We start from the raw sequence: 57,671 nt of genomic DNA, 5'->3' as shown, positions 1-57,671 counted from the left end.
AACCAGACAGCTCTTGATGAATTAAAAAATGCATTTAAATTTAATGATGCAATTTTAAGAAATTTAATCATCAATCAAAAAGCTGCGATTACTGGTCAATCTGCATTAATGAAAAAAGAAAAAGACGAGCGAGCAGCATAAGGGGAAGTAACCATGTCAGGATCATATTTTCGTCGTAAAAAAATGTGTCGTTTCAGCGCTGATGGCTCTAATGAAATCGACTACAAAGATATCAATCTATTAAAAAATTATATTACTGAAACTGGTAAAATAGTACCTAGTCGTATCACAGGCACCCAAACCCGCTTTCAACGCCAGCTGGCCAAGGCCATCAAGCAAGCGAGATTTCTTGGGCTGCTGCCTTATTGCGACAGTCATCGTTGAAAATGGCTCGTTTGGGCGATTTTTTAGGTAAGCAAGGTCATTTTTTAATAGAAAATGACCGTTATGCGCTTATAGGCATAGTGGTTTTAGCTATAATACCTTTTGCTGTTTGGTTATCTGTTGCAATTGTTGCTTTAATAACGTTACGCAAGGGTTGGTTTGATGGTTTTAAAGGATTTATAGCGGCTTTTGTGGCTATATTGACTTTATCGTCGCTGTCCATGCCATTTTATGCTGCTGCTGTTACTGCGTTGTTAGCAGTGTTACCCTGTTATCTAACTGCCGGGATTTTACACAGTACAACCAGTTGGCGTGTCACAGGAAGTTTTATTGTTTTGCAGGCATTACTGGCTATTCTTTTAATACATTGGCTAGCTCCTGAATTTATCGCGAACCAATACCATTATTTTCAAATGATGGTAAAGGAATTGGAATATAAAGGTTCTGATTCCGTTTCTGGTTTATTAAATGATAATGCTGTGTTCAATCAGACTGTTGCCAATACTTTGGTAGGGATTCAGGCTTTAAGTCTGATGTTATCAATGGCTATGTCGCTATTATTAGCGCGTTCTATACAAGCCAGGTTGTTTTATCCGGGCGGATTTAAAGAGGAAATGCTTGGGTTTCGTGCCAGTAACTTTGGCGTCCTGTTACTTGGCGCTGTTGTGATAGGTGCCTATCAGCATCATCCAGTAGCTTTAAGTTGTTTACCGGTACTTGTTACTTATTATGTGTGTGCAGGTTTAAGTTTATGCCTTGACATTTTGGCTAAAAAAGACAAAGGGGTAATTACGTTATTACTATTAATTATTCTTTTAGCTTTGCTGCCTTTTGTTATAGTTCCTGTTTACACTATTTTGGGTGCTTTAGATAGTTTGTTTAATTTTAGGTTACATCTGTTTTCCAGAGCAGATAAGAAAGAGACTAAGGGGTAATAAGATGGAAGTTATTTTATTAGAAAAAGTTAGAAATTTAGGAAACTTGGGTGATAAAGTCAATGTGAAAGCAGGCTATGGGCGCAATTTTCTTATTCCACAAAATAAAGCCGTGTTTGCCACAGAAAATAATATCAAACATTTTGAAGAGCGTCGTGCTGAACTTGAGAAAAAAGCGAAACAGGCACAAGCCACTGCTGAGCAACGGGCGGCCAAGCTAAATGATATTACTGTAGTTATTGCTGCAATGGCAAGTGATGAAGGTAAGCTTTATGGTTCGGTAGGACCTAATGAAGTTAAAGATGCTTTGGTTGCAAAATCAATTGAAGTAAGTAAACGTGAAATTGTTATGCCAGAAGGCCCCATTCATTCTGTTGGTGAGTATGTAATTGAAGTACATGTTCATAGTGATGTGATTGCTAATTTACAAGTACAAGTCGTGGCTGCAAAGTAATTTAATAAAAACCTGCAAATGCAGGTTTTTTTATGGATTATTTGGAAGGGATGTAATGGAAAAGGGCAGATCACCCCATAACCGTTAGTCTAAGAAAGGGCAATGGAAAATAAGCCTGATTGAGCAAAGTAATCCTCAGTGGCCTGATCCTGGCATCGGATTATATTGAGAGAGGATTGCCTGCCAGCTGAATAACCCGCTCTTTTTGTAGGATTGGTTAAACCTCCATTCTATATTATTTTGAATCATTCTCGTGAAGACGTTTTTTATATTTGTATATAAGTTAAAATTAATGTGTCTTATTGGCGATAAACGGTTGTAAAAGCCATTTGTCATCAGTTGTTAAATGGACTCTGAAAAATTTACTTGTGATGAGTTGTGAGTTGATTCTCTATTTGTCATGTATTTTCTAATGCTTCATCAGGCATGGTAACATTGAGTTCAAGCACAGCGTTATCTCCCATTCTTTCCAGATTGACACTCACTTGATCACGATTAATGCGGACGTATTTTGCAATAACAGCCAGGATTTCTTCCTGGAGTTTTGGTAAATAATCAGGGGTGTTACGCTGTGAACGTTCATGTGAAATAATAATTTGCAGCCGTTCCTTGGCAACAGAGGCAGTACTATTACGCTTTCTTAAATAGTTAAATAAGCTCATGCTGGCATATCCTCTTTGTTTTTGCTGAATAAGCGGCGTAAAATGCCTTTCCGCTCACAATGAACAAAACGCATGGGCCTGCTTTCTCCCAGAAAACGCGCTATAGCATCCTGATAAGCAAGGCCAGCATCACTGGTTTCATCTAAAATGACCGGCGTCCCTGTGTTGGATGCTTTTAGAACTGCTTTTGATTCCGGAATAACGCCCATGAGGGGAATAGCAAGAATTTCTTTAACATCTTCAACAGACAACATCTCACCTTTTTCTACCCGCTCAGGATCGTATCGGGTTAATAAAAGATGCTCTTGTACAGGACTTTTGTTTTCAACAGCCCGTTTGGTTTTACTGGCCAAAATACCTAAAATTCGATCGGAGTCTCTCACTGAAGACACTTCAGGATTGGTTACGATAATCGCATGATCGGCAAAATACATGGCCATGTGCGCTCCCGTTTCGATACCTGCAGGAGAATCACATACAATATAATCAAATTCATTAGCGAGATCGGTGAGGACTTTTTCAACGCCTGTTATAGTTAATGCATCTTTATCTCTCGTTTGTGAGGCTGGCAGGATAAAGAGGTGCGGAAGACGTTTATCTTTAATTAAGGCTTGATTCAAACTGGCTTCGCCATTAATAACATTAATAAAATCATAAACGACCCGGCGTTCACAACCCATAATAATGTCCAGATTTCTGAGTCCTATGTCAAAGTCAATCACCACGGTTTTATGACCCTGCATAGCAAGACCTGAAGAAATAGCTGCTGAAGTAGTTGTTTTGCCTACGCCGCCTTTGCCAGATGTCACCACAATAATTTTAGCCAACGCTGAACCCTTCCTGTTAGTCGACCGATTAAATATTACCTCAGTTTACACGTTATTGTTTGGTCATTTCAAGCTCAATTTCTATTGCTGGAAAATTAATTTTCATAAATTAATTAACGCGCGTTTTAACAAGCGTGATTCTTTAATTATCTTTCTCCATCCCGGATATAAAAATGATGTAACGGTCTTGTTACAATATTTTTTATTGTTGTCATAAGATTATTACAAAAATTAGTTATTCTTGGTTTGATAATTCAAGAGGAGCTGAGGATTCTTAACCAAAGAACAACGAAGTGAGTTAAGTGATATTAGGGAAAAATTTCACAACAAAATGAAAACCTTGATAAAAGGAAAAATAGCGCCAAGGATGCAATTACAAGGAAAAATGGCCACACCAAAAACACAGTGACTTGATAGGAGCAGTCTGATTAATAAAATAAATGAGAACAATGCAAAAATAACTATATTATTTGCCCCAACTCAATTTATTTCCTTTCAAAAATTTGGCGTACTTCTTCCTTTACCTCATCATCACGTTCATGGTTTTCATTAAAAATTAATTAAGCCATGGTTTGAAACCATGGCTTAACTGATATTAATACCATCCATTAGAACCACAACAATTCACCGTTTCATTGCAGCAGGATGTGCAGTAAGAATAACCACAGTTGGTAAAAGCACAGCCGGTAACGAAAGCAGATGAAGTAACAATTATTGCAAGCATGAGTATTTTTTTCATGATGGCGTCCTTGCTTGGTTAGTAATTTGTTATATATAGTATACATATAGTTTTAATAATAAACAAATTGATGTTTTTTATTGTATTGAATGCTAATTATGCAGAAGAAATCTAATTATTGATTGGTTAATTTGTAGTCAATTATTTATCATTTTTCATAATAGTTGTATAATGTTGGGTTAATTTAATTATCGGAGTGTGGTATGGCGCTTTCTATTGTACAACAGGCACTAACTTTTGATGATGTATTGTTAGTTCCTGCCCACTCAACTGTCTTGCCTAAAGAAGTTTCGTTAAAGACACGCCTGACTCGTGAAATTGAATTGAATATTCCTCTAATATCTGCTGCTATGGATACTGTTACTGAAGCTCGTTTGGCTATTGCCATGGCACAAGAAGGTGGCATTGGTATTATCCATAAAAATATGGGTATCGCTGCTCAGGCTGATGAAGTACGTAAAGTAAAGAAATTTGAAAGTGGCATGGTCAAAGATCCTGTTTCAGTCACTCCCAATGTTACCGTTAAAGAATTGTTAGCTGTAATGGCCAAACACCATTTTTCCGGTGTTCCTGTGGTTGATGGTGAGTTTTTAATCGGAATTGTTACCAGCCGGGATATCCGTTTTGAAACGAATCTTTCTTTACCTGTTGCCGCTGTGATGACACCTAAAGAGCGTTTGGTGACAGTTAAAGAAGGCGCAAGTCGTGAAGAAATTCGTAGTTTGTTACATAAGCATCGTCTGGAAAAATTATTGGTGGTTAATGATGCGTTTAACTTACGTGGCTTAATTACCGTGAAGGATATTCAGAAAGCAAAGGAAAATCCGTTTGCTTGTAAAGATAGTGCAGAGCAATTACGTGTTGGCGCGGCCGTTGGTGTTGGTGAGGGAACGGAGGAACGTGTTGCTGCGTTGGTTGAGGCAGGTGCTGATGTGTTAATTGTGGATACAGCGCACGGTCATTCTCAAGGGGTTTTAAATAGAGTGAAATGGATAAAAAAACAATATCCTGATATTCAGGTTATTGGCGGTAACATTGCCACAGCCACAGCCGCTTTAGATCTGGTTGAAGCAGGTGTTGACGCTGTAAAAGTAGGGATTGGTCCTGGTTCTATTTGTACTACAAGAATTGTTACAGGTGTTGGTGTACCTCAGATTTCTGCCATTGCCAATGTTGCAGAGGGTCTTAAAGGCAGGGTGCCGATTATTGCAGATGGTGGCATTCGTTTTTCAGGCGATGTATGTAAAGCGTTAGCTGCGGGCGCTTATACGGTTATGTTAGGAGGAATGTTTGCTGGTACGGAGGAGTCACCGGGCGAAATCGAACTTTATCAAGGACGTACTTATAAAAGCTATCGTGGTATGGGATCTATTGGTGCTATGGCACAAGCGCAAGGATCAAGTGATCGTTATTTTCAGGATGTAAGTCAGGGCGCTGAAAAATTGGTTCCTGAAGGAATTGAAGGACGTGTACCTTATAAAGGGGCTGCACAAACTATTATTCATCAGATGATGGGAGGATTACGTTCCTGCATGGGATATACTGGTTGCAGTACTATTACCGAGCTTCATAAAAAGGCGGCGTTTGTGCAAGTGACTCATGCAGGCATGCGAGAGTCTCACGTTCATGATGTCAGCATTACCAAACAGGCTCCTAATTATCAGGTTGACAATTGATTATGAAAGCGATTACAGAACAACCTGTTGTGATTCTTGATTTTGGATCACAGTATTCCCAGCTCATTGCAAGGCGTGTTCGCGAACTGGGCGTATATTGTGAAATTTATCCCCATGACATCGATATCACTTCCCTGCAAGCGTTATCTCCTTGTGGGATTATTTTGTCAGGAGGTCCTTCAACAGTCACCGAAAATAGTAATCCCCGTGCCCCCATGTGGGTGTTTGAATCAGGTTTACCTTTGCTGGGTATCTGTTACGGTATGCAGGCGATGGCAGTACAGCTTGGTGGAGAAGTGCAATCTTCCAGTATCCGCGAATTTGGGTATGCTGAATTGCGCTTGCATGGCCATAGTCAATTACTGGATAGTATCGAAGATCGAACAACAGCAGAAGGTGATGCTTTGTTGGATGTGTGGATGAGTCATGGGGACAAGGTAACTGTTCTCCCTCCTCATTTTGTTGTTATCTGTGAAACACGAAACGCACCCATAGCGGGCATGGCCAATGAAGCAAAACACTGGTATGGTCTCCAATTTCATCCCGAAGTGACTCATACGCGTCAGGGTTTACGTATTTTAGAGCGATTTGTAGTCGATATTTGTAAGGCGAAAACGACCTGGACTGCGGATAATATTATTGAACAGGCAATAATAAAAATTCGACAACAGGTAGGTAAAGAACATGTTCTGTTAGGGCTTTCGGGGGGAGTCGATTCTTCTGTGGTTGCTGCTTTATTACATCGTGCTATTGGTGATCAGCTTAGTTGTGTCTTTGTGGATACTGGACTACTTCGTTTGAACGAGGCTGAACAGGTTATGGCGACCTTTGTCCAGCATATGGGAATACGAGTTATTAGTGTTAATGCAGAAGAACAATTTTTACAGGCTTTGCAAGGAGTAGATTGTCCTGAGAGAAAGCGAAAAATTATCGGCCATACTTTTATTGAAGTGTTTGATGCGCAGGCTCAACATTTACCTCTGGTCAAATGGCTAGCTCAGGGTACTATATATCCTGATGTCATTGAATCAGCAGCCACGAAAACGAATACGTCTGCGGCGGTGATTAAATCACATCACAATGTGGGTGGTTTACCTGAGACAATGCATTTAAAATTATTAGAGCCAATTCGCGAATTATTTAAAGACGAAGTACGTAAAGTTGGTTTGGAACTGGGTTTGCCTTATGCCATGGTGTATCGTCATCCCTTTCCGGGGCCTGGTTTGGGTGTGCGTATTCTGGGCGAAGTTAAAAAAGAATATGCGGATATTCTACGCCGTGCTGACGCTATTTTTCTTGATGAATTGCAAAATGCAAACCTGTATCAGAAGGTTAGTCAGGCGTTTGCTGTATTTTTGCCCGTAAAAAGCGTGGGAGTCATGGGTGATGGAAGGCGTTATGATTATGTGATTTGTTTGCGTGCAGTTGAAACAGTGGATTTTATGACAGCGCACTGGGCTCATCTTCCCTGGGATTTTTTAGCCAAAGTATCCAATCGTATTATTAATGAAGTAGCTGGTGTTTCACGCGTGACTTATGATATCTCTGGCAAGCCACCCGCAACCATTGAATGGGAATGAGCGATTCTTTCTGGATGAGACAGGCTTACGAACTTGCTCTCAAAGCACAGGAACAAGGGGAAGTTCCTGTAGGGGCAGTTCTGGTTGCTGCTGATAACCAGTTATTAGGACGTGGCTGGAATCAGGTAATGCAAATTAAAGATCCCAGCGCTCATGCAGAACTTATTGCTATCCGTGAAGCCGCTTTGCGATTGCAAAATTATCGTCTCCCGGATACTACTTTGTATGTGACGCTGGAGCCTTGTGCCATGTGCGCCGGAACCTTGGTACATGCGCGTATCCAACGTCTGGTTTTTGCTACGAGAGATTTCAAGGCAGGCGCCGCTGGCTCCGTTTATAATCTATTACAGGGTTATCCTTTAAATCATCAAGTACAAATTGATGAGGGAATTATGCAAAAAGATTGCGCTGAGTTATTGGCTGATTTTTTTAAAAACCGTCGTTAATTGATTATATTTTTTTGGAGGAGAGTTTTTTTTATTCGCGATAAGAAAATATTGTTTATTAAAGTTTATGAGGGTAAATAAATTGTAATAGATCAGGTAATGTTAGCCAAAAAAGCAAATATTTTTTACTAAAAAAACGACGATCGGGTGTATTTGGAAATTCGTCATCACAAGTTAAAGCAAGTATGCAACCACAACCTGAGTCCCAATTTAATGCTCAGGTTTAAACGTTCTGATTTCATTGATTAGAGAGGGTTGAAAGAGCTTACACTGTTTTAAGAGGGTAGCGGGTATTTTTCTTCTTTTCTTAAGGTTAGTATTTCAACGCCATCTTTCGTGACCAACAGCGTATGTTCCCATTGGGCTGACAGGCTATGATCTTTAGTGACAACGGTCCAATGATCGGGAAGCAGACGAGTATGGTGTTTACCTGCATTAATCATTGGTTCAATGGTAAAGGTCATACCTTCCCGTAAAATTTCGCCTGTTCCCGGCGTGCCATAATGCAGTACCTGGGGATCTTCGTGGAAGATACGGCCAATGCCATGACCACAATATTCACGCACTACCGAACAGCGATTTTTTTCAGCATGATGTTGAATTGCATACCCTATGTCACCTAAGCGTACTCCAGGTTTTACCATGTCAATGCCGATAAACAGACATTCATGAGCAATATTGACAACATGTTTGGCCTTAATAGATGGCTCGCCAATAAAAAACATTTTGCTGGTATCGCCATGATAACCGTCCTTAATCACAGTCACATCAATGTTGATGATATCACCGCTTTTTAGCGTTTTTTTACTTGGGATTCCATGGCAAACAACATGATTAATAGATGTGCAAATAGATTTAGGAAAACCATTGTAATTTAATGGTGCCGGAATTGCCTGTTGTTCATTAACAATATAATCGTGACAGATTGAATTTAATTCGTCAGTGGTGACACCCTCTTTAACATAAGGGCCTATCATTTCCAATACCTCACCAGCTAATTTACCAGCTACTCGCATTTTCTCAATTTCTTGAGAGGTTTTAATTGTCACTGCCATATTTTAACCCGCAAAAAATTAAATAGTAGCACAAGATTACCAGTAATATCATCTCGTTCTTTTGCTGCATGCTGATTTAATGTTGATTCACTGAGCAATGCAAGGGTAGGGAAAGCCTATCCATCCTCTGAAAGATAGGCCGCAGATATTAATGACAACGATGATGCATTCCATTGTCTTCCCATTGGTTTATCATTTGTTGATATTGAGTTTTTTGTTGGGCATTTAATAAATTATAGATTTGATGTTTGGCCATGATTTTTACTTTTATCATATTGCCTACCAGTTCTTTTTTCTGATTAATCAGACTGTCCAATTTTGTCTGGTCGATTGTGTCAGATTGGATTAACTGATTCATTTGTGAACGAAGCGCTTTCATTTGCTGCCAGTTAGCTTTTATGGTCGCTTTGGTTTGTTCCTTAATGGTTTGAAGCTTTGTCTGTTGAGCCTCGTCAAGTTTTAACGAGTCAATCATATGTTTCATTTTGTCACCATTACAGCCACAAGATGTGGATTGCTGAGTAGCCGCAGTAGCAGGGGCTGCTGTTTCAGCAAACGTCAATTGGCTCAGGATTAAAGAAAAAGCGAAAGCAATGAAACGGAATTTCTTATTCATTTTATTATCCTTAAGTTATCAGTTATTTGAAAGTTAACAAGGTGATTATAGATGGAGTTGTAAAATTTTGCATAATTCCTTACTGCTGTTTGTTAACTTTTTGCTCTCTTGTTTTGATGAACAGGAGAATTTTTATTATTAGCTGTTGCTAAATGGTTTCAAGATCAAGCCGGTAACTCATTTAGTCGGTAATTTGCTGTAAATACTCCTTAATTAGTGAACTATTTTTAGTGAAAATGCCTGTTTAACAAATAATTACATTGCTGACGGGTCCCGCTTGTGATATAAAGAATGCGCTTTTTAACTACACACACTTTTCGTCACATGCGGATGGGTCCCAAATGGGTTCCGTATGGGAAAGGTGGAGGCTTAACCCTGGAGAATTAAATGAACGTTAGTATGCGTGAACTGCTTGAAGCCGGTGCTCATTTTGGCCACAGAACCTGTTACTGGAATCCTGAAATGGCCGAGTACATTTTTGGTTCAAGGAATAAGATTCATATAATTAACTTAGAAAAAACAATGCCGATGTTGAGCGATGTCATCAATTATGTGGGTCGTTTGGCAGCAAATAAGGCAAAAATTTTATTTGTAGGAACAAAAAGAGCCGCTCAGGAAAGCATTCGTAATCATGCCAGACGTTGTGGTATGCCTTATGTCGATCACCGTTGGCTCGGTGGTATGTTAACTAACTATAAAACAGTTCGTCAGTCGATTTTCCGCTTGAAAGAATTAAAAGAAATGCGCGATAAAGGTGCATTTAATTCGATGATTAAAAAAGAAGCTTTAATGCTGGCCAGAGAATTGGAAAAATTGGAGCGAGGACTAGGCGGTATTGAAGACATGGGTGGTTTACCCGATGCGCTTTTTGTTGTTGATGTCGGCTTTGAACATATCGCTGTTGAAGAAGCTCGTCGATTAAAAATTCCAGTGATTGGTGTCGTTGATACAAACAACAGTCCAAGTAACATTGATTACGTCATTCCTGCTAATGATGATTCTATGCGTGCAGTAGATATCTACGTTCGTTGTGTTGCTGATGCTATTCTTGATGCCAAACGAGGCAATACTGTCGGTGGAATTTCATCAGATGCTGAGTTCGTTGAGATTGCCGTAACGGAACAGGAATCAAATAAAGCAGCAGAATAATTATCATAAGAGACAGTGCCATTGATGATTTCTCATGGAGCTGTCTCTTTTTGCTATGTGGAGGATTGAAGATGTCGATTAGTGCAGCATTAGTTATGCAATTACGTGAACGTACCGGTGCCGGTATGATGGAATGCAAAAAGTTTTTGGTTGCTACCAATGGTGATATTGAATTAGCGATTTCCGAGATGCGCAAGGCGGGTCAGGCCAAGGCAGATAAGAAAGCAGACCGGATTGCTGCTGAAGGTGTGATTGTTATTGTTCGTTCTGCTGATACCCGTTCGGCTGTTATGCTTGAAGTCAATAGTGAAACTGATTTTGTGGCTCGGGATGAAAATTTCACCGCCTTTGCTAATAAAGTTGCGGAAACTGCGTTGCAGTCCTCCAGTGAAGACGTTAATGTTCTGGCCAATGAAATTATGGCGGATTCGAGTACTACCGTTGAGCAGGGCAGACAGGAATTAGTTGCCAAAATTGGTGAAAATATAAAATTACGCCGATTAGTGAAAATGTCTTGTGAAGGGGTTATTGGTACTTATTTACATGGTAGCCGAATAGGTGTCATGGTTGCCTTAAAAAATGGTGATGAGTCTTTGGCAAAAGATGTAGCGATGCATATTGCAGCCAGTCGTCCTATGGTTGTCAGTAGCGAGCAGGTTCCCGCTGAAGCTATTGAGAACGAACGCGATATTTTTACTGCTCAGGCACGGGAAAGTGGTAAGCCACAAGAAATTATCGATAAAATGATTGAAGGCCGAATTAACAAATTTATTGATGAGGTAAGTTTACTTGGTCAACCTTTTGTAAAAGATCCTGGCAAAAAAGTAGGACAATTACTTAAAGAGAAAAATGCCGAAGTTCTTTCTTTTATTCGTTTTGAAGTGGGCGAAGGTATTGAGAAGAAAGAAGATAACTTTGTAGAAGAGGTGATGGCTCAGGTTCGTGATCAATGATGCATGCTAATTCTTTGCAATTAAAGTACAAGCGTATCCTGCTGAAATGTAGTGGCGAAGCCTTGATGGGTAAAGCTCAATTTGGTATAGACCCTTCTGTGCTTGATCGAATTGCCAATGAGGTTGCTGAACTGATTCACATGGGTGTTGAAGTCGGGTTGGTAATTGGCGGGGGTAATCTGTTTCGTGGCAAAGCGCTCTCTGAAGCAGGTTTAGGCCGGGTAACTGGTGATCATATGGGCATGCTGGCAACGGTCATGAATGCTTTAGCTATGCGTGACGCTCTGGAACGTATAGATTTACCTGCGCGAATCATGTCAGCAATTCCCATGTTAGGTGTTGTTGATCCTTATCATCGTCGTAAGGCAATGACCCATCTACGTAATGGTCATGTGGTTATTTTTGCCGCAGGCACAGGAAATCCTTTTTTTACTACAGATTCTGCCGCCTGTTTAAGAGCGATTGAAGTAGGTGCTGATATAGTATTAAAAGCAACTAAGGTTGACGGCATTTATTCGGACGATCCTGTTAAAAATCCGCAGGCCACTCGTTATGACTCACTTACCTACAAGCAGGTTTTACGAGATGGATTACAAGTTATGGATTCCACAGCCATTTGTTTATGTCAGGATCATGGCATGCCTTTACAAGTATTTAATATGGCAGAATCAGGTGCGTTGAAAAAAATTGTTCTAGGTGAACGAATAGGAACTTTGGTAGGAGCAGAGCATGATCAATGAGATTAAGCAAGATACTGAAAAACGAATGAAAAAAACAGTTGAAACTTTACAAAATGATTTAACTAAAATTCGTACTGGCCGAGCTAATGCAAGCCTTCTTGATCATGTTCAAGTAGATTATTATGGTAATCCGACACCATTAAATCAGGTTGCCAATATTACAAGTAGTGATTCTCGTACCTTATTAGTGACACCTTGGGAAAAATCCATGGTTGCTGCAATTGAAAAAGCAATTTTAACTTCTGATTTAGGTTTAAATCCTGCAACAGCTGGCAGCGCAATCCGTGTACCTATGCCTCCTTTAACTGAGGAACGTCGGAAGGAGTTGATTAAAGTTGTAAGGGCAGAAGGTGAACAAGGTCGCGTGGCGATACGCAATATTCGTCGTGATGCAAATAATCATCTTAAGGATTTGGTAAAAACCAAAGAAATTTCTGAAGATGAAGAACGCCGAGCCGGAGAAATCATTCAGAAACTTACTGACAAGTACATTGCTGATGTTGATGCCGTACTTAATGAAAAAGAAAAAGATTTAATGGAAGTATGATAAATGGCAGGAAGAAAAATTAAGTAAGGTCTTTTATTTTTTTCAAAGAACGGTGCAGCAGCTCTTTTTTAAAGACAATGCCTGCTTTCGGCGCTTATCAAACTGCGCGTAAAACCGCTGTTCTTGAGGGCGAGGATAAGCGCATCATCATGAAGCGATAGGTGGTGTTCTTTGCTGTTCTATATGTTCTGATGCCCACGAACCGCGACTTGTCCTTGAGAGACCTTTTCATTTTTTTGCAACTCATGGGTAATTGATTTATTTGAAATTATTTGCCTTTCTGTGATTTTTATATAGGTCATCCCCGGGAAAGGCGGGGATTTTCTCTCAAGCAAAGTGATGAGGGAAGTTGAGATTGGATTCCCGTTTTCACAGGAATGACTTTGTCTTTGCAATGACGCCTACGAACGATTACTATTATTTGGGAGCAGGTTGCAGGTTTTGTTCGTTGTTTGAATTATTATTCAGGGGTTGAAAAAAAGAATTTTTAGAGTTGTTTTTTATTGAAAAGGTCGGCGTTTTCGCAAGAGGTTGTTTGATATTTTGGTAATATTCAATCAGTTTATTCTTTGCACTGTCTTCATTTATTTCAATGGATACATTCTGCTGTATGAAACGGTAAACATCGAGAAAGTTAAAAGGACCGTGTGGTTTATATTCAAAATAAAGAGAGAGGCCATCAAGTAATAAAGCATCTTTTTCTTTACTGTTGTTTTGGAGTAAGAGCAATAAATCGATGGCTTTATGCTGAGAGTCTTGTTTAGAAGAGTTAGTAAGCACAGCATGGATAAGCGAATAAATGGCTTTATCGAGTTGAGGCGCTTCGCTCAGAAGTGATTCCGGAGAATCGCTATGATTTATTAGTGCTTCTATAATGCTTTCTTCATCCGGTAACGCAAGTGATGAGTTATGAGCCCCAGGATTAAAATAAGCCCAGAAACTTCTTTTAATTAATGCCTGCGTATCTTCATCAGGATTATTAATAAGCGAGAGTCCTAATAATAATTCTTTATAGCTATACCATGAATTTTCCTTTTTGCTATTTTGTTCCTCCAGGAGTTCGCCAAAATAGATTAAAGTAATTTTTTTTAATTGCTCTTGCTGTTTTGGATACAATAGCTTGTTCTTGTTAAGCAAATGTAGCGCATTATTTATTTCATAGCGATGAGGCGCGGCTATCATGAAATCTATCCACAGTTCATGTAACAACCGGATTGCAGAAAGATGATAATTACTTATCTTCTCTTCTGCCTTGTTCAATAAATCTTCTGTCATCAAACAGGCATTTTCATCGTCTTCTTTAAGCACGGTATTTATTAATAGAGCAAAAGAGGATTCGGTGTCCTCTTTAATTTTTTTAATATCTAGATTACGTTGGATCTTTTTATTTATTGTTTTGATTATCTCGTCGATCGTGGGAGAAATGGATCTCATTTTCAAATCAAGTTGAGTGAGGGTAATATTATCTTGTAAAGCATTTGCAAAGGCTTCTCCATCTATAGCACCGATTTTTTTATTAAAGAGCTTAAGGGTGGTTAGCGAGGAATGAGGTAATGCGTTTGCCAGTTTTTGTCTACCTTGAGAACCGATTTCATTGCCAGAGAGGTTAAGATCGGTTAGCGTATCATTGTTTTGTAAAAAAAAGTCTGCCAGTATTGTTGCGCCTTCGTTATCGATTTGATTTCCAGAAAGATTGAGAATCTTTAAAAAAGTATTTTGTTTTAAAGACGTTGCCAGATCAGTTATCTCTTCCTTACCGATTGTATTGTTAGAAAGATTAAGGATTGCATTATTGTCTGGCAAAGCCCTTACCAGTCTTGTTGCTCCTGGGGCATTGATTTGGTTATGAGAAAGATCAAGAGAAGTTAATGAATGAAGCTCTTTTAAAGTCTTTGCGAATGTCGCTGTTTTTTCATCCGTGATATGACAGTTAAAAAGTGTAAGAGAGGTCAGTAAAGAATGGGGTTTTGAAGCTTCTGCCAGTGCTTTCATTCCTGCGGTAGTAAATTGAAAGTTTATTTGTAAAGCAGGAGGACACATTAATAATGCTTTTTTTAGTTCACTGATGGTTGCCTCATTGGTTTCCTCACCTTCGGCCATATTCTGTATTGTGTTAATAACGAAGGTTTTGGCGTTTCCCTGGTTTTTCTCTTCTTCGGAGTTAAGCATAATGACTGACTTTAAATCTACAATGTTGGCGTCATATTTTCACATTTGTAATCAAATGTAAATCTGACTCTTCTTAAAAAAGTCATTTGTAGATGCGGAGGATTCAGGTTATGGCATCAACGAGCTTCCTCATTTTTGAGTTTACGTTTTAAATTGTGCAATATATTTCCACTTACTATCCCACATTAACTGGCTCATAATTTTATGAGTTTTAAGTTGCGCCAGGAAAGCGCTGATTAATCCATTTTGGGCAAAAATAATCATATTAGAGCAGTCTGGAACGGGTAGCACGATTGTAGAGTCAGGGAATTGTTTTTCAACCAGTTTAAATACAGGCCATTGCTCGTTTTTATTGGCTAAATTTACCACAAGAAGACCGCCAGGTTTCAGCAACCTTTTGCAATTAGAAAAAAAAGTATCGGTATTGCAGTGAGCAGGGAAAGAATCTGCGTTGAATAAGTCAACGAGGATGTACTGAAATTGCTTTTTGCATTGCTGTACAAATAAATTAGCGTCTTGATGAATCAGATTAAGGGTTTTTAATTGGTCAATCATAAAATAACGTCGGGCTACGTCAATCACTTCAGCACTTGCTTCAACAATAGTTAATTGAAAATTAGTTAATAAGGGTGATAGGGCATGTGCAGCACCGCCACCTCCTAAACCCAACATACAACAATCAGCTGGATTAAGTTTCACTGGTAAGACCAGTGGGGCAAGATAGTGTAGCCCGGGTCGATGGGGGAAATAGCGGTTCAATACGGTTTGTAATGCGGTACTGTCAAACTGCAGCCAGCGAAAAAAAAGATTTTGAAATACACGGATACCTGTTGAAGACTGATAGATGCATTGTCCAGCCCTTGTCTTCCACATTATTTGTCTCCGTTGTTTTCGCGCTGAAAAGGATAAATAGAACCTAATTGAAGGAGCTGGGCAAGTTCATCTAATGCGGTAAAGCATTCCTCTATCAAGCGTGGATCACCCAAATCATTCATGCTTAAACGATCACGATAAAAGCGATTAATCCAGTTTTCCAGCTGAGTCAACAAGTGATCACTGATTAAAACCGGCTGATGCATTGCCTTTAATTCCTGATCGGTAAGAGGAATTCGTAAACGAAGGCAGGCCGGCCCACCGCCATTTTGCATACTTTGTTTCAGATTGACATAGTGAACCATCGAAACAGGATTAGCCTGATCAGCTAATAACTCCTCGATAAAGGCACGAATAATTGGGTTATCTTTGCATTCTATGGGTGCTATTAATGTCATATTCAGGGATTCATTCGTTGAGGGAAGAGTTAGTAACTGAGAGTTGAAAAGATAACTGTTAACAGCGTCCGCTACAGAAATCTCTTTGCTTTTGACTTCTATAATTTGTAAAGGAAAATTGGCTTTTTCCCGCAGTTCATCCAGGATTTTTGCTTGTTGCAAAAATGCTTCTTCGTGAATTAATAAGAGAGATTCGTTTGCCACTGCTATCACATCATTATGAAAAACACCCTGATCAATGACTTTGGGATTTTGACAGGCAAATAGAATCCTGTCTGGATTTAGTTGATGAGTACGGGCAATTGTCTGCGATGCTTCCAGTGCCTGCCGAGCCGGGTATTTTAAAGGACCTTTCCTGCTCTTTTTTCCCATAGTCTGTTTGCCGTATACAAACAGATTGAGCGCTGTTTCCTGATGGTTTACACAGAGGCGATTATGATTGGCGGCACCTTCATCACCCGTCATCAGGCTTTTAGGTAACACAGGGTGGTGAGTAAAATAAGCGGGATCAGGAAATAGACAGTTTAGCAGGATCTTTGAAAAATCAGCTTCCTGATGGCGATGTAAATGAGAGACGAGATTGGCTGCTGTAAAATGAACGTGATTGTCAGCGGTATCTGCACTTGCAGACACAGTAGCGGCATTAGCAGCCCACATGGAAGAAGCTGAATAACAGGCACTCAAAATCTGCGGCGCACTCCGCATGGCCTTACTCACTTGTTGAGCCGGCATTCCTGTGAATCCTAATTGATACAATAGCTCCAGATTAGGTCGTTGATGAGGAGGGAGTAGCGCTTGTTTTAATCCCATTTGATGTAATAAACGCATTTTGGCCAGCCCTTGCTGTGCCGCGGCTTGTGGATTTGAAATATTCAAGGCGTTCGAAGTGGATGCAAGATTACCCTCGGCAAGCCCAGCATAGTGATGAGTAGGGCCAACCAAACCATCTAAATTTAATTCGTAAACTTGCATAAAATTAGTCCAGAACAACACCGGGCAGTAATGGTGCCGGCGTAGTTAAATGGGATTGCTCCAAACTGGCAATAGGATAAGCACAGTAATCAGCAGCGAAATAAGCCCCCGGTCGATGATTACCACTGCAACCAATTCCACCGAAAGGTAGACTGCTTACCGCTCCTGTGGTTGGCCTGTTCCAATTAATAAGTCCTGCGCGAATTGTTTGGTAGAATTGTTGATAACGTTCTTTGCTGTCGGATAATAAACCGGCTGCCAGGCCGTAGCGGGTTTGATTGGCAAGGGCCAAAGCCTCGTCAAATTCATCATAGCGGTACACTTGAACCAAAGGAGCAAAAATTTCTTCGTCAGCAGGTTGAGAAACCCTGGTCATATCAATAATACCGGGTGACAGTAGACCTGTTTCAGCGACTAACTGATTCATGGTCAATAAAGATTCCCCCCCCTGGTGAATAAGGGCCTGTTGGGCTTGTAAATGCGATTGTGCATGCTGAGAACTGATAACAGGCCCCATAAAGGGTTCTGGTTGATCGGTAAATGGACCTACGCGCAGGTTTTGACAGGCTTTAATAAAGCGCTCTAAAAAGAGCTCGCCTGCCGGCGTGTTGGCAATAAAAAGCCGTCTTGCACAAGTACAGCGTTGGCCTGCGGTAATCATGGTTGAGAGGAGGCTACAGTATAAGGCCGCGTCAATATTTTTAATGCGATCCACTATCAAAGGGTTATTACCTCCCATTTCAAGCGCTAAAATAACGTCTGGTCGGCCGCTGAAAGATTGGTGGATTTGTCTTCCAGTATGGTAACTGCCTGTAAAATAAACGCCTTTGATATCGGTCGATAATAATAACTTGCCAGTGGAAGCATCACCCTGGATGCAATTAATAACACCGGCTGGCAATCCACTTTCATGCCAGCATTGCATTATAAATTGAGCGACCGCTGGTGTTAGCTCGCTTGGTTTATAAATAATGGTGTTGCCTGCCAGCAGGGCTGGCACAATATGACCATTACTTAAATGGGCTGGAAAATTAAAAGCGCCGAGGACCGCTACTACCCCATGAGGTTTAAAACGTAAATGAGCGTCTGCCTCGGCTGTTTTTGTCAGTTTTTCAGCATTACGTTCCTTATACGCTTGAATCGATATATTGACCTTTTGAATCACACTATTTACTTCAGTGAAAGCCTCCCATAAAGGTTTACCTGTTTCCAAAGCAATCAGATAAGCGAGATCTGATTTTTTTGTCTCTATTTCATGAGCGAAACGTTGCAGGTAGTCAGCCCTTGTAGTGAAATCAAGTGATGCCCAATAAGAAAGCGATTGGGAAGCTGCTTCGCAGGCTGCATTAATTTCAGTAATTGTGGCGCTTTCTCCATGCCACAGGAGAGAATTGTCAGCGGGGTTTTTGGAAACCAATACTTCTCCCTGACCTTTTACCCAAGATCCATTAATATAATGACTGGCGATTTTTTCAAGCCGTTTTTTCATGCTGTGACTCACTGAAAATAGTAGACTCATCAATCTGTAAAGGTGCTATGCGTAAACAATCACCGGGTTTTACTTCTAAAAGTTCTGCTGTTTTTTTGCTGATAATGCAGGTACTTTGCTTTAAATTAAAGAGAACCTGGCTAACTGTAGCGCGAAAATCAAGCCTGGTGTTGGCGAGAAGAAAGCGTTTGGAACTTACTTCATCGCTAATGTTACTAATACTAATAACACGGCTTGCAGCAATCGTTCGTACCTGGGAGCAGGGGGCTTCAATGGTAGGACCTGCATCAAAAATATCCACGTAGCCATTGTAGCGGAATCCCTCACGTAACAGAATGTTCATTGCTGGTATTGTTGATTGGTGAGGTTTGCCAATAACAGCTTGAGCTGCTGGCGCCAACAATTTGACATAAAGGGAATTTCTGGGCATCAAATCGGCAATAAACTGTTTATTCGTTGCAAGTGTGAGCCGATCTGCTTCGGCAAAAGGCAAGTGAAAAAAATGTCGTCCTACATGATCCCAGAAAGGCGAATTGCCTTCTTCGTCTGAAATACCGCGCATTTCAGCAATCACAGTATCAGCGAAACGATTGGGATAATGGGCCATAAATAAAAAACGTGAACGTGAAAGTAATAATCCATTCGAGCTATGTCGGGACGTTGGTTCAAGAAAGAGTGTACAAATTTCACTGCGTCCCTGATTATCATTAACAAGACTTAAGACTTCATAATCACTACGAATAGTAAGCGAATGACAGATACGAGTGCGTTTGGATAATTTATAGGAATAAAAGGGCAGTTCATAACCAATTGCTGCTTCTATTGCAGAGGTTCCTACAAGTCTGGATGTGTCGGGTTCTTCAAGCACAAAAAGATAATACTCATTGCAGGGATAACTTACTGCCTTATTAAATGAGGCACAAGACCAATCAAGCCGTTTACTTAAAATTTCTTTGTCTTTTGGCAAAGTAGTCATTCCAGCGCCACACTGCTCAGCAAGATGATAAATCGCATCCAAATCCGATGCACGCGCGCTGCGAAAAAGCATCATGACGTTAACTCCTCCAGTCCACCTTGCGCTAAATCAACTAACAAAAGCGTGCTTAAAGCAACTCGCTCAATCAAACTGTCGAGCAAAATAAATTCGTTGGAACTATGTATATCGCCACCACGAACTCCTAAAGTGTCGATTACAGCTAAACCAGAATGGGCAAGATTATTTCCGTCACAGCATCCTCCGCTATCCTGCCAGTCCAGCGTTAAACCCAGCTGATTACCTGCCTGTTGTATACGCTTAAACAAGCGTTCAGTTGCCAAAGAAATCCGTTTGACAGGCCGCCCAAATTGACCATGAACAGTCAGGTTATACCCTTCACGTGCCATATTTTGAATAATATGGTTAAGTTGTTGTTTAACCCAATGTTCGTCTTCCGGGTTGGTTATACGAATGTCCATCTGGGCAACGGCTTTATCGGGAACCATATTTAATGCTTCGCCGCCTGCAATTTTTCCTACGTTAATAGTAATCCCGTTATTGTGTTGGTTTAATGCATGAATCGTGGTAATGGCTTCCGCCAGATAACAAATCGCATTTCGGCCTTCGTTAAAAGCGCGCCCTACATGAGAGGCTTTGCCTGTGGCAATGAGTGTTAATTTTCCACTGCCTCGCCTGTTTTTGGCAAATGCTCCCTGAGCGGTCATCGCCGGCTCATACACCAACGCGGTTTTGTAATAAGGTGCGATAGTGTTAAGGATGCTACCGGATGCCGGGGAACCAATCTCTTCATCAGGATTAATAAAAACATCCCACCCCAGTTCTTTGGCGAACGGTGTATTCTCAAAATTGCTCAAGGCGTGTAAAAGAACAATTAAACCGCCTTTCATGTCGGCAACCCCCGGGCCATTAATACAATTATCGTTAATGTAATTCAGCGTTTGAAAAGGATGATTGACATCATAAACGGTATCCATATGCCCGCAGAGGAGGATACGACGTTTTAATGCTGGACGTTTACGGATAAAAAGCGCTTCACCACAGTGCTGAAACAGAGTGTCTCCATGCATATTCATCGTGGGGACAGGAGGTAATGATTTAATTTGTATGTCATCAGCAACAGGAGTGAACGCTTCAATTAAAACTTGCTTTAGTCGGGCGAGACCTGCCAGATTTTCCGTGCCGGAGTTAATTTCGCAGAACTGATGAAGCTGCTCTACCATCGTATGTTTATGGTGGTCTAACGAAAAAAGCAACTCCTGTATACTGGGATCCATAATAATTCTCAGGCTAAAGTAACGACATTAGCGGAAATTACAAATCTCTGCAATATTGAGACTCTATCCTGTTTTTGTCAGAAAGTTAGCTAACAGTCAGAACCCCGCCATCCGTGACGTGCGGGGTTCTATGTTTAGCCAGTTGTTGATGAAGTATTTACCAAGAGGAATAATGAGCCTCGGTTTTGTCACGGCTTGAAGGATGGATTATATTCTTCTTCCGTATTTTTATTTTCTGTTGCAGGTCTGCCACAGGTAATAAGATTTTTCATACCGCGCTGCATGTTTTTACGATCCTCAAATGTCTTTGCGGCATGCACGGAATGTTCTCCTTTACTCACCAGTTTTTCAGTGTGGGAAATATAGCCAATAAATCGTTTGATGTAACCTCTTAGAGTTTGTAATAAAGGATATTTGCTCACCAGTTTTTCCGATAGTTCTTCAAGGCGTCTGGCATTTCTTTCATAGCTTTCGGGATTATGATGAATAAGAAGGTCTGACACACGAGTCACGGTTTCCAGAAGCAGGCGCTTACCGCTCACACCGATAGCCGTTTGATTTTTGATTTCAGCGATTATTTTTTGGCCTTCAAGCACGGCTTGCCGGAATTGCTCATCAGGCTCAGGCTTGTCCAATTCGTTTAATTCCAACTCCCTTAATTCAATTTCCGCTTGTTGGACTCGTAAATTTAATAGTTCACTAACACGATTATGAGGGCAATTCAGATCACGCCATGTAATGAGGTGCCCTGCATTTTTTCTTAAAACATCGTAATTGGCGTTAATATAAGTATTAAGCGCATTCCAATTCAGTAATGCATGATGATTTACTCCTCGACCTTTCACCATTGCAGCGGCAGCATGGAGAGCGCGTTCAAACTCATCGCGACTTAAAGGTTCATTTTTTTCAAAAGACTTTAATAAATTGTAATAGGCGGACGCGACACCACCTCTGTCAATCGCATCCTTACATGAAATATTAAAGGTGGTTGGTTTTAGAGTGTTAATAATATAATTAGTCAGTTCAAATTTAATAAAATGAAACCATACTGCCTGTCGTTGTGCACTCGATAAATAAGACCCTTTTGCAATTCCCATCGTGGAGAAGCTTTTGTCAAGTAAATTTTTTAATTCTTCTTGTGGGTTTTTATCTTTAAATAATAATTCCCTCACTTTCGGGCTAATATAAAAATCCTGTATTTTTTGGGTTGCTTTGCCATCCTGTAAGGCAATATGTAAAAATTCGTTGTAAACAACGTCATATTCATGAACAGGTTTTATTTTTTTATATTCATCACGATGCATCAACCCTTTATCAGCGGGCAAGGTTATAACAACTATATTTTTATGATTTTTCTCAAGCTCATGCAGAACTTCTGTTAATCGGCTTTCTTTTTTTCCTTCCCAGTCCTCTCTGTCTCTACCCAGGTTATTAATATAAAGATGTGTGCCATTTGTTTTTTTATTATCTTGAATGTTTAACCAATGTTCAAATAATGGACTGACTCGTTCAACACCGTTGTGGCGTTGTCCTTGAGTTCCAAAGCGCAATTCCTGAGGAGAGTCAGATTTTGTGTAATGATAAGAACGATGAGTAGCCAGGCTTGTACCGTGCTGGAGCTTCAGGTTCGAAGACAAGGTTTGGTGCAAACGCCAGTGAGGCGCTCCTAACTCTGCGGGGGAGTGAGCCTGTTTATTGATTTTCTTACCTGTATCCTGTAAATGGTCTGTAATACTTTTGGAAATCTCTGGTGCTGAAGGATTATGATTTAAAAGTACCGGTTGAATTGCTTCATAAGTGTGTTCCAGGACGCGGTTTTTATTATCATAAATAGACATAATAAATTTATCCCAATCCTGCAGGGAGAGCCTGGCAGCTTCTTTATGGGACTGGTGATTTTTTTCTAAATAGGGCGTCAAGAAAGAGGATGAGGGTGATGCGCTATTTCCACGAGCAATTAATTTGTCTCTAAGTTGGGTAATTGTTTCGATATTATTTTCAATAACAGAAAAAAATCGGGTATAAAGATCGGCATAGGGATAACTTTCCTTAAATCCCTCAATGTCAGTTCTTCTTATATCATCGAGATCGTTGGCCAGATCCTGATCTATTGTTTTTATTTCTCGTATAATTGGATTAGATAATTCAAGCGCTTTTAAATAAAAAAAACAATTATGATTATGTAAACGTTCACTTGTCATTCCTGTTTTTGCAGCGATTACACTTGGCATGGTTAATTTCCGGGTTTTATTGTTTCTATGGTTATTTTAGTATTAAAAGCTTAAGATAATATGATGTTTTAAATAAAATAGATAAACGCCCTTTGTACCGGACAAAAAATTCAACGAGTACCGCATTGCCGCCAAGTCGGCACTTTAAGTTTTATTGACTATGATACCTACATACCGCGGCGTGTCCGCGGTACCCAGAGATTGTGGCAGGAAACCAGCTTCTTCCTGTATGCCATGGATAAGTCACGGCACGTGGGGCTTTGCAAGTGTCAAGTAAAACGTAAGGCTAATTAAAAGAATTGGCATCTATAGAGATCTTTAATAAGACATTGGATGCCGACTTTCATTGGCAATTCGGTACTCGTTGAATTTTCTGTCCGCATGAAATTGTGAAGACTCTACATGTATAATTTAGTTCAAAAAACTCATCCGCAATGGCATAAAATCCTTAATACAGCACTTCAACAGATGGACAAAAACTATCTTTTGCAGTTGCAGGAACGCAGGGATTGGTTACCGGGATTAAAGGCGTTGTTTGCCGCCTTTAGTCTTCCTCTGGACAACACTAACTATATTCTTTTAGGAGAATCGCCTTACCCACGACCGCAATCGGCAAATGGTTATGCGTTTTGGGATGCGGCGGTTCATTATTTATGGAGCGAGACAGGGTTAAGTAAAGAAGTAAATCGCGCTACCTCTTTGCGTAATTGGATAAAGATGATGTTAATTGCCAGGGGTGATTTGCATCAGGACTATTCACAGGCAGCAATTGCTCTTCTTGATAAAACCTGTTTCTGGCAAACCGCGGACGAATTTTTTAATTCGTTGGTAAGCAGAGGTTTTTTGTTGCTAAATGCGTCTTTAGTATACAGTAAGGATGAGGTGCGATTTCACGCTCGTCATTGGAAGCCTTTTATGAATAATCTCCTTAATCAATTGGCTCAGGATAGACCTGCTATTCAGTTAATTTTGTTTGGCAGTATTGCAAAAGAAGTGCCCCAGGTTAATCTTTTTCCTTGCTTAATTGCGGAGCATCCATACAATTTAAGTTTTATTACCAATCCTGAAGTATTGGCATTTTTTAAACCTTTGGATTTACTGTATCGCTATGACTAATAAATCGACTATTAATGAGCAGGAAGTTGCTAAATTTTCACGGCACTCGGCATTGTGGTGGGATAAAGACGGTCCCCTGAAAACCTTGCATGATATTAATTCAACTCGAATTGAGTATATTCAACGATATTGTGCGCTACCTAATCAAACTATTCTTGATGTGGGTTGTGGCGGTGGAATTTTGTGCGAAGGCATGGCTTTACAAGGAGCGCAAGTTACAGGGCTGGATGTAGAAAGGGAGACAATTATTGCAGCAAAAGAACATGCAAAAAGCAATCATTTGGATATCGATTATATTTATTGTCCGATAGAAGATTATGAAGGAAAAGATTTTGACGTAATTACCTGTATGGAAATGTTAGAGCATGTTAATGACCCCCAATTAGTGATTGAGCACTGTAGTCGTTTACTAAAATCAGGGGGCTATCTTTTTTTATCCACGCTCAATAGAACCGCTCAGGCTTATACTACGGCAATTGTAGCCGCTGAATACTTGCTTGGTTTATTGCCAAGGCAAACCCATGATTTTGATAAATTTATTAAACCAAGCGAATTGGCAACAATGATAAGAAAGGCGGGGCTTGAATTCCGAGGTGTCTCTGGTATGAGTTACAATCCATTAAGCCGTACAGCAGCCCTTCAGAGTTCAGTGAAAGTAAATTATTTGGTTTCCTGTTTTAAACCCTGATTTTTTTTATCTGCATAACGTTGTTGATGACGTTGATGAGCGTATTTGGCTTGTTCTTCCGTAACTACGTCAATCTCATTTCCAAACAAATCCACGCGAGCAACTCCTGCTTTTTGGCATTTCAGATAGGCAGGGGACGAGCTATAGTAGCTCAGGGCGTCTCGCAAGGCTTTTCTACTAAAAGGTGGTGTATCCAGGCGTTCATAAAAATCAATAATTTCGTCAAATATACCGATTTGTAACGGTTTGACCTGGCTCCCTTTTTTAAAAAAAGCATTGGGAAAGTGTTCTACTAACCAGTCAATGATTTGTAATTTGTCTTTTTTTGCATTTTCATTTTGCTGGAACATGACGATCACTCTAAAAATCATAGACGATATGAAACTTGCTTAAACTATCATAATTAGAGGGTTTATCAAGGCGATTTTACTATTTTTTAGAATATTTTTTATTTTATAGGCTTCCTTTTTCCCAAGAAATTTCTCAATTTACAATAAGAAATCAATGCGATTAAGTGATCTATTATTCTTTGTTATTGTCTAACTTATTGAATAATAAAGTTAAATAAAAAACAACGATGAAAAGTTAATGTGTAAGGCACGACTAAACTGACTTGCGAGGAAACAATCTCCCTGCTAAATTTTCAAGCATGACTTCAATGGAGTTGAGGTCCTGCAAAAGGAATTGTAATTATAGGGAAATAATTATCAGGGACGATTTATTGTTGGAACAGGACGTTCTGACGGAAGACTGCAAAAAGCCAGGGTTTAATCCCCCTGGCTTTGTTATTTATACCGTGGCGTAACCTGAATGAGAAAGATAATAGCTGTCAGGGTAGTAGGCAAATACTACAGAACCGCCCTTAATTGTGTTAATAACAGGTTTTGCGAGTGTCTGCGCAATAGATGGACATCCCCAGCTCCGTCCGGCATGACCTGCTTTTTTGATGAAATCAGGTTCTACATACCATGCGCCATGAATAACCACACGTCTATTATAAGCATTGTCATTGAAACCACGCTCCAGTCCTTGTAAATTCAAGGAATAGCCCTTGGAACCTATGTAGGTATCGCGTGTGACAAAGGTACCCAGGCTGGTTTCTTTACTGGATGGTTTATTAGAAAAATGATGAGGGGTATCTGCGCCTGAATTCCTGCCATGGGCTACATACGTATTGTACAGAAGTCTTTCCCTGCCCACATCAAATACCCACATACGTTGTTTATTGGAAGGTAAAGAATAATCAATGACTGTAAGCACAGGTTTTTTAACCGCACCTTTGGATGCTGCTTTTTGGTAGGCAGTTAAAGCAAGTTTAAGCACTTTTTTATTAAGCTCAGGGGCTTTTCTACTTAAGTGTTGGACATGTTCATTGATATCAAATGTTTTGGTGGCGGCTGGATTGTAGGTTGCAATGCCAGTTGAAAAAAAAGCTGCGGAAATCAGGCTTAGTATTGTATTCATAACTCTCCTTTTTTCGTCATTAATCGCCAGAAATAAGTTTGCAAAAAGATGGTGATTATATTTACAAGAAAGACAAATGTAAAATTACTGAGTCAACTGTTGTTCATAAAAGTAAAATATTTGTCAATTCATGAACTTAAATAACATCTACATCTTTTTTTAAGATAAAAATAAAAACAAAAAGTTATTATTTTACTCCAATTAGTCTGATTTTTGCCGGATTAATAGTATTAAAAAAGTGCAATATTATCATAATTAGATCTATTTTGGCTAGTCTAAGTCTAATTTTATGGTTAAAAGGCAATCTGGTGATGCTTATAATACTGAGTAAATTTGTTCTGGCATGGATTTCAATTCGAAATATTCTACATTATTATCGTTTGATATTTTTGACTCGTTGGAGAAAATAATGCTTGAGCGATATGCAGCGCAATTGCCACAAGGTGCTCGCGCCCGGATAAATAAAGCTTATCGTATGGATGAGTTAACTTTAATGACAGAACTCATCGAAAAAGCGGCATTAGAGGGAAACCAGGTTGGTGCTATCCAAAACAGGGCAACTGCATTGATTGAGCAAATACGCACTGCCCGGAAAAAAAACACAGGAATAGATTCATTTCTTAATCAGTATTCTTTGTCAAGTGATGAAGGTATCGCTTTAATGTGTCTGGCAGAGGCTTTATTGCGTGTGCCTGATAATGCAACGATCGATACTCTTATTAAAGATAAATTGACGAATGTAGACTGGCAGTCACACCGTGGGCAAAGTGATTCTTTTTTTGTTAATGCAACAACCTGGGCTTTGATGCTGACTGGTAAGGTTTTAACTCCGGAAAAATCAGAGTCGATGCTATCCAAAGCATTATTTAAAGTGATTAACCGCAGCGGTGAGTCAATGGTGCGTAAGGCTGTCGATAAAGCAATGCGGATCATGAGTAAGCAGTTTGTAACAGGACGGACTATTGGCGAGGCATTGTCACGAGCAAAGAAAAAAGAGGCGAGAGGCTATCGTTATTCTTACGATATGCTGGGTGAAGCAGCCTTAACCGCTATTGATGCGGAACGTTATTTTCAATCCTATAAAGAAGCTATCGAAACAATTGGCAAAAGCGTGGATAAAAAGACAACCGTGTATCAACGGCCAGGTATTTCTATTAAATTATCTGCCTTACATCCTCGTTACCAGGAAGCGCAGCGCGCTCGTGTTATGGCAGAATTACCGGACAGATTATTAGCACTGGCTCACCTGGCTAAAGAGTTTGATATTGCCCTGACCGTGGATGCTGAGGAATCGGAGCGTCTGGATCTTTCTCTTGATGTCATCGAGCGGGTTTTTAGCGATGACAGCCTGTATGGCTGGCATGGGTTTGGAATGGCCGTCCAGTCATATCAAAAAAGAGCTTTTTATTTGTTGGATTGGATTGCCGAATTGGCAAGGTCAAAACGTCGTCGTATGATGGTTCGTTTAATTAAAGGAGCTTACTGGGATAGTGAAATTAAAAAAACGCAAATGCAGGGCTTTGCAGATTACCCGGTATTTACCAGAAAGGTATTTACCGACGTGTCATTTCAGGCGTGTGCTAAAAAACTTTTAACAATGACCGACGCGATTTATCCACAATTTGCCACGCATAACGCCTATTCTGTAGCGATGGTGTTAAATCTGGTGGGAGATTACCGTGATTTTGAATTTCAATGCCTCCATGGCATGGGTAACGAACTTTATGAGCAAGTTGTCCCTGTAAATGCTTTGAATATTCCCTGCCGTATTTATGCGCCTGTGGGCAGTCATGAAGATTTATTACCTTATTTAGTACGTCGTTTGTTGGAAAATGGGGCAAATTCTTCGTTCGTGAATCGAATTGTCGATGAAAAAGCGCCAATAAACTCTCTGGTTGAGGACCCAGTGAGTAAAGCAAATCATTTGCTAGGTAAAATTAATCAAAATATTCCTTTACCCGCCTCTATCTTTTTGCCAGAACGAAAAAATTCAAGTGGTTTTGATTTTACGGATAGGGAAGCTGTTGCAAAATTACAGGAAGAATACATTCAAATGGATCTTTCCCATTGGCTTGCCAGGCCTCTTTTGGCGGAAGGAAAGCAGGGTGGTGAAGTCGATCGGAGTGTAAGTTCTCCCCAAAATTCAAAACGGCCAATCGGCCGTGTTAGTGAGGCGACTCAGCAGGATATTGATTGGGCGCTGTCGCAAGCCACACGGGCATTTCCTGTCTGGAATGCCAAACCTGTACGGGAGCGCATAGTTTGTATTGAACATTTTGCTAATCTCTTGGAAGAAAACAGGGAAGAATTACTTGCCCTGGCTTGCCTTGAAGCAGGTAAAACCTGGAGTGATGGGATTGCCGAGGTGCGTGAAGCGGTCGATTTTTGTCATTATTATGCACGGATGGCGGAAAAGTTAATGACAAAACCGGCTAAGCTGCATGGTTATACAGGTGAGCTAAATGAGCTTAGCCTGCACGGGCGAGGTGTTGTTTTGTGCATTAGTCCCTGGAATTTTCCTCTGGCTATTTTTACGGGCCAGATTGTTGCTGCATTAGTCACAGGTAATTGCGTCATTGCCAAACCTGCGGAACAAACCTCATTAATAGCGGCTTTTACTGTACAATTGATGCATAAAGCGAATATTCCTGCCAACGTTATCCAATTATTACCTGGACGTGGTGAACAGGTCGGCGCCTCGTTAGTGGCAGATCAGCGCATCAAAGCAGTTATTTTTACAGGTTCGACCCAAACAGCGACTCATATTAATCGTACTCTTGCTACCCGTGGTGGCGAAATTATTCCTTTAATTGCTGAAACAGGCGGCCAAAACGCAATGATTGTAGATTCGTCTGCTTTATTGGAACAAGTGACTATTGACGTAGTGACCTCTGCTTTTGGTAGTGCAGGGCAACGTTGTTCCGCTTTGCGTGTTTTGTATGTACAGGAAGAAGTTTATCCGCGTATGATTCATCTATTGAAAGGTGCTATGGCTGAATTAGAGGTAGGCGATCCTCGTTGGTTATCGACGGACGTGGGACCTGTAATCGATAGTGAAGCCCTGGCAGCATTAAAAGCTCATGTTGCCAGCATGCAGCAAAAATATGAACTCATTTACCAATGTAAGTTATCTGAAGAATGCGAGACGGGTTATTTCATGCCTCCAACAGCGATTGCGATAGATACAATGGCTGCTTTGGAAAAAGAAGTATTTGGGCCTATATTGCATGTTATTAGCTATAAACGTAAATCTCTCGATAAAGTAATCGAGCAAATCAATAATACAGGATATGGTTTGACCTTAGGCATTCACAGCAGAATTAATCAAACGGTGGATTATATCAAGCAGCGTGTTCATGTGGGAAATTGCTATGTTAATCGTAATATGATAGGCGCGGTTGTTGGTTTACAACCCTTTGGAGGAGAAGGACTATCAGGCACCGGACCAAAAGCAGGCGGACCGTATTATTTATTGCGTTTATGTCATGAAAGAACGTATACGGTGGATACCACCGCAGCCGGGGGTAATGCCAGCCTGATGTCTTTGCCGGAAGGTTACTAATGGCAATTCAGCGTGTCATTAGGTGATCGCCACCCTGATGACACTGCGTTCCCTCAACAGCAAGCGATCCAAAATTACAGACGTTTCTAACTAAGAGTACTTCAATGTTGAGATTTTTATTTGATCAAATTATTTACCAACTGATCTACTTTTGATATAATTACTTCTTTTTTTCCTATACAAAGGTTTTATTATGTTAATAACACTCAATATGATAGCTCAATCCCATAAAAAATTAAAAAACAGTTTTTTTCCTGGTTTGTACGGATATAAAAGAGAAGAAAATCATTGGGAAAAAATAGTGAGGTGTATTGAACAGCTTATTGATACTTATAAAGTAAAAGATTTCGAATTGAAATGGAGTGAACTTAAAGCAGCATTATCTGTTGCTAAAAACGCCAACCTTATACGCCATGAATATCATTTGAACCTTGAAAGCTGGGAAAAAGAGCTGAATAAAGTTATCGCTTCGACTGATCAGTTTGAAACAGAACAAGATTTTTTACCTTTAATTAACGAACTGATTGAACAATATCAGAATTATCAAGGTAAGCAACCTGGGTTTATTGAAGAGGTTAACCAAAAACGAATTGATAAACAAATTGAAAAGCAAAAAAGAGAGCAAGAGATTGCCATCTTAAAAAAAAGATCTCCCCAGGAAACGAGTATCCCTAACATTGATCACGTTTTACCACTTATTTTGCAATACATAGATGAAGCGAAAGACTTATGCAATCTTGAATTAGTCTCCTATTTTGTACTGGGCACTATAGAGAAATTGAAGCTTTGGGAGAAGTTAATAACTACGCATAATAATGCAGTTATCTTAGAGAATATTGAGATGGCTGAGGAGGCAAATTTTTCCCAATTCGAATTTGTATCTGCAGAATTATCATGTTTAGAACAAAAAAAACTTTGGGAGAATGCAATAACCGCCCTCAATAAAAACAGGGGTGTTAACGAACCTACAGCTAATTTATTATTTGACACTCTTTCCGCTGAGGAGAAAGAAGATATGTATTTAGCGATATCTAGTAATCTTGAAGAAAAGCTTATAATAACAAAAGACAATCCGAAAACAGCTTATCGGCTTTTTATGTCTCCAAAGCGGGAGGTGCCGAAGGTGTCGATATATAAATATGACCCTCTATCTTTTTTGTCAAGCTCATGACAAGATAGAAATTTTTGTTGGATGAGTATTCTGTTTATAAGGTATTATACGGAATCAAAGGAGTTGATTCTGTTTCTACGACAGCAGACTTTGTTATTCATAAGGGTTATTATTTTAAAATATCGAAGCTGTCATAATCCTGCCAGGGTAAATCTTCTCGTGAGCATTTACTGACTTTGGCCAAGGGCGGCCCTTCTTTTAGCCAATGGTGAAAAATCTCAAGAGACTGTTTTTCTCCACAGGCAAAAACTTCCACTCGGCCATCTGTTAAATTGCGTACCCACCCCTTAATTCCCAGTTTTTTTGCCTGTTCCTGAGTGGAGGCTCGAAACCAGACGCCTTGCACCTTTCCCGTGATAAAATTTCGCATGCATACGTATTGAGTCATAATAAACTGAGTAACTCAACGATTATCTTTAGTAATGTCTCGTAAAGTCAATACGTCACATTGCGCACCGTGTGTCACCGCGTGGGCGGTACTCCCGGGAAAAACAGGTAGAGCGCCCGGTGTATGACTGCCTATAATAACAAGCTCACATCCTAATGCATTGATTTTGTCAAGAATGGTCATTTTTATTGATCCTGTTTCTACATGCTGCTGCTCGGGAGGAATATCAAGGGCTTCTCCCAAAAGCCTCATCACCGTTTGCGCATCTTCTTTAACGGGAGCAGAAATCTCGGTAAATCCTAATCCTTGAGCTAATTGAAAAGAGGAGGGGAGTTCAATAACATGAAGCAAATGAAGCCTTGCACCAAAACAGGCAGCGATTTCAGCGGCTTTTTGGCAAGTATCAAAATGATTTTCACTCAAGTCCGTGGCGTGTAAAATGGTAGTGTACACAATTTCTCCATTTCAGGATGATTTCAGTTTAATTGTAGTGTATGATCAAAAAATAATAAAACAATGAGAATATTGCTTATCTATTCTTTTTGTTGTTGTCCCAACATCACACTTTCTCAAGTATACTTTTACTTTTCGTGCTTTGGAATAACTTGAAGTTCAAGAGGATTCATTATGTATTCAAATGATAAAATGCACGCTGCATTTAAAGAAATTGAAGGACAATTTAATCAATTTATCCAATTAAATGGCGAAGAGTCTCTGGCTGACTCTGTAAAAAACTCTTTAAATCAATACAGGGATTATCTTCTGGCTAATCAATGTAAGAACGCAGATAAAATAGTAGAAAAGTTGCAGGAAACAATTCAAATAATTTTAGACAACTCACGAAATGATGGTGAAAAAAAAGAAGCACTCAAAAAATTTGAAGAAGTTGCATTGAGATCAAACTTAAGTCAGATTGCATACGTAATGGGTTGTGCCATTATCGGTGGTATCCTGATGGCCGCATTGATGGTAGGAGTATATGCTCTACTTTTACTTGTTCCTCCTGCTGTTCCTTTGGTTGGTCCGGCTTTAGTTGAGTGTATTATTGGAATGAGTACCTTTTTTTTGGGAGGTTTCCTCTCGGGAGCGATGACCGGGAAAGGACTCTATGAAGAGGCATGTATCGATGAATCCCATAGTGAATCTTATAGTCAAAAAAAGGAATCAGTTAATGAGGTTGTTAATTGTTTAAAAAAAATTCATGATCATAGATTGTTTCAATCAGCGCCTGTAGACGAAGAGAAAATAAAAGGGAAAGGGAAGGGAAATATGGATTTTATGCCAGGTTCTGTTTCTCTTCCTGATGGTCCGGGTTTTTGACAGGGTAAACGCATCTAATAAGATCACAACGCCTACATTCCGCGCTTTATGTGCGGAATCCAGTTCAATCGCTATTCAAGATCGTCTGGATCTGTCTTTCAATCAGAACAACCGTGTAATTTGGGAAATAGATTCCTGTCTTCACGGGAATGACCTAAAAATAATTGAAATAACACAAAAAATGAGAGGATCACTCAGCGCGCAGGCGGGAAGCTATCTACAATTAGGTATAGTGCTAATTTTATGGATGGATTCCCGTCTACGCGAGTCATGGCACAAAGGCTGGAACAGAAAATTTGCATATCCTGTGAACGTTTACTTTCAGTACGGTAGCAATTATTAGAAAGAGATGAAGAAATTCCGGAATCAAAAAAGTTTCATTTATAGGCAACTATATTCTCCTGTTGGAGATTTGGTGCGATCTCTAACAGGGGAATCAGGACAAAGTTACGTTGATTGAGTCTTGGGTGAGGTACTTTGAGATCTATTAAATTAATGTTTTGATTGCCAAATAAAAGGATATCAATATCAATCGTTCTGGCGCCCCATTTTAGTTTGCGAATACGTCCTTGTCTATGTTCAATTTGTTGGCAATAATCGAGCAATTGGCAAGGAGCCAGGGAAGTATAAAGCGCTACTACTGTATTGCAGTAATCCGGTTGAGCTTTCCTGCCCCAGGCTTTGCTTTTATGAAACCCGGCTACTTTAACAAGTCGTGAACGAGGTAATCTACGAAGAGCGGCTATTGCTTGCCTTAGCTGACGTTCCGGACCTTTTAAATTGCTGCCTAGTCCTAAATAGCAAAGTATCATTATGAGGTTGCTTTGGGTTTTCGCCGGCGTTTTGATTTGGGCGATCCCTGCGGAGAAGGAAGCGAGGCGATCATTTTTATTTGCTCATCTTCTGGAACGTCCTGAAAAGTTGTCCACCATTGAGCAAGTTCCATTGCTTCATCACCTGCCAGTGCACGTAAGGCAAGAAAGTCATAGGCTGCGCGAAATCTTGGATGCTGTAATAAATTAAACGCACGACCACCAAAGCGTTTAGGGAAACGAAACTGTAACAGCCACATTTCTCGCATAATTTGACTAAAGCGTTTGGGAATAGTAATGACTTGATTTTGTTCTGCAATAACTTGCGACATTGCTTTTTCCAAGGCTGGGAGGGGCGGTAAATTTTCTTCCTGTTGTAACTGAGAAGCCCGTTTTTGCAACGGAAACCATAGCAGTACTGCAAATAAAAAAGCAGGTGTCACTGGTTTATTATCACGGATACGCGTATCGGTATTTTCCAGAGCATTTCCCAGCAGAGCATTAACCGGATATTCATCAGTTGATAACAAATGATTAGTTTGTTCAAACAATTGCGCGAACAGGCCGTATTTTACCAGTAAACGTTGTACTGTTTCCGCCTCCCCACACTGATAGAGTTTGGTAATTTCATCGAACAAACGAGAGCTTGATACGTGTCGAATGAGATGGCTTAATTTGGGAAGAGGTTCGGCTGTTTCTTCTGCAATGTCAAAATGCAATTTTGCGCTAAAGCGAATAGCGCGTAACATACGTACAGGGTCTTCCTGATAACGAACGACAGGATTACCAATCATCCGCAAAAGACGATGTTGGATATCAGAAAAACCACCCGTAAAATCGACAATGGACGCATCGTCTATGTTGTAATAAAGGGAGTTGATAGTGAAATCACGACGCCAGGCATCTTCATCAAGAGAACCATAAACATTATCACGTACCAGCATTCCTCGTTCATTAGTCTGTTGATTATCAAGCGCCTCCATATCAGAACCTCTGAAAGTGGCTACTTCAATAATGTCGCGGTGAAAAATAATATGAACCAGTTTAAAACGACGCCCTATAATGCGCGCGTTGCGGAATAACTTTTTAATTTGAGCAGGAGTCGCATTAGTAGCTATGTCAAAATCTTTAGGTACTTTCCCTAATAAAAGATCACGAACGCTACCACCGACTAAATAAGCCTGAAACCCGCCGCTGTTAAGACGATTTAAAACTTTAAGGGCGTTAGGGCTGATATTCGTTTTGGATACATTGTGATGGCTACGCGGAATAATATGACTAAGATCAACAGGCTGTTGCTTAGTTTTTGTTTTACGTAACAATTTTTTAATTAACTTAATTATTGTCTTCATCCAAGTGGCTATATTACGCGCGGCATTATAGCTAAAATAGTCGGAAAAGGAAATAATTTAAAATGCAATGCATTAACATAAGTTGATATTCATGCTTCGGCTTATTTACCTTTGAGCGGAATAAATAGACAATAAAGCTTTTGAGATTATTGTAGAGCGTAATGGAATTTTTAGATATCGTTTCGAGTCTTTTCGCTTTAATTATACTAGAGATAGTATTGGGAATAGATAATTTGGTGTTTTTATCTATTTTGACGGAGAAATTACCTCGGGAAAAACGTAAAAGTGCCCGGCAATGGGGGTTAACTTTTGCCTGGGTTACCCGTCTTATTTTATTGGCCTCCGCTATCTGGTTATCTCGTTTGACCAAACCGCTTTTTAGTCTTGCTGATCTTTCTTTTTCGGCGAGAGATTTGTTTTTGTTTGCCGGGGGGGCTTTTTTAATTGCCAAGGCAACCCAGGAAATTCACCACGAAGTGGGGGAAGATAGTGATAATCTAAAGGTCGTTGGAAAAGCCCCGCCCGTTTCCTTTCGAGGGGTTGTATTACAGGTTGCATTGATGGATATTATTTTCTCTTTGGATAGCGTTCTTACTGCTATTGGATTGACTTCCCGATTTTGGGTAATGGCAACCGCTATTAGTTGTGCCATTCTGGTTATGCTCTATGCAAGTGAAGTAGTCAGTCAATTTATTGATAAACACCCCACCATTAAAATGCTGGCCTTAAGCTTTTTAATTTTAATTGGCATGATATTGGTGGCAGACAGTTTTTCCTTTCATGTGCCACGAGGGTATGTTTATTTTGCCATGGGCTTTTCCTTAAGTGTAGAAATGTTAAATATAATGCAACGCTCTTCACGTAAGAAACAAAAAAAGAAGAAATAGGTGTATTTATGCTCATTATTAAAGCGTTCCATATTATTGCGATGGTCACCTGGTTTGCCGGGATTTTTTATCTACCCCGGCTTTTTGTTTATCATGCTGATACTGTTGATCAATTAAGCATCGAACGTTTTAAAATCATGGAGCGTCGCCTTTATTATGGTATAACCTGGCCTTCAGCTCTCCTGACAACGATATTAGGAATTTTATTAATTACCTACAATCCATCCTATTATTTAAAAGCAGGCTGGATGCATGCAAAATTGAGTCTGGTTGTTTTATTATGGATTTATCATTTGACGTGTGGGTCTTTTCTTAAGCAGTTTAGAAAAGATAATAATAGAAAATCCGCAACATTTTATCGTGTGTTTAATGAGATACCCGTTGTATTTTTAATAGGAATTGTTTTTTTAGTTGTTATTAAGCCTTTCTAATCAAAGTGCAGAATGGTGTAAAACATGATATACCACAGACAAGCTATGGTATGTGAACGTTGAGGCTAGTTGGAAGGAAAAGATGCGGTATGTAGAACCAGATGATATAACTGACTGCCAATTAGCCCAAATTATCGGGGACTTACTCCATTTCAACCATTTCAAAATCTTCTTTCCCAGCGCCACAATCAGGACAAAACCAGTTTTCAGGAACATCTTCCCAACGGGTTCCTGGCTCAATGCCATCTTCCGGCCAGCCTTCAGCTTCATCGTAAATAAATCCACAAATGACACAGATGTATTTTTTGTAATCTTGCATTTTTATTGCTCTAAATAAAAGAAGGTAATGTAACGATTATGTCTCTTAATGTAAAGGGTATTTTAATCAGTGTGGATTACCAGTAATAGCGCCAAACCGAGTCGATGAACTCCTGATTCTGGCTCCACATGAAAGAAAGCAAGAGGACATTTTCAGGGCAAACTATAATAAATTGTGGTCTGGTATTTGTAATGATTCTAAAAGAATTTATATGAACTTACTTGCTAACTTTTCACTCTCTTTGAATACGAGTAGAATAGCCTTTTTTTAAGGTAAAGACATGACAAATTCTCATCAATTATTTGCTCAGGCACGAGCGTATATACCAGGAGGAGTTAACTCGCCTGTTCGTGCATTCAAAGGAGTCGGTGGCGAACCGGTGTTTTTCAAGCAAGGAAAAGGAGCTTATTTAATCGACGTTGATGAACGTACTTATATCGATTATGTAGGTTCCTGGGGACCGTTAATTCTTGGTCACTGCGCTCAACCTGTTATTGAGGCGGTTAGCGAAGTGTTATACAGCGGGATGAGCTTTGGGGCGCCTACCGCGCTTGAAATCAGGCTCGCGCAAAAAATTATTGCATTGATGCCGGCCATTGAAAAGATTCGTATGGTAAATTCGGGTACAGAGGCTACGATGACGGCGATACGTCTGGCGCGAGGCTACACCAACAAAAATAAAATCATCAAGTTTAATGGTTGTTATCATGGCCATAACGACAGCTTGTTGGTAAAAGCAGGCTCTGGACTGCTTACTTTGGGGCTTCCGTCTACACCGGGAATTCCGGCGAGCGTTACTGAACATACCCTCACTGCGGATTTTAATAATCTTGAGCAAACAGCGTATTTATTTGAACAATATTCAAACGATATTGCTGCTGTTATCGTAGAACCCGTTGCCGGGAATATGGGATTTGTATTGCCGAAGCCTGCTTTTCTACAGGGACTGCGAGATTTATGTGATTCTTATAATGCTTTGTTAATTTTTGATGAAGTGATGACCGGATTTCGAGTTGCCCTGGGTGGTGCACAAGCCGTGTTTAACATCACTCCTGACTTGACTACCCTCGGCAAAATAATTGGTGGAGGCATGCCGGTGGGGGCTGTAGGAGGAAAAGCCGCCATTATGAATTTTCTTGCGCCTGAGGGACCTGTTTATCAAGCCGGAACTTTATCAGGTAATCCCTTGGCAATGGCAGCAGGTTTGGCTACTTTGACTGAACTTGAAAAACCGGGTTTTTATGACCAATTATCCAGACGCACCAGCGATTTGATTAATGGTCTGACGGAAATCACCCGATCGCTGAGTATTCCGTTTAATGGTTCTTGTTTGGGCGGTATGTTTGGTTTTTGTTTTAATTCAAAACAGCAAATACTTGATTATGCCGATGTGGCTGCTTCAGATGACGCTTTATTTAAACAGTTTTTTCATGGGATGCTGCAAAAAGGCGTTTACTTTGCTCCTTCCATGTACGAAGCAGGGTTTGTGTCCGCTGCTCATCAAGAGGAAGAAATTGGTATGACTCATCAGGTAGCAGAAGCCGTGTTAACTGATCTTATGGAGGCTGGAACATGAGAAAAAAGTATCATGTTTATGGGGTAGGGAATGCTTTGGTGGATAGAGACGCGCGAGTGAATGACGCGTTTTTACAGGCAAATGGCATTAAAAAAGGAGTGATGACCCTCATTGATGAATTGACTCACCACCGCTTGGTCAAAGCGTTAACTGATTCATTTTGTCATAGTGGCTGCGGTGGATCTGCTGCCAATACAATGATTGCCTTAAGCCAATTTGGCGGCCGTGGTTTTTATAGTTGTAAGGTCGCAAATGATGAAGCAGGCAGATTATTTTTGCATGAGTTAGCTACACTCGATCTCGATTGTAATTTAACGTTGGAAAACTTATCCCCCGGTGTGACAGGACAGTGTCTGGTTTTAGTAACAGAGGATGCTCAACGGACAATGAATACTCATTTAGGGATCTCCGAAACGCTTTCAGCGGAAGTCCTTGATTTGGATGCCATCGCAGCAGCAGAATTTGTTTATCTGGAAGGCTATTTAATTACCTCATTAACAGGTAGAAATGCGCTATTAACAGCAAGAAAACATGCTCAGCTCGTTAACACCAAAGTTGCCTTGACACTTTCCGATCCTAATATGGTTCGTTATTTTAAAAATGAATTATTAACTATTATTGATGAGCGTATTGACCTTTTATTTTGTAATGAAGAAGAGGCTTTGCTGTTTGCGGAGGTTGAGGATTTGGAAGCTGCTATTACTTTATTGCAGCCCTTGGCCAAACATTTGATAGTAACCTGTGGTAGTCGCGGTGCAATATTGGCCATCGATGGGGAGATGCTCAGTATTCCGACAACACCGACACTTGCTGTCGACACAGTAGGTGCTGGTGATATGTTTGCTGGTGCTTATCTCTATGCAGTGACTCATGGCTATGCACCGCAGATTGCTATTGAACTGGCTAATAAAGCAGCTACTGAAGTAGTCGGTCAATACGGTGCTCGCCTTAGTAAAGAAAGAGTTTTAGCTATAAAAGAGCAGTTTATGGCTAAAAATTATAATTTTGCTCAGCAAGTTTACCACAAGGCAAGTAAAGCGGCTGAAATGGAGTTAGCGTAAGAGATTAGACAAAGGCGTTAATTTAAGAACAATTTTCATTACCTGCGTCTCGCGGTCAAGCGCGGAACGCAGGCATTTAAGTTGACTCCCATTGTGTGAACGCTTATGCCAGGTTGGCTACCTTTTGTGCCATTAGTGCTTCTTCATCACCGCGAATGACTAAAACAGGGTGACGACCGCTGGAAATTTGGTGGCAAGGTTTACTGGCAGGAGTCAGATTTTCTGTGAGATCTAACTCGAATCCAAGATGCTCTAAAGGGGTGATCACTTTTTCACGTATAAAAGAAGCATTTTCGCCCACCCCACCCGTGAAAATTAATGCATCCAGATTAATTGTTTGAGTAATATAAGCGCCTATTATTTTTTGAATGGCGTAAATATACATTTCAAGAGCAAGTTGGGCATTTGCGTCATTGGCTAACGCACGAGCTATTACTTTACGCATATCATTTTCTGCTGCAATGCCTTTCAATCCGCTTTGTTTATTTAATAATTTATCCACTTCGTCTACAGTCATGCCTTGCCGTTGTAAATAAAGTACTATAGCCGGATCAATATCGCCACATCGGGTACCCATTACCAGGCCAGCCAAGGGAGTCATTCCCATGGATGTGTCAAACGATTTGCCATTTTTGACTAAACAGGCGCTGGCGCCATTCCCCAAATGCAGAGAGATAAAATTACAATTTTCCAGAGGCTTGGATAAATAAGCGGCTGCTTGTCTACTTACGTATTCGTGATTAATACCATGAAAACCATATCGTCTAATTTGATAACGATTTGCAAGTTCTGTATGGATTGCATATTGACGGACATAAGAGGGCATCTCATGGTGAAAACCTGAATCAAAAATAGCAATCTGTAGAGCCTTCGGAAAATGGCGTTGCGCGAATTGGATTCCCAACGCATTAATGGGGTTATGAATGGGTGCAAGTTGTTCAAGAGCCTGTATTCCTGCAAGTACTTCCGGTGTAATAACTGTAGGGTGATAATAGTGATTACCGCCGTGCACTACACGATGACCTATTCCCTGAATCGGATAATCTTCAAGATCCTGATGGAGTTTTTCACTCAGCGCTAAAAAGGCTTCTTCATGCGTTTTAAACGGTTGCTGAATAGTTTCTTTAATCTCTTTAGTATGATGCCAGGTACTTTGAGATTCTCCAATACCTTCTATTAAACCCGACAATAAAGGCTGTAATTGATCATGCTCCACTTGATAAGCTTTATATTTTATGGAAGAGCTACCCGCATTAAGAGTTAATACGTTCATTTATTGATCTCCTTGAGCCTGGATAGCAGTAATTAAAATGGTGTTAATAATGTCTTCTGGTGTGCAGCCACGGCTTAAGTCATTGACTGGTTTATTTAAACCGAGTAAAACAGGCCCGATGGCCAGCGCCCCGGTTTCTCGCTGCACCGCTTTGTAGGTATTATTTCCTGTATTAAGATCAGGAAAAATAAGGACATTCGCATCACCTGCAATTCTGGAATGAGGAAGTTTTTTGGCGGCAACGTCTGGATCAACGGCTGCGTCATATTGCATGGGGCCTTCGACTAATAAACCCGGTTGGCGTTGTTTCACAAGCGTCAAAGCATTTGCTACTTTCTCTACACTTTCACCTTTCCCTGAAGCACCCGATGAATAGGAGAGCAGAACCACTTTAGGACTTATACCTAAATTTGTAGCGATTTGTGCAGATTGTATCGCGATTTCTGCGAGCGTTTTGCTATCTGGCTCAGGATTAATCGCACAGTCACCATAAATAAGTACGCGAGCAGGCATACACATAATAAAAATAGAGGATACTTTGGCAACGTTTGGTTTTGTTTTAATAATTTCCAAAGCGGGTCTTACTGTGTCGGCTGTCGTATGAGTCGCACCTGAGACCATGCCATCCGCGTCACCACAATACACCATCATGGCAGCAAAATAATTGACATCATTCATACGTTCCAGCGCGATGGGTAAATTAATATTTTTATGTTGTCTAAGTAAGTAGTATTGTTTGGCATAGTTTTCTTTTTGCGGTGCGAATTCGATGTCAATGATATTGGCATCGAACAGTTCTATGCCAAGCCGTCTGGCTTGTAAATGAATTTTTTCAACGTTACCTAACAAACTTATTTTGACTACCCCTCGTTTCAGTAAATGGGAAGCAGCAAGCAAAATACGCGGATCATCGCCTTCTGGTAAAACAATATGTTGGGTTACCTGTCTTGCTTTATTAATCAATTCATAAAGAAAGACCGCAGGACTTAATTGGGGTTTGTGCGATTTATCACTCAGTAATTTTATCAAAGGTTCAATAATGTAAGGTCGCATGGCCTCAATGGCCGCATTGATTTTTTCAGTATCAGCCACATTGAGGTTATATTTTGCCGAGAATAAAGTAGTTGCTGTTTCATACGTTTTAAGATGAGTTAACAATACGGGAAAAGGGTGTTCAAGACCGGCAATAATATCACGGATAATAGGCCCTGGTGTTTCGCCACCTGTTAAGACAATTCCCGCTATTTTGGGATAATAAACCGATTGATCCGCTAATAACGATCCCAAGAGAATATCAATTCGGTCAGAAGGGGTAATTATTAACATGCCGCTTCTGTCAACTCGGGATTGTAAAAAATTACCTACCGTTTTAGCGGCAATAGTGAATTGGGTGACTGGGCGGTGCAGTTCAGGGTGACCAAAAAGAACTTCTGCCTGTAATTTCCCCGCAATATCACGCATTGACGGATTGGCGAATTGCTCAAATTCTGGAATAACACTGACAAATAACAGATTAGATAACTGTTTTTGAAAAAATGTCAGCGCTTTATCTTCATCGCTATTCTTTACCTGATTGATAATCACCCCAACAATACGGGCATGATTTCTTCTGGCGACTTCCAGTGCAGTATTTAATACGGATAATGTATGCTCCAGGGTACGATCTTTTGCTGAAACGACGAGTACAATGTCGCAATTTAACTGATAAGCTAAAGTCAGATTGAATTGATATTCAAAAACGTCATTATCACTTTCAAAGTCGCTCCCCTCAAAATAAGCAAATTCCTGATCCGTATTGATTTGAGTAGCTTCAAGCACGGTCGATATTAAGTCGTCAGGTTGAGTTCGCATAAGCGCAATAGCTTGATTGACATCCATCAGGGGCAATAATTTTTGTTGACTGATTTCTTCTAATAATGGAATTTGCGAAGCATCCGACTCGGAAAATAATTTAAAGCAATGTAAATGTTGATATTGTTCTTTAAGACTGGCTAACAAGCCTAGAGAGACGAAGGACTTACCTGGCCGTTTTTCGATGCTACTTAAATACAGTTTTTTATACATGGTAAAATCCTATAAATATTAGAAGGAATCACGTAAAATGCTCAAAATTTATTATTAGTGTATACAATAACAGTATTTTCTTCTTGTTTCATTCTAAATAAGATTATTATACTAACAAGAGTAACATTTTTTATTCAATAAAAATAAAATGAGTCTATTTTGTGAGTAGTCCCTTTGTCCCGATTGAAACGGCAAATATCGTATGGCGCGATAGTTTACCTTTTTCCTGTGCGTTTAATGATATTTATTTTTCCACAGAAAATGGTTTGGCGGAAACAGAATATGTTTTCAGTGCGGGAAATCAACTACCGATGCGTTGGCAGAGCCTGGCAGAAGGTGCTTCCTTTGTTATCGCGGAAACGGGTTTTGGCTCAGGGCTTAATTTTCTATTAAGCTGGTTTCTTTGGCTGAAGTATGCGCCGGCAACCGCACGGTTGTATTTTATTAGCTGCGAAAAATTTCCTTTAACAAAAGCGGATCTGACACGTTGCCTGGCTTTATGGCCAACACTTCAAGAGCAGGCCCAGGCTTTATTGGAAAAATACCCTGTTTTGACTCCTGGATTTCATCACTTGCAATTTGCTGACGGACGAATTAATTTAACGTTGATGTTAGGTGACGCTACGGTCTGTTTTAATCAGCTATTAATCTGTGGCGAAGCCAGTCTGGAACAACAACTCAGGACAAATTATATTGACGCCTGGTTTTTAGATGGTTTTGCACCCATAAAAAATCCAGCCATGTGGTCTCCTGAATTATTTCATGCTATTGGTTTATTATCGAAACCCGATACAACACTGGCTACTTTTTCTGTAGCCGCCGTGGTTAAAAAGAACTTACAGGCAGCAGGGTTTCAAATTGAGAAAGTAAAAGGTTTCGGGCGTAAAAGAGACATGCTGATTGCCCGGTTTAAGGAAACTTTTTCTTCCCATAAAAAGTGCCGTTCTACCCCCTGGCATAGCGGAACGCCTTTGAAAGTCAGGAATAAAAAAGCCATTGTCATAGGCGCTGGTCTGGCTGGGTGCTATACTGCTTTCGCCTTGGCAAAGCGTGGATGGGAGGTGATTTTACTCGATGAACATCAGGAAACAGGACAGGGCGCTTCAGCTAACCCGCAAGCTGTCTTGTACCCTACCTTATCTGCGCATCGCTCCCCCTTAACCCAGTTTATGCTGGCCTCTTTTTTATTTGCAAACCGTGTTTATAACAACCTACTTCAATATCATGCCATTGGTGATTTATCGGGTGCTTTACAGCTAATTTCCCAAGAAAAATTACCACCGGATCATCTGAAAACCTGGTTAGCGTCCTATCCTGAACTTGGCAAGTTTGTTAATGCTCGGCAGGCTTCGATGATTGCTGGTATTGAATTGAAAAGCGATGGTTTATTTCTTCCTTATTCTGGCTGGTTGAATTCACAACGATTATGTCGTTTGCTTAGACAAACTTCAGGTATTCATTGGATTCCTGATACTACCGTGAAAGAACTGAAATTTGATGAAGGTAGTTGGCACGTAGCTAATCAGACGGCTGAGGTGTTAATTCTTGCTAATGGCTATCAGGCCACACAATTTGAGCAGACTGCGAGTTTACCTTTAAAAGCAATTCGTGGACAAATGACCTTCATTGCTGCTAATACTGCGAGTGCGCGATTGAAAATTCCGATATGTGGCGATGGCCATGTTTTACCTGCGTTTGAGGGCCTGCATACTACAGGAGCCAGTTACCATTTAAATTCTATCGATAAAAACTGTTTGGTTGCTGATGATTATTTCAACCTTGGCAGACTTGCAAAATTACCTGTTAATCTGGAATGGTCAAACGATATCAAGACAGGCTGGACTGGCATCAGGGCGGCTACTCCTGATTATTTACCGATGGTGGGACCGGTGCCTGATGCGGAAATATTTAGAAGCCGTTTTGCTTCTCTGGCGACGAATGCGAAACGTTGGCTTCCGATTTCGAGCGAGTGCTATCCAGGGTTGTTTGTTTGTACGGGTTTTGGATCGAAAGGGTTGACGACTATTCCCTTATGTGCTGAATGGCTGGCTGCTTTTATTAATAACGAGCCTGATTTTATTACGCGCTCTATGGTGCAATCTTTATCACCGGCTCGATTTTTGCATAAAGAAATAGTGAAAAATTCTTCGGGCAAGTGATTTATGCTCAATTATTATTCATGTTCTATACTTATTAGTTACAGAGTTAATAAGGGAGATTGGCAAATGAAGCAACCATCAGGTGTAGAAGCGCTTTGTTTAATTAATTCGCATTCAAACAATGACACGTGTCATTCGAGTGAAACACTGGAACCTTTATTGGGATATTTCTCTAATGTGCTTAAGAATTTAAATGGGATAGATTCTGATAAATTATCTCGTGATCTTCTTAAGGTTGTAAGAGATTACTCTCTGCATTTAAAAACTTGCCAGCAGAAAATGGGTTCGGTGATCGAGGCGTTTGATGAAGGCGTGTTAATAAGCGGTAATTGGGCTATTCATCGAATAAGAGAAATAAATCTGTTCGAACTACAGTAAGATTGTATCCTGGCTTTATAGGAATATCTCGGTAGGAATTCAAGCCACATTTTTATTTTCTCATCAAGAAAGTCTTGCTTATCCTAATTGAGATCGTTACTCTTCGCGAACTATCCGTTGCTTAGAGAGGACTGCAGTGCACGAGATTGAAATTTTTCAAATAGATACGTTTACTGATAAGGTTTTTTACGGTAATCCTGCAGCAGTCTGTCTTTTAAGTGCCTGGCTGAACGATGAACTTATGCAGGCTATTGCCGTTGAAAATAATCTTTCAGAAACTGCTTTCGTTATTAAAGACAAGCACGGATTCCATATTCGTTGGTTCACGCCTAAAGGAGAAATCAGCTTATGTGGACATGCCACATTGGCTGCCGGTTTTGTTTTACATGAACTGGGTCAATGTAAAGAAGATATAGTGCTTTTTTCCAGCCCGAGCGGACAATTGGCAGTAAGGAAAAAAAATGAACGGTATACCCTGGATTTTCCTCGTTTGAACTTCCATTTGAGTCAGTCTCCTGAATCAATTACTGCATTAATTGATAAACCCTGTGTAGATGTTTTTGAAAGTGATTTGGATTATTTGGTATTGCTTGCTGATGAAAATAAAGTATTGCAGGCGCAGGTTGATTTGAAAGCCTTAGCCAGGTTACCCAAGCGCGGCCTTATTTTAACATCCAGTTCTACGGAGGTTGATTTTTACTCCCGTTGTTTTTATCCAAAGCACAATATTCCCGAAGACCCTGTCACGGGTTCTGCTCACTGTGTGCTGGCTCCCTTTTGGGCGGAACGTTTAAATAAAAAAGTACTCCGGGCAATTCAAGGTTCATTCAGAAAAGGTGAAGTGAATTGTGAAGTTTTTGATGAGCGGGTTTATATTTCCGGGTATTGTAAGTGGTATTTAAAAGGCCATTTAGTGATTTAACTGCCAACCAGTGACCCTTTTTAACGGTCTAGTCATCAATTTTTATCATTGCTATCAATAGCATGACATGTTAAAAAGACGATTCACAATATCCAAGGAGTGAATATTGATGTCAGCATCAGCGGGCAAACGTTTTCGGGATCTTGTACAAAATCATTCACCTTTACAAATTGTAGGAACAATCAATGCTTATTCGGCCATGCTTGCAGAATCGGCAGGTTGTCAGGCAATTTACTTATCGGGAGCAGGGGTTGCGAATGCCTCTTATGGATTACCTGATTTAGGTATGACTGGTCTTGCCGAAGTATTGGAAGATGCAAGACGTATTACTGAGGCGTGTACATTGCCTCTCCTGGTGGATGTGGATACGGGCTGGGGCCATGCCTTTAATATTGCCAGAACAGTTCAATTAATGGAACGCACCGGGGTAGCTGCAATTCATATTGAAGATCAAGTACTTGCCAAGCGCTGTGGACATCGTCCCAATAAGGCCATTGTTTCTATTCAGGAAATGGCTGATAGAATAAAAATAGCGGTTGATGCGCGCAAAGATAATGATTTCGTTATCATGGCTCGGACGGATGCTTATGCAGTGGAAGGAATGAATGCTGCGATCGAACGGGCTGAACTTTGTGTTGAACTGGGTGCCGATATGATTTTTCCTGAAGCGATGAGCACGCTTGCAGAGTATAATGAATTCAGTAAGCGGTTGAGCGTTCCTGTTCTGGCGAATATTACCGAATTTGGTAAAACCCCTTTATTTACACGGCAAGAGCTTGCCGAGGCAGGCGTACGACTTATTTTATATCCACTCAGTGCGTTCAGGGCCATGTCGCAGGCCGCACTGACTGTTTACAAAACCATTAAAAAAGAAGGAACCCAGAGTAACCTGTTAAATAACATGCAGACACGCAACGAATTATATGATGTACTGGGTTACCATGATTACGAAAAAAAATTGGATCAATTAAGGGAGAAGTAAGAATGGTTAATAAAGCAACAGCAGGTTTGGCGGGGGTCGTTGCTGGACAATCAGCCATAGCTACTGTAGGACACGAGGGAGAAGGATTAAATTATCGGGGTTATTCGATTGATGATTTGGCAGCCTATGCAACCTTTGAAGAAGTTGCTTATTTATTACATTATGGTGTTTTACCTACCCGCGCAACGCTTCATGCTTATAATGACAAACTTGTTCGATTGCGTCATTTGCCCGAAACTTTAAAACAGATACTACGATTGATTCCTAAAAACGCTCATCCTATGGATGTGCTGCGTACAGCCTGTTCTATATTGGGTACCCTGGAACCAGAGGAAAATTTTTTGCAGCAATACGATATTGCGGATCGTTTACTGGCTCTGTTTCCCGGAATTATGTGTTATTGGTATGCCTATCACTATCAAAATAGAGAGATTAGTGGTGAAAGTGAAGAATTAACCATAGGCGGTCATTTTCTTCATCTTTTACACGATCGCAAACCGGCTCCGATCGAACGGGATATGATGAATGTTTCGTTGATTCTGTATGCCGAGCACGAATTTAATGCATCGACGTTCGCAGCACGAGTGACCGCAGCCACTTTGGCTGATTTTTATTCGGCAGTGACTACCGCAATAGGTACGCTTCGCGGACCTTTGCATGGAGGGGCGAACGAGGCAGCGATGGCGCTTATTGAACAATTTAAAAGTCCAGATGAAGCAGAGCGTGGATTAATGGCTATGTTAGCTAATAAAGCCAAAATTATGGGTTTTGGGCACCGCGTTTACAAAGAGTGTGATCCTCGTTCTGATATCATTAAAAACTGGTCGCATGCCTTGGCTGAAGCGCAGGGAGATATGCTTTTATATGAGATTTCTGAACGTATTGAAAGAGTGATGCGGCGAGAGAAAAATTTATTTCCTAATCTGGATTTCTATAGTGCCTCGTCTTATCACTATTGTGGGGTTCCTACTCCTTTATTTACGCCTGTTTTTGTAATGTCCCGCATTACGGGTTGGTCAGCCCATATTTTTGAGCAGCGGGCAGATAATCGTTTAATTAGACCAAGTTCAGAATATATAGGGCCTGAGCCTGGAAAATTCATTCCTATTGATGAGCGAGAGTAACATGCATTCTTATGTCGAAAGTAATGTCAAACCTAATTATGATCCTGTCATTGCCGGTATTGCCGATTATGTTTTAAATAAAGAGATAGATAGTGCTGTTGCTTATGAAACAACCAGGCTTTGTTTAATGGATACTTTAGGTTGCGGTATATTGGCACTTAATTTTCCAGAGTGTGTCAAATTGCTGGGGCCGGTGGTGCCCGGCGCCTCTTTAGAGGGGGGCGCTCGTGTACCGGGTACTCCTTATCAACTTGACCCTGTTCAAGCGGCATTTAACATCGGAACGATGATTCGATGGCTTGATTTTAATGATACCTGGCTCGCCGCAGAATGGGGTCATCCTTCGGATAATCTGGGCGCAATATTAGCCGTTGCAGATTATGTCAGTCAGCAAAACCTGAAAGAAGGCAAACCGGCGCTTACCATGCAAGACGTACTGACTGCGATGATTAAAGCGCATGAGATACAAGGGTGTCTTGCTTTAGAGAATAGCTTTAATCGGGTGGGACTGGATCATGTGGTATTGGTGAAAGTTGCCAGTGCAGCGGTAGCTGCTTCTTTATTGGGAGCAGACAGGGATATGATGTTACGTACATTGTCGCAGGTTTTTGTGGATGGACAGAGTTTAAGAACTTACAGACATGCCCCCAATGCGGGTTCACGTAAGTCCTGGGCCGCTGGAGATGCCACTTCGAGGGCAGTACGTCTGGCTTTAATTACCGCGGCTGGAGAGATGGGTTATCCCAGTGCGTTAAGCGCGCCAAAGTGGGGGTTTTATGATGTTCTTTTTGGAGGCAAAGCGTTTAAATTTCAAAGAACTTATGATAGTTATGTGATGGAAAACGTCCTCTTTAAGCTTTCTTATCCTGCTGAATTTCATGCGCAAACTGCGGTTGAATGTGCTGTTATCTTACATCCACAAGTTGCAGAGCGTTTTGATGAGATTGCACGTATAGAACTGGTTACTCATGAATCAGCTATTCGTATTATTAGTAAACAAGGGACGTTACACAACCCGGCAGACAGAGATCATTGCCTGCAATATATGGTAGCGATTGGTTTATTACACGGTGATCTGCGGGCGGAACATTATGAAAATGAGGCTGCTTCTGATCCTCGTATCGATCAATTGCGTGAAAAAATGTATGTCAGTGAAAACGTGCAATTTTCTCGAGATTATCACGATCCGGAAAAACGATCGATTGCTAATAGCATTAAACTTATTTTTAAAGATGGCAGTCAGTCCAATTTGATAACCGTTGAATACCCTATTGGCCACAAACGCCGTCGTGAAGAAGGCATACCGGTGTTATTGGAAAAATTTCAACGTAACCTGAAAACACGATATGATATGGCACAAATTGATAAAATTATGCAGGCGATGAGTGATACCAATTCACTCGCTGAAATGAGTGTCTCTGATTTTATGGAGTTGTGGGTTGTTTAATTATAAAAAGTTGTAACCATGACAGATGATGTAAAGCGATATTATTTACAAACGATGGGAATAAACAGTTGGTTAGTCCGTCAGAATAACTCATCGGATAAAAATTCTTTATTACAACTTGCTAACGAAGTTGCTGCGTGCACGCGTTGTTCTTTACACAAAACACGCAGCCAAACTGTGTTTGCCCGAGGAAATGCGCAGGCAAAGTTAATGATTATTGGGGAGGCGCCTGGCTTTTATGAGGATAAACAAGGTCTGCCCTTTGTTGGTAAAGCAGGTGGCTTGTTAAACCAAATGTTATCTAGCGTTGGTATGGGGGAAGAAGATGTTTATATTGCTAATGTGTTAAAATGCAGGCCACCAGATAACCGTGATCCTGCACCGGAAGAAATTGTTCATTGCAGTGCTTATCTGACTCGGCAAATTGAGCTGGTCAAGCCCCGATTGCTTCTTGCGTTGGGACGTTTTGCCGGCCAATTTTTACTTAATAAAGCCTTGCCTTTAAATCAGTTACGCAAAACAATTCATTGTTATAAAAACATCCCTTTTATGGTAAGTTATCATCCGGCTTATCTGTTACGTAACCCTAAAGACAAAAAAAAATCCTACGCTGATTTGCTTGCAGTAAAACATTTTTTGCAGGAAAAAAGTGATTCGCAGTAAAGGGCTAACGCTCATTGAGCTTCTTTTTTGTTTATTAATCATTACTCTTCTTTTGGTAAGTTTATCGTTTGGTTTGTCCATTCATCAAAAAAACAAGGCACAAATAAGAGAAAATGACTTGAAGATGGCTATTTATTATGCAAGAAACATGGCCCTTTTAAAAGGAAAACCGCTTGTTCTCACTCCGTTAACCGATTCAGATTGGTCAACTGGCATGATGCTTTTTATTGATAATAAAACTCATCGCTATTCACCAGAGACGCAGTTAATTCACCAATGGCAATGGCACAAAGAAATAAAAATAACCTGGCATGGCTTTTATTCCGATCAGTATCTACTTTTTTCTCCTGATTTGGCTCATGCTGCTATTACTGGCCATTTTAATCTTCAAAAGGGAGACGGGTCACAAGTAAAGTTAATAATTAATCGTTTGGGGCGAGTGCGAAAAGCGATGGAAACATAGCCGTGGTGCTCAGTATACATTGTGTATTGAAATAAAATTGTATTTCCTTGAAGTTTCTGAGATTTGCTTTTTGGTGTTGAGCTATTTTTTATCGTTTTTTTAGGAACCGGGGAAGATATATCAACATTGTTGATATAATGTGTATAAATTGATTGAAAAGTTAATTCAGCAATGAACAAAATCAAATAACAGGGCGTTTTTTTAGATAATAATATTCGTTTACAATAAGTACCGCCATAAGATTCAGTGACGGTACTTCCCGATTCTTGATTTGCATCGCTGTTAAATGTAGTCTTTAAAATTTATGAAGATTTTTCCTGATAATTTATTGAAAACAGAGAGCACCCTACGAGAGGATTTATTGCCCTGGTTGACTCATCAAACGTCGTTGACTGACAGATTAAAAAAAATTCGAGGCGATGTCTCCCTGAAGGTACTGAATCAGCGTTGGACTTTTCCTGATTGGTGGTGCAAATTTACTCTGGATTTGACCGTTGAGATGATTTGGCAAAGAGAAATTCTAATGTACTCACAGGAAACTCCTTGCTGGTACGCGCGCACGCTTGTTCCTCATTTAACGTATCAAACTAATTATTCCTTTTTTGAAAAATTAGACCGTGAATCTTTGGGTACACTCCTTTTTGGTAACGTAAATATTACACGAAAATTTATGTTAAATTATTCTGTTAATAATCAATGTCTGGAATATTATTGGTTTCCTGAATTACCTGGAAATAAAGAAGATCAATACTGGACCCGTTTTTCAGGTTTTGTCTTGAATGGTTTACCCTTTTATTTGATAGAAATATTACTTCCCGGACTTGTGAGGATTATGAATTGAAATGGATTAATTATCTTAAATTAATGCGCTTTCACAAACCAGCGGGTATTTTATTATTAGGATTACCCACAGCCTGGGCATTATGGATTGCTAATCAAGGTCATCCTCCTCTTTTACTGTGTCTATTATTTTTGCTGGGTACGATTTTAATGCGTGCAGCAGGCTGCGTGGTGAATGATATTGCCGATCGTCATATCGATTTGCATGTAAAGCGAACCCATGATCGTCCCTTGACTTCGGGAGAGGTGAGTTTACAAGAAGCGTTGTTCCTGTTTTTGATTTTATTGTTTATCGCTTTTCTTGTTTTGATTCAACTGCCCAAAATATGTTTTTATTATGCGCTATTAGCGGTTTTCATTACAATTTTATATCCTTTTTGTAAACGTTTTATTCAAGGGCCGCAATTGGTATTAGGTCTTGCTTTTTCGATGGGAATTCCAATGGCTTTTGCAGCATCAAATTACCCACCTGATAGTAGTATGTTTTATTTACTTATCATCAACTTCTTATGGACCGTTGCCTATGATACTGAATATGCTATGGCGGATCGTGATGACGATGTACTAATCGGAGTAAAATCCACAGCTATACTTTTCGCCAGTTATGACAGACTGATTATTGGTTGTCTACAAGGTTTATTCCACATCCCATGGTTATTTTTAGCATTTACTTTAAACTATAATTTTTTCTTTTTCATCGGTTGGTTTATTGCTGGTTTTATTTTGCTGTACCAGCAAAAGTTAATTACAGGGCGTGAACCAATAGGCTGTTCCCGAGCATTTTCTCTGAACAGCTGGTATGGGCTAATCATGTGGCTGGCTATAGCAATAGGTTATAAATAAGTCGTTCATTAAATTTATTCCAGTTATTAAGACAAAGTATTATATTAGACTTAATCTTATAAATTTTATTTTATCCGGCACAAGGCAAATTTTAATTTAAATAACCTGTCACTTAATGGACTTGCTGGTGGTAAGATTCTTTTCACGTGATCTCATAGCCAAGGAGAGGCAATGAATTTTAAAGCTAGTCAATATAATCCCGACTCCAAGTCAATTGCACTTAATAAAAAAGATAAATTCCGTTTCTCTATGGGTATTTTTGTCATGACTGCCGCCTTATTAATAACATCTACTATAACCATGGCTAATGGTGGAGCGGGTGGAGGAGCTGGGGCTGGTGCCGGTGGTACGGGTTTTGAGGGTTCACCTGGCGGGAGTGCTACTCTCGCAAGTGGTGGTGGCGGTGGAGGAGCAGCCGGAGGAGGAACAGGTGGGGCAGGAGGATCTATTACAGGCGGAGGGGGGCAAGGTGGTACAGCGATTTCCCCTAATGGGAGTGCAGGGGGGATAGCAGTGCTGCCGAATAGTGGTGGGGGAGGAGGTGGTGGTGGATGGAACAGTATTATGGCACCAATAATTAATAACACGGCTAATGTATTTGGAGGTAATGGAGGAAATGGGGGGGCAGGTTCTACTTCAGGTGGGGGAGGCGGCGGTGGTGCAGGAGGTTATGGTGCTGTAATCACAGGAGGTGGGACAAACAATACAAACAGCGGTAACATTACGGCTGGTGGGGGTGGTAATGGTGCCGTAAATGGTGGTTTTGGAGGAGATGGAGGTATTGGTATATTGTTTATTATAGATGGGGCTGTCTTGACTAATACTGGAACTATTTCAGGAGGTAACGGAGGTATGGGTGCTTCCGCTGCTCTGGGGGGGTTGGGAGGGGTTGGCGTTGAGGGTATTGCTCTTACTCTTATTAATAGTGGCACAATCACTGGCGGGATTAGTAACGGAGGTTTAGGCGTCCAGGCTAATGCGATTAATTTTACAGGAGGCAATAATACCCTGGAGTTACAGGCAGGCTCTGTGATTACTGGTAATGTGGTAGCCTCTGGTACAGGAAATACACTGCGTTTGGGAGGAAGTACTGACGCTACATTTGATATGTCAACCGTTGGTCCCAGTGCACAATACCGAAATTTTAATAATTACGTAAAAACAGGCAGCAGTACCTGGACCCTGATTGGTATGAGCAGTACTACAACCAATTGGCAAATAAATATGGGAACATTACAAGTAGGCGATGGACTTGGAAGCGGTAGCATTCAGGGTGACATTGTGAATAATGCCGCGTTAGTTTTTAATCGTCTCGATGGGATTACCTATAGCAATGTGATTAGTGGGAGTGGTAGTTTAACGCAAGCAGGGAGTGGCAGTTTAACATTAAGTAATGTAAATACCTACACAGGCAGTACAACGATTTCAAACGGCACTTTGGCATTAACCGGTTCAGGTACTATTTCAACGAGCAGTGGTGTGGACTTAACGACGCCGGGTGCAACATTCGATATATCAAGTTCTTCCTCAGATCAAACCATTCAGGATTTATCAGGTGTTGCTGGTACGTTTGTTAATTTGGGTAGTCAAACGTTGACTGCAGGCACCTCCAATTCCACCCTCTTTGCTGGTGAAATAATAGGAAGTGGTCATTTTATTAAGCAAGGCACAGGAATGTTAACATTAACCGCTAATAACACTTATACAGGATTAACCACCATCTCTGCCGGTACCTTGCAGCTCGGCAATGGAGGTACGAGCGGTAGCGTACAAGGCAACATTGTGAACAATGCGTCACTGATCTTTAATCGTTCAAATACGTTGGTTTATGGGGGAGTCATCAGTGGCACCGGTAATGTGACGCAATCAGGTTCAGGGACTTTAGTTCTCATTAATGACAATACTTATCAGGGTGATACGATCATTTCCGCGGGGACCCTGCAGCTAGGTAATGGAGGCACAAGCGGTAGCGTGCAGGGCAATATTGTGAATAATGGCGCATTAATTTTTGATCGCTCTGACACGGTGGCCTATGGTGGAATGATCGGGGGTACGGGTAGTGTGACGCAGTCAGGCTCGGGGACTTTAATTTTCACCAATGACAGTACTTATACGGGTGATACGATCATTTCCGCAGGTACCTTGCAGCTCGGCAATGGAGGTACGAGCGGCAGTATACAAGGCAATATTGTGAATAATGCATCATTGGTTTTCAATCGTGCCGATTCGTTAATTTATGGAGGCGTGATCAGCGGGGGAGGAACTTTAGTACAATCAGGCCCGGGTTCATTAGCTTTGAACGGCAATAGTTCTGGATTTACTGGTACAACGAGTGTTACGAACGGTATTTTAGCAATTAATAATGCATTGGGGGGTAATCTGACAGTCGGTTCTTCAGGGATTTTAACTGGCACGGGAATAGCAGGTAGTGCTGGCAGTACGGCAACGATTAATGGTCGAATTCAGCCTGGCGCAGGTATTGGAACATTAACCTTTAATGGGAATTACATTCAGACAGCAGGTTCGGTTTATGATTTGGAAGTTCTGGGGAATGCGCATGATTTCATTAATGTTTCAGGTAGCGCAACGCTTAATCCTGGTGCTTATGTGAATGTGATTAATGAGGATGGGCTGTATACAATGGATACCAGTTTTTCTATTTTGCATGCAACAGGTGGCGTGTTCGGTCAATATAATCCTACAGTATTGCAAGCGGTTAATCGTCCTTTTTTAAATTTATCGTTGTCATATGGACCCAATGATGTATACCTGAACATCATGCGTAATGCGATTGCCTTTGCGACGTTCGCAATAACACCTAATCAGATTTCAGTGGCGAATGCATTGGATAGTATAGGTGTGTTAAATTCTGATAACCCTTTGTATACAGCGATTGCGAATTTATCGGATGCGGTCACGGCACAGGCGGCGTTTAACAGTTTATCGGGCCAGTTTCATGCAGCAGTCATGAGTGCTTATGTGGAAGAAAGTCGTTATGTACGAAATGCGGTGTTTAACCGTTTAGATAATGTGTGCAATGGGGAAGAGCTTTCTTCATCAAAAAAGAATTGTAAAGAGTCGGCTCTATGGTTGGAAGGATATGGTGCCTGGGGAAATCTTTTTACACCGACAGCGAACACAGCCTCAGTAAAAAGAAGGAATAACGGATTATTGATTGGTGTGGATACAATTCTGATGAACCAATGGCGAATAGGTATTGTGAGCGGTTTTGGCGAAACGGACTTAAGGATGCCTGCTTTAAGTTCTCAGGGGGATAGCGATAATGCGTATTTAGGCGTTTACACAGGCAACCGTTGGTCCAGGCTAACTTTTCGTCTGGGCGGAAATTATGAATGGCATCGCTTGCATACAAAGCGAACAGTAGCTTTTCCTGGTGTTTTTGATTCACTTCATTCACGTAATCAGTTACCCACCCGGCAAGTGTTTAGTGAATTAGGCTATGATGTTTATTCGAATAAATACCATCTTGTGGAACCGATAGCGCAATTAGCTTATGTCGATGTTCATAGCAATTCATTTCATGAGTATGGAGGAATTAGTGCATTGAATGGCTTTAGCGTGTCAGACAGAATGGTTTATAGTACATTAGGTTTACGGTTTAATAGCTTACTTTGGCAAACTAATCAATTCGTGTGGCAAACACGAGGTTTGGCAGGGTGGCAACATGCTTATGATGCGATTAGCCCCACCTCGCTATTTGCATTTAGCGGGAGCAACCCTTTTGCTATTACGGGTGTGCCAATTGCTCGTGACGCCGCCTTGATTGATGTGGGTGTTGACGTGAGTACATACGATAATCGCTTACAGTTTATTGTGGGCTATTTAGCTCAGTTAGGCGGTAAAACGCAGGATAATGGTGTGCAAGGCACGGTGAGATGGCGATTTTCTTAAGTATGGATCTATCGATGGAATATTAATTTAATGATTTCAAAATAATATGCATATTGATTGATTATTATTTGTGATGTAAATTTTGCACACAAATAATAAAGGCCATGACATGTTATACACAGAAATCAAGCAAAGACTATATAATGATTTAATAGTTCCTTTTTCCGCGTTGGAATTAGAGAAATCAGAGCGTAAAGAGATTATTAAAAAAATTTTCATGGGAATCAGTTCGGAGGAACTGGATGTTTATATAAAATTCAGGAAACTTTCTGATTATGCCGGTCTGATCAAAAAAATATTTAATTATTATCACAATGAAGGCATGCAAAAATCCAGTTTTCCAGAGATTGATTTTGGAAAAAATTTTAATTATTCTGGAAATCCACATCTGTCGCCCCGGACAAAAGGATATGTTGAAAAGCACTCTTCTTATCATCAAATTCAATTTTTAATTAAAGAGTGTTTTTTTGATTATTTTAATCCTTTTAATAAAATGAAATTATGTGATCCGGAAAATACTGTTAACATTGAAAAGATGACCAAAACAGTTGATTTAAAATCACCCGCAATAGGTAATTTTCCAACGGATATAGAAATCAATAAAAGAATCATTTCTTTTTTAAATTATAGAACTAATCAGTCCTGGCGAAAAACCTGTAAATCTGCTTTTTTTCAATCGGCTTATCAGCCTTTGTTTTTTTATGCTTTGGGTGCGCCAGTTGTGGTAGCTGAGGAAAATAACTCGTTTAATTCAGCTCAGGATGAGTATGATAATTTGATTACTCCTAAAGAAAATATACAAGAAAGCGATCTATGTGATTCATTCTCATCCTGCAAAAATTCAGACGATATGTTACTGTTTACCTCGCTGTATCAGGCCATTGAGTATGCACAGTCAATGAGGGGATTTGGTGCCCGCAGTAACGATATTCGTACTATAACCCCAGTAATGGGTTTTTCTATGCGCAATTTGCAAGCAATTTAATTGCAGACAGCTTTAATGGCTCAATGGCATAAGCAGCTAAAGCAGCCACTAAATGAGTCATTGCATTTATAATGGAGCGATGGCGTGTATGCCAAACTTGATAACAATGTTTTAAATGACCAATCACGGTTTCAATGATACCACGCTGGTTAAGCAACTGTTTTTCATAACTGGATAAGTCGAGTTTATCCTTCATATTTTTACGTTTTCTAGTGATTAGTTTTAGTCCACCATTAATCAGTTCTTCAAATATTTTTTTACCGATATAGCCCTTATCGCCAAAGGCAAGACCCTTGAGAGATT

The 57,671-nt window shown here is 40.4% G+C and carries 54 protein-coding genes (1 of these 54 running past the window's edge); 32 read left to right on the top strand and 22 right to left on the bottom strand.

Features of this window, described 5'->3' with window-relative positions; translation table 11 throughout:
* The 4 genes in view from rpsF to rplI are tightly spaced (at most 12 nt apart) and all read left to right on the top strand, a layout consistent with a single transcriptional unit that may run on beyond the window.
* A protein-coding gene (gene rpsF / locus T345_RS0111865) for a 30S ribosomal protein S6 (protein WP_028389534.1) crosses the window boundary here: on the top strand, nt 1–141 show its final stretch. The gene continues 198 nt to the left of window position 1, outside the view; the window shows 141 of its 339 coding nt (coding positions 199–339); its start codon lies beyond the left edge, outside the window; the stop codon is at nt 139–141.
* Between the two features lie 12 nt (nt 142–153).
* Nucleotides 154–384 carry a 30S ribosomal protein S18 gene (rpsR, locus tag T345_RS0111860; protein ID WP_028389533.1) on the top strand — a complete coding sequence of 77 codons (231 nt, stop codon included), beginning with the start codon at nt 154–156 and terminating at the stop codon, nt 382–384.
* On the top strand, nt 366–1,319 hold the full coding sequence (locus tag T345_RS0111855) for a hypothetical protein (RefSeq protein WP_131777702.1): 954 nt from the start codon (nt 366–368) through the stop codon (nt 1,317–1,319). Before rpsR ends, T345_RS0111855 begins: the two co-directional genes overlap by 19 nt.
* Before the next feature lie 4 nt (nt 1,320–1,323).
* Nucleotides 1,324–1,773 (top strand): 50S ribosomal protein L9, encoded by a 450-nt coding sequence (rplI, locus tag T345_RS0111850; protein WP_028389531.1) that lies wholly within the window; start codon nt 1,324–1,326, stop codon nt 1,771–1,773.
* Nucleotides 1,774–2,171: 398 nt separating this feature from the next.
* Here the strand turns inward: rplI and minE are convergent, their stop codons facing one another.
* The 3 genes from minE to T345_RS15120 form a co-directional block, all read right to left on the bottom strand.
* The gene (gene minE, locus T345_RS0111845; RefSeq protein WP_028389530.1) at nt 2,172–2,435 is read right to left on the bottom strand and encodes a cell division topological specificity factor MinE; all 264 of its coding nucleotides are present in this window, start codon (nt 2,433–2,435) and stop codon (nt 2,172–2,174) included.
* Complete coding sequence (gene minD / locus T345_RS0111840; protein WP_028389529.1) at nt 2,432–3,262, bottom strand: septum site-determining protein MinD; 831 nt, start codon at nt 3,260–3,262, stop codon at nt 2,432–2,434. The genes minE and minD overlap by 4 nt, the downstream gene beginning before the upstream one ends.
* A gap of 595 nt (nt 3,263–3,857) precedes the next feature.
* Nucleotides 3,858–4,001, bottom strand: a complete 144-nt coding sequence (locus T345_RS15120) for a hypothetical protein (protein ID WP_156935646.1) — start codon at nt 3,999–4,001, stop codon at nt 3,858–3,860.
* A 203-nt stretch (nt 4,002–4,204) separates the two neighbouring features.
* On the opposite strand from T345_RS15120, the gene guaB reads away from it, so the two are divergent.
* From guaB to tadA, 3 genes are read left to right on the top strand one after another with little or no spacing between them, the layout of a single operon-like run.
* On the top strand, nt 4,205–5,677 hold the full coding sequence (guaB, locus tag T345_RS0111835; protein ID WP_028389528.1) for an IMP dehydrogenase: 1,473 nt from the start codon (nt 4,205–4,207) through the stop codon (nt 5,675–5,677).
* 2 nt (nt 5,678–5,679) lie between these two features.
* Nucleotides 5,680–7,257, top strand: coding sequence for a glutamine-hydrolyzing GMP synthase (gene guaA, locus T345_RS0111830; protein ID WP_028389527.1), 1,578 nt, complete (start codon nt 5,680–5,682; stop codon nt 7,255–7,257).
* Nucleotides 7,254–7,703, top strand: coding sequence for a tRNA adenosine(34) deaminase TadA (gene tadA / locus T345_RS0111825; protein ID WP_028389526.1), 450 nt, complete (start codon nt 7,254–7,256; stop codon nt 7,701–7,703). The genes guaA and tadA overlap by 4 nt, the downstream gene beginning before the upstream one ends.
* 275 nt (nt 7,704–7,978) lie before the next feature.
* Here the strand turns inward: tadA and map are convergent, their stop codons facing one another.
* Entirely contained in the window at nt 7,979–8,758 is a 780-nt protein-coding gene (gene map, locus T345_RS0111820) for a type I methionyl aminopeptidase (protein WP_028389525.1), read from the bottom strand.
* Between the two features lie 148 nt (nt 8,759–8,906).
* A complete protein-coding gene (locus T345_RS0111815) occupies nt 8,907–9,374 on the bottom strand; it encodes a Spy/CpxP family protein refolding chaperone (RefSeq protein ID WP_028389524.1) in 468 nt (155 codons plus the stop codon).
* A gap of 387 nt (nt 9,375–9,761) precedes the next feature.
* Between T345_RS0111815 and rpsB the strand changes: the two genes are divergently transcribed.
* From rpsB to frr, 4 genes are all read left to right on the top strand, one after another.
* On the top strand, nt 9,762–10,523 hold the full coding sequence (rpsB, locus tag T345_RS0111810) for a 30S ribosomal protein S2 (protein ID WP_028389523.1): 762 nt from the start codon (nt 9,762–9,764) through the stop codon (nt 10,521–10,523).
* 71 nt (nt 10,524–10,594) lie between these two features.
* Nucleotides 10,595–11,476, top strand: coding sequence for a translation elongation factor Ts (tsf, locus tag T345_RS0111805; RefSeq protein WP_028389522.1), 882 nt, complete (start codon nt 10,595–10,597; stop codon nt 11,474–11,476).
* Entirely contained in the window at nt 11,473–12,216 is a 744-nt protein-coding gene (pyrH, locus tag T345_RS0111800; RefSeq protein ID WP_028389521.1) for a UMP kinase, read from the top strand. The genes tsf and pyrH overlap by 4 nt, the downstream gene beginning before the upstream one ends.
* Nucleotides 12,206–12,763, top strand: coding sequence for a ribosome recycling factor (frr, locus tag T345_RS0111795; protein ID WP_028389520.1), 558 nt, complete (start codon nt 12,206–12,208; stop codon nt 12,761–12,763). The genes pyrH and frr overlap by 11 nt, the downstream gene beginning before the upstream one ends.
* A gap of 417 nt (nt 12,764–13,180) precedes the next feature.
* Here frr and T345_RS0111790 read toward each other — a convergent pair whose 3' ends face one another.
* From T345_RS0111790 to T345_RS14295, 7 genes are all read right to left on the bottom strand, one after another.
* Nucleotides 13,181–14,932, bottom strand: a complete 1,752-nt coding sequence (locus tag T345_RS0111790) for a leucine-rich repeat domain-containing protein (protein WP_028389519.1) — start codon at nt 14,930–14,932, stop codon at nt 13,181–13,183.
* Between the two features lie 141 nt (nt 14,933–15,073).
* Nucleotides 15,074–15,805, bottom strand: a complete 732-nt coding sequence (locus T345_RS0111785; RefSeq protein ID WP_028389518.1) for a spermidine synthase — start codon at nt 15,803–15,805, stop codon at nt 15,074–15,076.
* On the bottom strand, nt 15,805–17,175 hold the full coding sequence (gene astB, locus T345_RS0111780) for an N-succinylarginine dihydrolase (RefSeq protein WP_028389517.1): 1,371 nt from the start codon (nt 17,173–17,175) through the stop codon (nt 15,805–15,807). Before astB ends, T345_RS0111785 begins: the two co-directional genes overlap by 1 nt.
* Nucleotides 17,176–17,179: 4 nt before the next feature.
* A complete protein-coding gene (gene astD, locus T345_RS0111775; protein ID WP_035919012.1) occupies nt 17,180–18,664 on the bottom strand; it encodes a succinylglutamate-semialdehyde dehydrogenase in 1,485 nt (494 codons plus the stop codon).
* Nucleotides 18,648–19,715: an arginine N-succinyltransferase gene (locus T345_RS14300; protein ID WP_051555257.1), complete on the bottom strand. Its 1,068-nt coding sequence runs from the start codon at nt 19,713–19,715 to the stop codon at nt 18,648–18,650. Before T345_RS14300 ends, astD begins: the two co-directional genes overlap by 17 nt.
* Entirely contained in the window at nt 19,712–20,935 is a 1,224-nt protein-coding gene (locus T345_RS0111765; RefSeq protein ID WP_028389515.1) for a hydrolase, read from the bottom strand. Before T345_RS0111765 ends, T345_RS14300 begins: the two co-directional genes overlap by 4 nt.
* Before the next feature lie 188 nt (nt 20,936–21,123).
* Nucleotides 21,124–23,166 carry a hypothetical protein gene (locus T345_RS14295; RefSeq protein WP_028389514.1) on the bottom strand — a complete coding sequence of 681 codons (2,043 nt, stop codon included), beginning with the start codon at nt 23,164–23,166 and terminating at the stop codon, nt 21,124–21,126.
* A gap of 402 nt (nt 23,167–23,568) precedes the next feature.
* Between T345_RS14295 and T345_RS0111755 the strand changes: the two genes are divergently transcribed.
* Nucleotides 23,569–24,282, top strand: coding sequence for a uracil-DNA glycosylase family protein (locus T345_RS0111755; protein ID WP_028389513.1), 714 nt, complete (start codon nt 23,569–23,571; stop codon nt 24,280–24,282).
* Complete coding sequence (ubiG, locus tag T345_RS0111750) at nt 24,275–24,970, top strand: bifunctional 2-polyprenyl-6-hydroxyphenol methylase/3-demethylubiquinol 3-O-methyltransferase UbiG (protein WP_028389512.1); 696 nt, start codon at nt 24,275–24,277, stop codon at nt 24,968–24,970. The genes T345_RS0111755 and ubiG overlap by 8 nt, the downstream gene beginning before the upstream one ends.
* On the opposite strand, the gene T345_RS0111745 is transcribed toward ubiG, so the two are convergent.
* Together T345_RS0111745 and T345_RS0111740 are read right to left on the bottom strand one after the other, a co-directional pair.
* Nucleotides 24,943–25,320 (bottom strand): ProQ/FINO family protein, encoded by a 378-nt coding sequence (locus T345_RS0111745; protein WP_028389511.1) that lies wholly within the window; start codon nt 25,318–25,320, stop codon nt 24,943–24,945. The genes ubiG and T345_RS0111745 overlap by 28 nt on opposite strands.
* A 439-nt stretch (nt 25,321–25,759) precedes the next feature.
* A complete protein-coding gene (locus T345_RS0111740; RefSeq protein WP_028389510.1) occupies nt 25,760–26,434 on the bottom strand; it encodes a murein L,D-transpeptidase catalytic domain family protein in 675 nt (224 codons plus the stop codon).
* A 409-nt stretch (nt 26,435–26,843) separates the two neighbouring features.
* Here T345_RS0111740 and putA point away from each other — a divergent pair, with 409 nt between their 5' ends.
* Entirely contained in the window at nt 26,844–29,996 is a 3,153-nt protein-coding gene (gene putA / locus T345_RS0111735) for a bifunctional proline dehydrogenase/L-glutamate gamma-semialdehyde dehydrogenase PutA (RefSeq protein WP_028389509.1), read from the top strand.
* A gap of 193 nt (nt 29,997–30,189) precedes the next feature.
* Nucleotides 30,190–31,167, top strand: coding sequence for a hypothetical protein (locus tag T345_RS0111730; protein ID WP_028389508.1), 978 nt, complete (start codon nt 30,190–30,192; stop codon nt 31,165–31,167).
* Nucleotides 31,168–31,276: 109 nt separating this feature from the next.
* Here T345_RS0111730 and T345_RS0111725 read toward each other — a convergent pair whose 3' ends face one another.
* Together T345_RS0111725 and T345_RS0111720 are read right to left on the bottom strand one after the other, a co-directional pair.
* A complete protein-coding gene (locus T345_RS0111725; RefSeq protein WP_028389507.1) occupies nt 31,277–31,555 on the bottom strand; it encodes an acylphosphatase in 279 nt (92 codons plus the stop codon).
* A gap of 15 nt (nt 31,556–31,570) precedes the next feature.
* Nucleotides 31,571–32,008, bottom strand: a complete 438-nt coding sequence (locus T345_RS0111720; protein WP_028389506.1) for a universal stress protein — start codon at nt 32,006–32,008, stop codon at nt 31,571–31,573.
* Nucleotides 32,009–32,182: 174 nt separating this feature from the next.
* Here T345_RS0111720 and T345_RS0111715 point away from each other — a divergent pair, with 174 nt between their 5' ends.
* Nucleotides 32,183–32,875, top strand: a complete 693-nt coding sequence (locus tag T345_RS0111715) for a hypothetical protein (protein WP_028389505.1) — start codon at nt 32,183–32,185, stop codon at nt 32,873–32,875.
* Between the two features lie 377 nt (nt 32,876–33,252).
* Here T345_RS0111715 and folK read toward each other — a convergent pair whose 3' ends face one another.
* Complete coding sequence (gene folK, locus T345_RS0111705; protein WP_028389503.1) at nt 33,253–33,687, bottom strand: 2-amino-4-hydroxy-6-hydroxymethyldihydropteridine diphosphokinase; 435 nt, start codon at nt 33,685–33,687, stop codon at nt 33,253–33,255.
* Entirely contained in the window at nt 33,687–35,039 is a 1,353-nt protein-coding gene (gene pcnB, locus T345_RS0111700; protein ID WP_035919011.1) for a polynucleotide adenylyltransferase PcnB, read from the bottom strand. The genes folK and pcnB overlap by 1 nt, the downstream gene beginning before the upstream one ends.
* Before the next feature lie 161 nt (nt 35,040–35,200).
* Here pcnB and T345_RS0111695 point away from each other — a divergent pair, with 161 nt between their 5' ends.
* Together T345_RS0111695 and hemJ are read left to right on the top strand one after the other, a co-directional pair.
* Entirely contained in the window at nt 35,201–35,926 is a 726-nt protein-coding gene (locus T345_RS0111695; protein ID WP_028389501.1) for a TerC family protein, read from the top strand.
* A gap of 8 nt (nt 35,927–35,934) precedes the next feature.
* Nucleotides 35,935–36,357, top strand: a complete 423-nt coding sequence (gene hemJ, locus T345_RS0111690; protein ID WP_028389500.1) for a protoporphyrinogen oxidase HemJ — start codon at nt 35,935–35,937, stop codon at nt 36,355–36,357.
* Between the two features lie 142 nt (nt 36,358–36,499).
* On the opposite strand, the gene T345_RS0111685 is transcribed toward hemJ, so the two are convergent.
* On the bottom strand, nt 36,500–36,676 hold the full coding sequence (locus T345_RS0111685) for a rubredoxin (RefSeq protein ID WP_028389499.1): 177 nt from the start codon (nt 36,674–36,676) through the stop codon (nt 36,500–36,502).
* A gap of 280 nt (nt 36,677–36,956) precedes the next feature.
* Here T345_RS0111685 and hemL point away from each other — a divergent pair, with 280 nt between their 5' ends.
* Complete coding sequence (hemL, locus tag T345_RS0111680; protein WP_028389498.1) at nt 36,957–38,252, top strand: glutamate-1-semialdehyde 2,1-aminomutase; 1,296 nt, start codon at nt 36,957–36,959, stop codon at nt 38,250–38,252.
* Nucleotides 38,249–39,313 (top strand): adenosine kinase, encoded by a 1,065-nt coding sequence (locus T345_RS14290; protein ID WP_084273807.1) that lies wholly within the window; start codon nt 38,249–38,251, stop codon nt 39,311–39,313. The genes hemL and T345_RS14290 overlap by 4 nt, the downstream gene beginning before the upstream one ends.
* Nucleotides 39,314–39,416: 103 nt before the next feature.
* Here the strand turns inward: T345_RS14290 and T345_RS0111670 are convergent, their stop codons facing one another.
* On the bottom strand, nt 39,417–40,586 hold the full coding sequence (locus T345_RS0111670; RefSeq protein WP_028389497.1) for an acetate/propionate family kinase: 1,170 nt from the start codon (nt 40,584–40,586) through the stop codon (nt 39,417–39,419).
* The gene (gene pta / locus T345_RS0111665) at nt 40,587–42,650 is read right to left on the bottom strand and encodes a phosphate acetyltransferase (protein ID WP_028389496.1); all 2,064 of its coding nucleotides are present in this window, start codon (nt 42,648–42,650) and stop codon (nt 40,587–40,589) included.
* A gap of 161 nt (nt 42,651–42,811) precedes the next feature.
* On the opposite strand from pta, the gene mnmC reads away from it, so the two are divergent.
* The 12 genes from mnmC (at nt 42,812) to T345_RS0111605 (ending at nt 57,368) form a co-directional block, all read left to right on the top strand.
* Nucleotides 42,812–44,809 carry a bifunctional tRNA (5-methylaminomethyl-2-thiouridine)(34)-methyltransferase MnmC2/FAD-dependent 5-carboxymethylaminomethyl-2-thiouridine(34) oxidoreductase MnmC1 gene (mnmC, locus tag T345_RS0111660; protein WP_028389495.1) on the top strand — a complete coding sequence of 666 codons (1,998 nt, stop codon included), beginning with the start codon at nt 42,812–42,814 and terminating at the stop codon, nt 44,807–44,809.
* A 66-nt stretch (nt 44,810–44,875) separates the two neighbouring features.
* Nucleotides 44,876–45,187 carry a hypothetical protein gene (locus T345_RS0111655; RefSeq protein ID WP_028389494.1) on the top strand — a complete coding sequence of 104 codons (312 nt, stop codon included), beginning with the start codon at nt 44,876–44,878 and terminating at the stop codon, nt 45,185–45,187.
* A 136-nt stretch (nt 45,188–45,323) separates the two neighbouring features.
* Complete coding sequence (locus T345_RS0111650) at nt 45,324–46,109, top strand: PhzF family phenazine biosynthesis protein (protein ID WP_028389493.1); 786 nt, start codon at nt 45,324–45,326, stop codon at nt 46,107–46,109.
* A gap of 109 nt (nt 46,110–46,218) precedes the next feature.
* A complete protein-coding gene (gene prpB / locus T345_RS0111645) occupies nt 46,219–47,091 on the top strand; it encodes a methylisocitrate lyase (protein WP_028389492.1) in 873 nt (290 codons plus the stop codon).
* 2 nt (nt 47,092–47,093) lie between these two features.
* On the top strand, nt 47,094–48,215 hold the full coding sequence (gene prpC, locus T345_RS0111640) for a bifunctional 2-methylcitrate synthase/citrate synthase (protein ID WP_028389491.1): 1,122 nt from the start codon (nt 47,094–47,096) through the stop codon (nt 48,213–48,215).
* Between the two features lies 1 nt (nt 48,216).
* Nucleotides 48,217–49,662 (top strand): bifunctional 2-methylcitrate dehydratase/aconitate hydratase, encoded by a 1,446-nt coding sequence (locus T345_RS0111635; RefSeq protein ID WP_028389490.1) that lies wholly within the window; start codon nt 48,217–48,219, stop codon nt 49,660–49,662.
* Nucleotides 49,663–49,680: 18 nt separating this feature from the next.
* Nucleotides 49,681–50,325, top strand: a complete 645-nt coding sequence (locus tag T345_RS0111630) for a uracil-DNA glycosylase (RefSeq protein WP_028389489.1) — start codon at nt 49,681–49,683, stop codon at nt 50,323–50,325.
* Nucleotides 50,312–50,788: a GspH/FimT family pseudopilin gene (locus tag T345_RS14675; protein WP_051555256.1), complete on the top strand. Its 477-nt coding sequence runs from the start codon at nt 50,312–50,314 to the stop codon at nt 50,786–50,788. The genes T345_RS0111630 and T345_RS14675 overlap by 14 nt, the downstream gene beginning before the upstream one ends.
* Nucleotides 50,789–51,092: 304 nt before the next feature.
* Nucleotides 51,093–51,629, top strand: a complete 537-nt coding sequence (locus tag T345_RS0111620; protein WP_028389488.1) for a chorismate--pyruvate lyase family protein — start codon at nt 51,093–51,095, stop codon at nt 51,627–51,629.
* Entirely contained in the window at nt 51,626–52,471 is an 846-nt protein-coding gene (gene ubiA / locus T345_RS0111615; RefSeq protein WP_028389487.1) for a 4-hydroxybenzoate octaprenyltransferase, read from the top strand. The genes T345_RS0111620 and ubiA overlap by 4 nt, the downstream gene beginning before the upstream one ends.
* A gap of 171 nt (nt 52,472–52,642) precedes the next feature.
* A complete protein-coding gene (locus tag T345_RS14670) occupies nt 52,643–56,383 on the top strand; it encodes an autotransporter domain-containing protein (RefSeq protein WP_028389486.1) in 3,741 nt (1,246 codons plus the stop codon).
* Nucleotides 56,384–56,492: 109 nt separating this feature from the next.
* Nucleotides 56,493–57,368 carry a hypothetical protein gene (locus T345_RS0111605; RefSeq protein ID WP_028389485.1) on the top strand — a complete coding sequence of 292 codons (876 nt, stop codon included), beginning with the start codon at nt 56,493–56,495 and terminating at the stop codon, nt 57,366–57,368.
* On the opposite strand, the gene T345_RS14275 is transcribed toward T345_RS0111605, so the two are convergent.
* On the bottom strand, nt 57,343–57,671 hold a 329-nt coding region (locus T345_RS14275), incomplete at its 5' end, for a transposase (RefSeq protein WP_035918713.1). The genes T345_RS0111605 and T345_RS14275 overlap by 26 nt on opposite strands.

Source organism: Legionella fairfieldensis ATCC 49588 (genome assembly GCF_000621525.1).
Taxonomy (GTDB): Bacteria; Pseudomonadota; Gammaproteobacteria; order Legionellales; family Legionellaceae; genus Tatlockia; species Tatlockia fairfieldensis.
Note: the sequence above shows the minus strand (reverse complement) of the source record. Positions and strands in the feature narration are given on the sequence as shown.

Excerpts from the sequence above, each read along its gene's own strand:
- rpsR (WP_028389533.1), top strand. The coding sequence starts at position 154 with ATGTCAGGATCATATTTTCGTCGTAAAAAAATGTGTCGTTTCAGCGCT.
- rplI (WP_028389531.1), top strand. The coding sequence starts at position 1,324 with ATGGAAGTTATTTTATTAGAAAAAGTTAGAAATTTAGGAAACTTGGGT.
- minE (WP_028389530.1), bottom strand. The coding sequence starts at position 2,435 with ATGAGCTTATTTAACTATTTAAGAAAGCGTAATAGTACTGCCTCTGTT.
- T345_RS15120 (WP_156935646.1), bottom strand. The coding sequence starts at position 4,001 with ATGAAAAAAATACTCATGCTTGCAATAATTGTTACTTCATCTGCTTTC.
- guaB (WP_028389528.1), top strand. The coding sequence starts at position 4,205 with ATGGCGCTTTCTATTGTACAACAGGCACTAACTTTTGATGATGTATTG.
- guaA (WP_028389527.1), top strand. The coding sequence starts at position 5,680 with ATGAAAGCGATTACAGAACAACCTGTTGTGATTCTTGATTTTGGATCA.
- tadA (WP_028389526.1), top strand. The coding sequence starts at position 7,254 with ATGAGCGATTCTTTCTGGATGAGACAGGCTTACGAACTTGCTCTCAAA.
- map (WP_028389525.1), bottom strand. The coding sequence starts at position 8,758 with ATGGCAGTGACAATTAAAACCTCTCAAGAAATTGAGAAAATGCGAGTA.
- T345_RS0111815 (WP_028389524.1), bottom strand. The coding sequence starts at position 9,374 with ATGAATAAGAAATTCCGTTTCATTGCTTTCGCTTTTTCTTTAATCCTG.
- rpsB (WP_028389523.1), top strand. The coding sequence starts at position 9,762 with ATGAACGTTAGTATGCGTGAACTGCTTGAAGCCGGTGCTCATTTTGGC.
- tsf (WP_028389522.1), top strand. The coding sequence starts at position 10,595 with ATGTCGATTAGTGCAGCATTAGTTATGCAATTACGTGAACGTACCGGT.
- pyrH (WP_028389521.1), top strand. The coding sequence starts at position 11,473 with ATGATGCATGCTAATTCTTTGCAATTAAAGTACAAGCGTATCCTGCTG.
- frr (WP_028389520.1), top strand. The coding sequence starts at position 12,206 with ATGATCAATGAGATTAAGCAAGATACTGAAAAACGAATGAAAAAAACA.
- T345_RS0111790 (WP_028389519.1), bottom strand. The coding sequence starts at position 14,932 with ATGCTTAACTCCGAAGAAGAGAAAAACCAGGGAAACGCCAAAACCTTC.
- T345_RS0111785 (WP_028389518.1), bottom strand. The coding sequence starts at position 15,805 with ATGTGGAAGACAAGGGCTGGACAATGCATCTATCAGTCTTCAACAGGT.
- astB (WP_028389517.1), bottom strand. The coding sequence starts at position 17,175 with ATGCAAGTTTACGAATTAAATTTAGATGGTTTGGTTGGCCCTACTCAT.
- astD (WP_035919012.1), bottom strand. The coding sequence starts at position 18,664 with ATGAAAAAACGGCTTGAAAAAATCGCCAGTCATTATATTAATGGATCT.
- T345_RS14300 (WP_051555257.1), bottom strand. The coding sequence starts at position 19,715 with ATGATGCTTTTTCGCAGCGCGCGTGCATCGGATTTGGATGCGATTTAT.
- T345_RS0111765 (WP_028389515.1), bottom strand. The coding sequence starts at position 20,935 with ATGGATCCCAGTATACAGGAGTTGCTTTTTTCGTTAGACCACCATAAA.
- T345_RS14295 (WP_028389514.1), bottom strand. The coding sequence starts at position 23,166 with ATGCCAAGTGTAATCGCTGCAAAAACAGGAATGACAAGTGAACGTTTA.
- T345_RS0111755 (WP_028389513.1), top strand. The coding sequence starts at position 23,569 with ATGTATAATTTAGTTCAAAAAACTCATCCGCAATGGCATAAAATCCTT.
- ubiG (WP_028389512.1), top strand. The coding sequence starts at position 24,275 with ATGACTAATAAATCGACTATTAATGAGCAGGAAGTTGCTAAATTTTCA.
- T345_RS0111745 (WP_028389511.1), bottom strand. The coding sequence starts at position 25,320 with ATGTTCCAGCAAAATGAAAATGCAAAAAAAGACAAATTACAAATCATT.
- T345_RS0111740 (WP_028389510.1), bottom strand. The coding sequence starts at position 26,434 with ATGAATACAATACTAAGCCTGATTTCCGCAGCTTTTTTTTCAACTGGC.
- putA (WP_028389509.1), top strand. The coding sequence starts at position 26,844 with ATGCTTGAGCGATATGCAGCGCAATTGCCACAAGGTGCTCGCGCCCGG.
- T345_RS0111730 (WP_028389508.1), top strand. The coding sequence starts at position 30,190 with ATGTTAATAACACTCAATATGATAGCTCAATCCCATAAAAAATTAAAA.
- T345_RS0111725 (WP_028389507.1), bottom strand. The coding sequence starts at position 31,555 with ATGACTCAATACGTATGCATGCGAAATTTTATCACGGGAAAGGTGCAA.
- T345_RS0111715 (WP_028389505.1), top strand. The coding sequence starts at position 32,183 with ATGTATTCAAATGATAAAATGCACGCTGCATTTAAAGAAATTGAAGGA.
- folK (WP_028389503.1), bottom strand. The coding sequence starts at position 33,687 with ATGATACTTTGCTATTTAGGACTAGGCAGCAATTTAAAAGGTCCGGAA.
- pcnB (WP_035919011.1), bottom strand. The coding sequence starts at position 35,039 with ATGAAGACAATAATTAAGTTAATTAAAAAATTGTTACGTAAAACAAAA.
- T345_RS0111695 (WP_028389501.1), top strand. The coding sequence starts at position 35,201 with ATGGAATTTTTAGATATCGTTTCGAGTCTTTTCGCTTTAATTATACTA.
- hemJ (WP_028389500.1), top strand. The coding sequence starts at position 35,935 with ATGCTCATTATTAAAGCGTTCCATATTATTGCGATGGTCACCTGGTTT.
- T345_RS0111685 (WP_028389499.1), bottom strand. The coding sequence starts at position 36,676 with ATGCAAGATTACAAAAAATACATCTGTGTCATTTGTGGATTTATTTAC.
- hemL (WP_028389498.1), top strand. The coding sequence starts at position 36,957 with ATGACAAATTCTCATCAATTATTTGCTCAGGCACGAGCGTATATACCA.
- T345_RS14290 (WP_084273807.1), top strand. The coding sequence starts at position 38,249 with ATGAGAAAAAAGTATCATGTTTATGGGGTAGGGAATGCTTTGGTGGAT.
- T345_RS0111670 (WP_028389497.1), bottom strand. The coding sequence starts at position 40,586 with ATGAACGTATTAACTCTTAATGCGGGTAGCTCTTCCATAAAATATAAA.
- pta (WP_028389496.1), bottom strand. The coding sequence starts at position 42,650 with ATGTATAAAAAACTGTATTTAAGTAGCATCGAAAAACGGCCAGGTAAG.
- T345_RS0111655 (WP_028389494.1), top strand. The coding sequence starts at position 44,876 with ATGAAGCAACCATCAGGTGTAGAAGCGCTTTGTTTAATTAATTCGCAT.
- prpB (WP_028389492.1), top strand. The coding sequence starts at position 46,219 with ATGTCAGCATCAGCGGGCAAACGTTTTCGGGATCTTGTACAAAATCAT.
- prpC (WP_028389491.1), top strand. The coding sequence starts at position 47,094 with ATGGTTAATAAAGCAACAGCAGGTTTGGCGGGGGTCGTTGCTGGACAA.
- T345_RS0111635 (WP_028389490.1), top strand. The coding sequence starts at position 48,217 with ATGCATTCTTATGTCGAAAGTAATGTCAAACCTAATTATGATCCTGTC.
- T345_RS0111630 (WP_028389489.1), top strand. The coding sequence starts at position 49,681 with ATGACAGATGATGTAAAGCGATATTATTTACAAACGATGGGAATAAAC.
- T345_RS0111620 (WP_028389488.1), top strand. The coding sequence starts at position 51,093 with ATGAAGATTTTTCCTGATAATTTATTGAAAACAGAGAGCACCCTACGA.
- T345_RS14670 (WP_028389486.1), top strand. The coding sequence starts at position 52,643 with ATGAATTTTAAAGCTAGTCAATATAATCCCGACTCCAAGTCAATTGCA.
- T345_RS0111605 (WP_028389485.1), top strand. The coding sequence starts at position 56,493 with ATGTTATACACAGAAATCAAGCAAAGACTATATAATGATTTAATAGTT.